The organism is Trueperella bernardiae (genome assembly GCF_001469025.1).
Lineage (GTDB): Bacteria > Actinomycetota > Actinomycetes > Actinomycetales > Actinomycetaceae > Trueperella > Trueperella bernardiae.
The window spans coordinates 284,879-342,549 of record NZ_LNIZ01000001.1 but is presented as its reverse complement, the minus strand read 5'-3'; the positions used below and the strand labels follow the sequence as shown (position 1 = coordinate 342,549).

The 57,671-nt window shown below is 67.3% G+C and carries 51 protein-coding genes and 1 riboswitch (2 of these 52 running past the window's edge); of the genes, 9 read left to right on the top strand and 42 right to left on the bottom strand.

Going from position 1 to position 57,671, the window contains the following annotated elements; all coding sequences use genetic code 11:
* The 5 genes from pepN to AQZ59_RS01535 form a co-directional block, all read left to right on the top strand.
* A protein-coding gene (gene pepN, locus AQZ59_RS01555) for an aminopeptidase N (RefSeq protein WP_062612489.1) crosses the window boundary here: on the top strand, positions 1-1,893 show its 3' portion. It extends 621 nt beyond the left edge of the window; only the last 1,893 of its 2,514 coding nucleotides appear in the window; its start codon lies off the left edge, out of view; the stop codon is at positions 1,891-1,893.
* A 79-nt stretch (positions 1,894-1,972) separates the two neighbouring features.
* Positions 1,973-2,419: an FHA domain-containing protein gene (locus tag AQZ59_RS01550; protein WP_062612701.1), complete on the top strand. Its 447-nt coding sequence runs from the start codon at positions 1,973-1,975 to the stop codon at positions 2,417-2,419.
* Positions 2,416-3,165 carry a transcriptional regulator FtsR gene (ftsR, locus tag AQZ59_RS01545; RefSeq protein ID WP_062612487.1) on the top strand — a complete coding sequence of 250 codons (750 nt, stop codon included), beginning with the start codon at positions 2,416-2,418 and terminating at the stop codon, positions 3,163-3,165. The genes AQZ59_RS01550 and ftsR overlap by 4 nt, the downstream gene beginning before the upstream one ends.
* Before the next feature lie 174 nt (positions 3,166-3,339).
* Positions 3,340-3,852 (top strand): MerR family transcriptional regulator, encoded by a 513-nt coding sequence (locus tag AQZ59_RS01540; RefSeq protein ID WP_062612486.1) that lies wholly within the window; start codon positions 3,340-3,342, stop codon positions 3,850-3,852.
* A gap of 311 nt (positions 3,853-4,163) precedes the next feature.
* On the top strand, positions 4,164-4,517 hold the full coding sequence (locus tag AQZ59_RS01535) for an RNA polymerase-binding protein RbpA (RefSeq protein ID WP_062612484.1): 354 nt from the start codon (positions 4,164-4,166) through the stop codon (positions 4,515-4,517).
* Positions 4,518-4,537: 20 nt separating this feature from the next.
* Here AQZ59_RS01535 and AQZ59_RS01530 read toward each other — a convergent pair whose 3' ends face one another.
* The 7 genes from AQZ59_RS01530 to AQZ59_RS01500 form a co-directional block, all read right to left on the bottom strand.
* Positions 4,538-5,281: a polyprenol monophosphomannose synthase gene (locus tag AQZ59_RS01530; protein WP_062612482.1), complete on the bottom strand. Its 744-nt coding sequence runs from the start codon at positions 5,279-5,281 to the stop codon at positions 4,538-4,540.
* On the bottom strand, positions 5,278-6,744 hold the full coding sequence (lnt, locus tag AQZ59_RS01525; protein WP_062612480.1) for an apolipoprotein N-acyltransferase: 1,467 nt from the start codon (positions 6,742-6,744) through the stop codon (positions 5,278-5,280). Before lnt ends, AQZ59_RS01530 begins: the two co-directional genes overlap by 4 nt.
* 218 nt (positions 6,745-6,962) lie before the next feature.
* Positions 6,963-9,563, bottom strand: a complete 2,601-nt coding sequence (locus tag AQZ59_RS01520) for a DEAD/DEAH box helicase (protein ID WP_062612478.1) — start codon at positions 9,561-9,563, stop codon at positions 6,963-6,965.
* Positions 9,560-10,459 carry a diacylglycerol/lipid kinase family protein gene (locus tag AQZ59_RS01515; RefSeq protein WP_062612476.1) on the bottom strand — a complete coding sequence of 300 codons (900 nt, stop codon included), beginning with the start codon at positions 10,457-10,459 and terminating at the stop codon, positions 9,560-9,562. The genes AQZ59_RS01520 and AQZ59_RS01515 overlap by 4 nt, the downstream gene beginning before the upstream one ends.
* Entirely contained in the window at positions 10,456-10,821 is a 366-nt protein-coding gene (locus tag AQZ59_RS01510; RefSeq protein ID WP_062612474.1) for a hypothetical protein, read from the bottom strand. The genes AQZ59_RS01515 and AQZ59_RS01510 overlap by 4 nt, the downstream gene beginning before the upstream one ends.
* Positions 10,800-11,867 carry a helix-turn-helix transcriptional regulator gene (locus tag AQZ59_RS01505; protein ID WP_082661073.1) on the bottom strand — a complete coding sequence of 356 codons (1,068 nt, stop codon included), beginning with the start codon at positions 11,865-11,867 and terminating at the stop codon, positions 10,800-10,802. Before AQZ59_RS01505 ends, AQZ59_RS01510 begins: the two co-directional genes overlap by 22 nt.
* Positions 11,752-12,660 carry a helix-turn-helix transcriptional regulator gene (locus AQZ59_RS01500; RefSeq protein ID WP_062612470.1) on the bottom strand — a complete coding sequence of 303 codons (909 nt, stop codon included), beginning with the start codon at positions 12,658-12,660 and terminating at the stop codon, positions 11,752-11,754. Before AQZ59_RS01500 ends, AQZ59_RS01505 begins: the two co-directional genes overlap by 116 nt.
* A 32-nt stretch (positions 12,661-12,692) precedes the next feature.
* Between AQZ59_RS01500 and AQZ59_RS01495 the strand changes: the two genes are divergently transcribed.
* The gene (locus tag AQZ59_RS01495; protein WP_062612469.1) at positions 12,693-13,790 is read left to right on the top strand and encodes a DUF3866 family protein; all 1,098 of its coding nucleotides are present in this window, start codon (positions 12,693-12,695) and stop codon (positions 13,788-13,790) included.
* Between the two features lie 17 nt (positions 13,791-13,807).
* Here the strand turns inward: AQZ59_RS01495 and hisG are convergent, their stop codons facing one another.
* From hisG to AQZ59_RS01350, 29 genes are all read right to left on the bottom strand, one after another.
* Positions 13,808-14,653: an ATP phosphoribosyltransferase gene (hisG, locus tag AQZ59_RS01490; RefSeq protein ID WP_062612467.1), complete on the bottom strand. Its 846-nt coding sequence runs from the start codon at positions 14,651-14,653 to the stop codon at positions 13,808-13,810.
* Between the two features lie 7 nt (positions 14,654-14,660).
* Entirely contained in the window at positions 14,661-14,924 is a 264-nt protein-coding gene (locus AQZ59_RS01485) for a phosphoribosyl-ATP diphosphatase (protein WP_062612465.1), read from the bottom strand.
* 33 nt (positions 14,925-14,957) lie between these two features.
* Positions 14,958-15,971: an ABC transporter substrate-binding protein gene (locus AQZ59_RS01480; RefSeq protein WP_062612463.1), complete on the bottom strand. Its 1,014-nt coding sequence runs from the start codon at positions 15,969-15,971 to the stop codon at positions 14,958-14,960.
* On the bottom strand, positions 15,968-16,738 hold the full coding sequence (locus AQZ59_RS01475) for an ABC transporter permease (protein ID WP_062612461.1): 771 nt from the start codon (positions 16,736-16,738) through the stop codon (positions 15,968-15,970). The genes AQZ59_RS01480 and AQZ59_RS01475 overlap by 4 nt, the downstream gene beginning before the upstream one ends.
* A 67-nt stretch (positions 16,739-16,805) precedes the next feature.
* Positions 16,806-16,930: riboswitch (FMN riboswitch) on the bottom strand.
* Positions 16,931-16,951: 21 nt separating this feature from the next.
* Positions 16,952-17,614 (bottom strand): ribulose-phosphate 3-epimerase, encoded by a 663-nt coding sequence (gene rpe, locus AQZ59_RS01470; RefSeq protein WP_062612460.1) that lies wholly within the window; start codon positions 17,612-17,614, stop codon positions 16,952-16,954.
* Positions 17,615-17,634: 20 nt separating this feature from the next.
* Positions 17,635-19,044 carry a transcription antitermination factor NusB gene (locus AQZ59_RS01465; protein ID WP_062612457.1) on the bottom strand — a complete coding sequence of 470 codons (1,410 nt, stop codon included), beginning with the start codon at positions 19,042-19,044 and terminating at the stop codon, positions 17,635-17,637.
* Entirely contained in the window at positions 19,041-19,952 is a 912-nt protein-coding gene (gene fmt, locus AQZ59_RS01460; RefSeq protein WP_062612455.1) for a methionyl-tRNA formyltransferase, read from the bottom strand. The genes AQZ59_RS01465 and fmt overlap by 4 nt, the downstream gene beginning before the upstream one ends.
* A 143-nt stretch (positions 19,953-20,095) precedes the next feature.
* Positions 20,096-22,186, bottom strand: coding sequence for a primosomal protein N' family DNA-binding protein (locus tag AQZ59_RS01455; RefSeq protein WP_062612453.1), 2,091 nt, complete (start codon positions 22,184-22,186; stop codon positions 20,096-20,098).
* A 30-nt stretch (positions 22,187-22,216) separates the two neighbouring features.
* The gene (gene metK / locus AQZ59_RS01450) at positions 22,217-23,401 is read right to left on the bottom strand and encodes a methionine adenosyltransferase (protein WP_062612451.1); all 1,185 of its coding nucleotides are present in this window, start codon (positions 23,399-23,401) and stop codon (positions 22,217-22,219) included.
* Positions 23,398-24,663 carry a bifunctional phosphopantothenoylcysteine decarboxylase/phosphopantothenate--cysteine ligase CoaBC gene (gene coaBC, locus AQZ59_RS01445; RefSeq protein WP_236698632.1) on the bottom strand — a complete coding sequence of 422 codons (1,266 nt, stop codon included), beginning with the start codon at positions 24,661-24,663 and terminating at the stop codon, positions 23,398-23,400. The genes metK and coaBC overlap by 4 nt, the downstream gene beginning before the upstream one ends.
* Positions 24,653-24,919, bottom strand: coding sequence for a DNA-directed RNA polymerase subunit omega (gene rpoZ / locus AQZ59_RS01440; protein WP_062612449.1), 267 nt, complete (start codon positions 24,917-24,919; stop codon positions 24,653-24,655). Before rpoZ ends, coaBC begins: the two co-directional genes overlap by 11 nt.
* A 51-nt stretch (positions 24,920-24,970) precedes the next feature.
* The gene (gmk, locus tag AQZ59_RS01435; protein ID WP_062612447.1) at positions 24,971-25,522 is read right to left on the bottom strand and encodes a guanylate kinase; all 552 of its coding nucleotides are present in this window, start codon (positions 25,520-25,522) and stop codon (positions 24,971-24,973) included.
* 62 nt (positions 25,523-25,584) lie between these two features.
* Positions 25,585-25,896: an integration host factor, actinobacterial type gene (gene mihF, locus AQZ59_RS01430; RefSeq protein ID WP_062612445.1), complete on the bottom strand. Its 312-nt coding sequence runs from the start codon at positions 25,894-25,896 to the stop codon at positions 25,585-25,587.
* A 173-nt stretch (positions 25,897-26,069) separates the two neighbouring features.
* On the bottom strand, positions 26,070-29,336 hold the full coding sequence (gene carB, locus AQZ59_RS01425) for a carbamoyl-phosphate synthase large subunit (RefSeq protein ID WP_062612443.1): 3,267 nt from the start codon (positions 29,334-29,336) through the stop codon (positions 26,070-26,072).
* On the bottom strand, positions 29,336-29,725 hold the full coding sequence (locus AQZ59_RS01420) for a carbamoyl-phosphate synthase domain-containing protein (RefSeq protein WP_062612442.1): 390 nt from the start codon (positions 29,723-29,725) through the stop codon (positions 29,336-29,338). Before AQZ59_RS01420 ends, carB begins: the two co-directional genes overlap by 1 nt.
* A gap of 55 nt (positions 29,726-29,780) precedes the next feature.
* Positions 29,781-30,221, bottom strand: a complete 441-nt coding sequence (locus AQZ59_RS01415) for a transcription antitermination protein NusB (protein ID WP_062612440.1) — start codon at positions 30,219-30,221, stop codon at positions 29,781-29,783.
* Between the two features lie 56 nt (positions 30,222-30,277).
* Positions 30,278-30,835 carry an elongation factor P gene (gene efp, locus AQZ59_RS01410; protein WP_062612438.1) on the bottom strand — a complete coding sequence of 186 codons (558 nt, stop codon included), beginning with the start codon at positions 30,833-30,835 and terminating at the stop codon, positions 30,278-30,280.
* A gap of 89 nt (positions 30,836-30,924) precedes the next feature.
* Entirely contained in the window at positions 30,925-32,817 is a 1,893-nt protein-coding gene (locus tag AQZ59_RS01405) for a heavy metal translocating P-type ATPase (RefSeq protein WP_070808030.1), read from the bottom strand.
* An 81-nt stretch (positions 32,818-32,898) separates the two neighbouring features.
* Positions 32,899-33,429: a nucleoside/nucleotide kinase family protein gene (locus tag AQZ59_RS01400; protein WP_062612436.1), complete on the bottom strand. Its 531-nt coding sequence runs from the start codon at positions 33,427-33,429 to the stop codon at positions 32,899-32,901.
* Positions 33,426-34,976 carry a 3-dehydroquinate synthase gene (aroB, locus tag AQZ59_RS01395; protein WP_062612434.1) on the bottom strand — a complete coding sequence of 517 codons (1,551 nt, stop codon included), beginning with the start codon at positions 34,974-34,976 and terminating at the stop codon, positions 33,426-33,428. The genes AQZ59_RS01400 and aroB overlap by 4 nt, the downstream gene beginning before the upstream one ends.
* Complete coding sequence (aroC, locus tag AQZ59_RS01390; protein WP_062612432.1) at positions 34,976-36,187, bottom strand: chorismate synthase; 1,212 nt, start codon at positions 36,185-36,187, stop codon at positions 34,976-34,978. Before aroC ends, aroB begins: the two co-directional genes overlap by 1 nt.
* Before the next feature lie 43 nt (positions 36,188-36,230).
* Positions 36,231-36,785, bottom strand: coding sequence for a prepilin peptidase (locus AQZ59_RS01385; RefSeq protein WP_062612430.1), 555 nt, complete (start codon positions 36,783-36,785; stop codon positions 36,231-36,233).
* A gap of 77 nt (positions 36,786-36,862) precedes the next feature.
* Entirely contained in the window at positions 36,863-37,531 is a 669-nt protein-coding gene (locus AQZ59_RS01380) for a hypothetical protein (RefSeq protein ID WP_062612428.1), read from the bottom strand.
* Positions 37,528-38,679, bottom strand: coding sequence for an endolytic transglycosylase MltG (gene mltG / locus AQZ59_RS01375; protein ID WP_152994705.1), 1,152 nt, complete (start codon positions 38,677-38,679; stop codon positions 37,528-37,530). The genes AQZ59_RS01380 and mltG overlap by 4 nt, the downstream gene beginning before the upstream one ends.
* A 1-nt stretch (position 38,680) precedes the next feature.
* Complete coding sequence (gene ruvX / locus AQZ59_RS01370; RefSeq protein WP_062612426.1) at positions 38,681-39,139, bottom strand: Holliday junction resolvase RuvX; 459 nt, start codon at positions 39,137-39,139, stop codon at positions 38,681-38,683.
* Between the two features lie 3 nt (positions 39,140-39,142).
* On the bottom strand, positions 39,143-41,809 hold the full coding sequence (alaS, locus tag AQZ59_RS01365; protein WP_062612424.1) for an alanine--tRNA ligase: 2,667 nt from the start codon (positions 41,807-41,809) through the stop codon (positions 39,143-39,145).
* A 57-nt stretch (positions 41,810-41,866) separates the two neighbouring features.
* Complete coding sequence (locus AQZ59_RS01360; protein ID WP_062612422.1) at positions 41,867-42,226, bottom strand: DUF948 domain-containing protein; 360 nt, start codon at positions 42,224-42,226, stop codon at positions 41,867-41,869.
* Positions 42,227-42,289: 63 nt separating this feature from the next.
* Complete coding sequence (gene rpsD / locus AQZ59_RS01355) at positions 42,290-42,910, bottom strand: 30S ribosomal protein S4 (RefSeq protein ID WP_062612421.1); 621 nt, start codon at positions 42,908-42,910, stop codon at positions 42,290-42,292.
* A 122-nt stretch (positions 42,911-43,032) separates the two neighbouring features.
* Positions 43,033-44,367: a replication-associated recombination protein A gene (locus tag AQZ59_RS01350; RefSeq protein WP_062612419.1), complete on the bottom strand. Its 1,335-nt coding sequence runs from the start codon at positions 44,365-44,367 to the stop codon at positions 43,033-43,035.
* Positions 44,368-44,485: 118 nt separating this feature from the next.
* Here AQZ59_RS01350 and AQZ59_RS01345 point away from each other — a divergent pair, with 118 nt between their 5' ends.
* Positions 44,486-46,975, top strand: a complete 2,490-nt coding sequence (locus AQZ59_RS01345; protein ID WP_062612417.1) for an MMPL family transporter — start codon at positions 44,486-44,488, stop codon at positions 46,973-46,975.
* Here the strand turns inward: AQZ59_RS01345 and AQZ59_RS01340 are convergent.
* The 3 genes from AQZ59_RS01340 to aspS are packed head-to-tail and all read right to left on the bottom strand — an operon-like array spanning position 46,959 to position 50,644.
* Positions 46,959-48,089 (bottom strand): hypothetical protein, encoded by a 1,131-nt coding sequence (locus AQZ59_RS01340; protein WP_152994704.1) that lies wholly within the window; start codon positions 48,087-48,089, stop codon positions 46,959-46,961. The genes AQZ59_RS01345 and AQZ59_RS01340 overlap by 17 nt on opposite strands.
* Entirely contained in the window at positions 48,086-48,829 is a 744-nt protein-coding gene (locus tag AQZ59_RS01335) for a GNAT family N-acetyltransferase (RefSeq protein ID WP_062612413.1), read from the bottom strand. Before AQZ59_RS01335 ends, AQZ59_RS01340 begins: the two co-directional genes overlap by 4 nt.
* Complete coding sequence (gene aspS / locus AQZ59_RS01330) at positions 48,830-50,644, bottom strand: aspartate--tRNA ligase (protein ID WP_062612412.1); 1,815 nt, start codon at positions 50,642-50,644, stop codon at positions 48,830-48,832. It lies immediately after the preceding gene.
* 157 nt (positions 50,645-50,801) lie between these two features.
* Between aspS and AQZ59_RS01325 the strand changes: the two genes are divergently transcribed.
* Together AQZ59_RS01325 and AQZ59_RS01320 are read left to right on the top strand one after the other, a co-directional pair.
* Positions 50,802-52,202 carry an MFS transporter gene (locus AQZ59_RS01325; protein WP_068538323.1) on the top strand — a complete coding sequence of 467 codons (1,401 nt, stop codon included), beginning with the start codon at positions 50,802-50,804 and terminating at the stop codon, positions 52,200-52,202.
* A 70-nt stretch (positions 52,203-52,272) separates the two neighbouring features.
* Positions 52,273-54,003: a DEAD/DEAH box helicase gene (locus AQZ59_RS01320; RefSeq protein ID WP_082661070.1), complete on the top strand. Its 1,731-nt coding sequence runs from the start codon at positions 52,273-52,275 to the stop codon at positions 54,001-54,003.
* Here AQZ59_RS01320 and AQZ59_RS01315 read toward each other — a convergent pair.
* The 3 genes in view from AQZ59_RS01315 to hisS are tightly spaced (each overlapping or abutting the next) and all read right to left on the bottom strand, a layout consistent with a single transcriptional unit that may run on beyond the window.
* Entirely contained in the window at positions 54,000-55,559 is a 1,560-nt protein-coding gene (locus tag AQZ59_RS01315) for a dynamin family protein (RefSeq protein WP_062612408.1), read from the bottom strand. The genes AQZ59_RS01320 and AQZ59_RS01315 overlap by 4 nt on opposite strands.
* Positions 55,556-57,292, bottom strand: a complete 1,737-nt coding sequence (locus AQZ59_RS01310) for a dynamin family protein (RefSeq protein WP_062612406.1) — start codon at positions 57,290-57,292, stop codon at positions 55,556-55,558. Before AQZ59_RS01310 ends, AQZ59_RS01315 begins: the two co-directional genes overlap by 4 nt.
* A protein-coding gene (gene hisS / locus AQZ59_RS01305) for a histidine--tRNA ligase (protein ID WP_062612405.1) crosses the window boundary here: on the bottom strand, positions 57,285-57,671 show its 3' portion. Its footprint extends 933 nt past the window's final position; the window shows 387 of its 1,320 coding nt (coding positions 934-1,320); the start codon falls outside the window, past its right edge; it ends in the stop codon at positions 57,285-57,287. Before hisS ends, AQZ59_RS01310 begins: the two co-directional genes overlap by 8 nt.

Sequence of the window (57,671 nt, the reverse complement as noted above, 5' to 3'; positions counted from 1 at the left end):
GTCGCAGAGGTAGATGGGCAGAAGATCACGCTCGGCTTTTACTGCCGCGACTCACTCAAGGAACACTTCGACCTGGAGGACATCTCAACCGTGACCAAGCAGGGCCTGGCCTTGCTGCCGAAGGTCTTCAACTTCCCCTACCCGTGGGGCAAGTACGATTCGGTCTTCGTGCCCGAATACAACCTGGGCGCGATGGAAAACCCGGGATGCGTCACCTTCTCCGAGGACGCCTACATCTACCGCGGCCAGTCCACCCGATCTCAGCGCGCCGGCCGCGCCAACACGATCTTGCACGAGATGAGCCACATGTGGTTTGGAGACCTGGTCACGCCCGTGTGGTGGGACGACCTGTGGCTGAAGGAGTCCTTCGCCGAGTTCATGGGTGCCTGGAGTATGGTGGCGGCCACCCAGTACACGGAGGCGTGGGAGAATTTCGCCGGGGCGCGCGTGTCCTGGGCACTGCGCAACGACCAGTACCCGACCACGCACCCGATCGTGGCTGATATCGTGGACCTCGAGGCCGCCGACCAGGCCTTTGACGGCATCACCTACGCCAAGGGCGCGGCCGTGCTGCGCCAGCTCGTGGCGTGGGTGGGGGAGAAGGAGTTCTTCGCCGGCGCCGCCCAGCTGTTCAAGGACAAGGCTTTTGCTAACGCCACCCTCGCCGACCTGCTCGAGGCGCTCGAGGCGGCGTCGGGCAAGGACGTGCGCGCGTGGGCGAGGCAGTGGCTGGAGACCGCCAGGGTGTCCTCGGTGACGATCGAGCGTGGGCCCGGCGGCGTCACGCTTCGCCAGGTTGGCACCGATCCTAACGGCGCGCCGATCACCCGCCCGCATCACCTGCGCGTGTCCGGCTGGAGGCTCGACGGCGACCGGCTGGCCCGCACGGGCGCCACTGACGTCGAGCTCACTGACCAGGTGACCGTGGCCTGGGATGAGATCGGTCCGGACGCGGACCTCATCCTGCCCAACGACTCTGCCCTTTCCTACATCAAGATTTCCTTCGACGAGCGCTCACTCGCCTCCGCGCTCGCCCACGAGCTCGACGAGCCGCTCGCCCAGTCGGTGGTCAGCTCCGCGCTGTGGGAGATGGTCCGCGATGGCCTACTCCCCGCCGCCGATTACGCCCGCTTCACCGCCCGCTCGGCCGAGGGCACCAGCTCGAGCCTGCTCGCCGCGCGCACGCTCAACTCTATTGCCGCCCTGCGCTCCTACACGACGGCGGAGGCGCGCGAGGCCGAGCTCGAGCGCTTCTTCGACGACGCCGTGGCCAATATTTCCGGCGACGACGACACCCGACTCATCTGGTCCCGCGCCGCGGCGCGAGCCGGGCAGTCACTGCCGAGCCGGGACGACGCCCTCGTGAGCCTGCTCGAGCAGACCACGGATCAGGACCTGCGCTGGATGTACCTCACCGCTCGGGCAGCCACCGGGAACGCAAGCCGGGACGAGCTGGATGCCGAGCTTGAGAACACTGGCACGGCGGCTGACGTCGTGGAACATATGTGTGCGTGTGCGTCGATGCCGGGGGCCGCTGCGGAGACGCTGGCCAAGGTGTTGGCCGGCGGGCTGTCGAACGACCACGTCCAGGCCCTCATTGACGGCCTGGGCCAGCCGTTACGCGCCGAGGAGAAGGCGGTCGCAATCGGGGATTACTTCGCTCAGCTGACTGAGATCTGGTCCTCGCGCTCGCAGGAGATCGCCGAGCGCATCATCTATGGCCTTTACCCGATGGGTGACCTGGGCGAGGCGGCGAGCCCGGAGGAGCACCCGGACGTCGTGGCGGCAGGCGCGTGGCTGGAGGCCAACCCGGAGGCGCCCGGGGCGCTGCGCAAGGTCATCCTCGACTGCCGCGACGAGCACCTGCGGATGCTACGCGCGCAGGCGGCGTGAGCTAGTGCCCAGTTGCCGACCAGCCATGACACGCCTGCACCGGTGAGATAAAGTTGAGTGAATAATGGAAGGGGAAGTGATGGCAGATTTCGAGGTAAACCCGCAGGGGATTGACCCCACGTCGACGTCGCGTTTTACGGCGATCAACGACGCCGTGGAGGCTGCACCCGTGGTGCGGGGGCTCGACCCGGAGGATTCTGCCACGATCAACGCGCTGCCGCCCACCTCCGCTCTGCTCATCGCGCAAACCGGCGCAAACGCCGGGGCCCGCTTCCTGCTCAATGCGGACTCGACCACGGTGGGGCGTCACCCGAAGTCGGACATCTTCCTTGATGACGTCACGGTGTCGCGTAAGCACGCCTTCTTCCTGCGTAACGGGCGCGATTTCTACGTGCGCGACATCGGCTCGCTCAACGGTACGTACGTCAACCTCCAGCAGGTGGAGGAGGCCAAGCTGAACGACGGCGACGAGGTGCGCATCGGCAAGTTCCAGCTGACCTTCTACGCGTCCCGGCAGGCAGAATGAACCCCCTGCCACGGCGCGCGGGGGAGGAGTCTCTTCCCAGCTCCTGGCCACACGATCTGTCGCACGAACCCACGCTGAAGATCGGTGAAGTCACCTCGCACCTGCGCCAGGAGTTCCCGTTTCTCGCGGCCTCGAAGATCCGCTACTTCGAGTCGCAGGGGCTGATTGACCCGTACCGCACGGAGTCCAATCAGCGCATTTTTTCGCTTGCCGACGTGGAGCGCCTGCGCTTCATCCTGGTCGAGCAGCGCGACCGCTACGTGCCGTTGCCGCAGATCAAGGAGATGCTCGCCCAACTCGACTCCGGGAGGGCCACCCAGGAGCACCCGGGCAAGCTGCGTGCGCTGAGTTCTGAGCCGGACGTGCGCCCCACACCGGGCATCCGCATCCGCAAGGAGGAGCTCGCAGCCCTGACCGGCACGGCGCTGTCCGAAATCGAACAGCTGGTGGATGCCGGCATGATCATTCCCGACGCCCGCGGCCGGCTCACAGCGCACGCCGTGGACATCGTGCGGTATTCGAAGATGCTGGGGGAGGCTGGGATGGACCTGCGCAGCCTTCGCCAGGTGAAGAATTCCGCCCACGCCCATGCCGCCAACGTGGCCAGCCATCTTGCAACCGAGCGGGCGCGCAACACGCCGCTGGCCAAGGAGCGGGTGGTTAACGAGTCGGCGGAACTGGCCACGATGCTGACGAATCTGTACCGGGCGCTGTTGACGGAGAACATCGACGTCCAGCTGAGGTAGGGGAGCAAACCTTCAAGTTGAACTTGAGACACGGCACAAAGACACGCCGTGCGTGTTTCAACCAGCTTCGTTGAGATCGCCCCACTTCCGGTTTACGCTAGGAGTAACAATTCGAAGGAGGCTGACGTGAGTGACGCAACCGCACATGGCGCACACCCGCAGCTCGCACAGGGAATGCTCTTTGGGGGCCAGTTGCCGGATCTTGACACGGAGACCGGCTACCGCGGGCCGGCCGTGTGCCGCGCGCTGGGCATCACCTACCGTCAGCTCGACTACTGGGATCGCATTGGCCTGGTCTCGCCCTCGATCCGGTCGGCGAAGGGTTCTGGCTCCCAGCGCCTGTATGCCTTTCGTGACGTCCTGGTGCTCAAGGTGGTTAAGCGCCTGCTCGATACGGGCGTGTCCCTCCAGCAGATCCGCGTGGCGATTGCCCAGCTCACCGAGTACGGGGTGGAGGATCTTTCGGCTGTGACGCTCATGAGCGACGGTGCGTCCGTGTACCTGTGTACGTCGAACGACGAGGTCATCGACCTCATCCAGGGCGGCCAGGGCGTGTTCGGCATCGCCGTGGGCAAGGTGTGGCGCGAAGTCGAGGGCGAGCTGTCCGAGCTTCCCACCGAGCGCGCGCAGGACGAGCCGATTGACGAGCTCGCCGCACGTCGTGCCGCCAAGCGTAACGCGATCTAAGAAGCGAGAACCTCAACCAGGGGCGTCGGTGCGCCAGCGGGAGTTTCCGCGAAAGCCGTTCCGATCAAGGCTGGCCAGAGCTTCAGCGCGGGAGAGTGGCCCCGAGTAGGATCGCGAACATCAGAAAAGCAGAACCGCACGCTTTATGAGCTTCTCTCCGCTATTTTGACATAATGTACATTATCGGATTGGCGCTAGGATTTGCGACAGATCTCGAACCGCCGCTTTCCGCGCTATCTCGCCCCTTCCGCCAGCCCGGAATGGGCGGCCGCACGTCGGCATTAGAATAGACGTAAACGAAGGAGAGACACATGGCAGAACGTTCACTGCGCGGCATGAAGATCGGCGCACACTCGCTCGAGTCCGACGCCGGAGTCGCCTTCGTGGCGCGCCGCGAAGAAAGCTACCGTTGCGAGGACGGGCATACTTTCACCGTCACCTTCGCCGAGGACGCCGAGGCGCCCGCCGTGTGGGAATGCAAGTGTGGCAAGCGCGCCGAGCTCATCGGCGGAGCTGACGGCGAGGATGACGAGAAGCCGGCCAAGCCGCAGCGCACCCACTGGGACATGCTCCTCGAGCGCCGCTCGGTTGAGGAACTGCAGGTGTTGCTCGACGAGCGCCTGGAGCTTCTTCGTCAGGGCAAGCTGTACAAGCGCCTGCACTAATCCGCTAGCGCTCGGTCTGCTTAGACCCTGCGCCGAAGTGCCTTCAGCTGCGCGCCGCGTCGCTCCATGCCGAGCTTCGTGGCGCGCAGGAAAGCTTCCTGGATGATGTTGCCGCTCATCTTCGACGTGCCGGCCTCGCGCTCGACGAACGAGATCGGCACCTCCGCGATGCGCGCGCCGACGTCGGCCATCTTCAATGTCATGTCCACCTGGAAGAAGTACCCCCTGGACTCCACGGCCGCAAAGTCGAGCCGCTTGAGGGCGTCGGCGCGATAGACACGGAACCCGGCGGTGGCATCCTTTGCCGGCAGGTTGAGCCACATCTTGATGTAGAGATTTCCGGCCCGGGAGAGCACTTCCCGATGCTTGGGCCAGTTCACCACTTCCCCACCGTCGGTCCACCTCGAGCCGATCACCAGCTCGGGCTTGTCCGGTTTGTCGGCTCGCGCAAGGAGGTCGGGTAGCTGTTCGGGCCTGTGTGAGCCGTCGGCGTCCATCTCGCACACGTGGCTGTACCCGTGCTCGATCGCCCACTCAAAACCGGCCAGGTAGGCCCTGCCCAGGCCCTCCTTGGCCGTGCGATGCATGACGTGGATCTGCGGGTCGGCCTTCGCCCGCTCGTCGGCGTAGGCGCCCGTGCCGTCCGGCGAGCTGTCGTCGATGACGAGGATGTCCGCCTCCGGAACCGCCGCGCGCGTGCGATCCAGGAGGCCCGGAAGCGACTCGCGCTCGTTGTAGGTGGGGATACAGATGACTACCTTCATGACCGTCCTTGCCTCGACATTCCTATCGCTAGGATAGCGCCCAACGCGCCGAGCACGAAGACGAGGATCGCGCGCTGCTCGGCCGTGCGAGTAGCGAACGTCGTTTGCTCGTGCAGCGCCACCTTGACCACCCGCGCGTCCCGCGTGAAAAGGTCCGTCTCATAGACCACACCGCGCGGGTCCGCCACGCCCGTGATGCCCGACGTCGATACCTGGATCGCCGTGCGCCCGGTCTCCACCGCGCGGAAGGTGGTCATCGCGAACTGCTGGGCGGACAGGTCGCTCGTGCCGAAGGAGGCGTTGTTCGTAGGAATGACGAGCAAATGACTCCCCCGCACGGCCTCCGCCACGATCTGCGTGTAGGCCACCTCGAAGCAGATCGGCACCGCCACCTTCACGCCAAGCGAGGGCACATTCACGCGCGCCTCCCCCGTGCCCGCAAGCATGTCGGTGGCGACCTGGTCCACGACGTCCGTAAAACTACGGATAAGCTCGCGGTGCGGGATGTATTCGCCGAACGGGACGGGGTGCTGCTTCGAGTAGCGGCCCACGATCCCGTCCGGGGAAATGACCAAAACGTCGTTGTAGCGCCCGCCCTCCACATACTCCTGCGTACCCATGACGAGCGGGATGCCGAGGTCGGCCACCATGTCAAAGACGAGGCTACCCGCCGCGTCGTCGGCACGGATGTCGCGGTCGGAAGAAGATTCGGGCCACAAGATCAGGTCGGGCGTCGTTTCGGCGGATTCGACCAGCTCGCGCGTGGCGCGCACGTGATTCTCGGTCACCACTAGCGCCCGGTTATCCGTGCCAGCGGGCGGCACGTTGCCCTGGACCACGGCCACGTTGAGGCTCCCCGACGAGCGCGCCCCCACCGGGAAGACCACCGGTGCGATGACGAGCGCGAGCACCACCACCGCCGAGGTCGCGGCCTGGAGGTAGCTCATTCGCAGCAACATCGCAGCAATCACACCGACGACGACGGCGACCGCCCCCACCAGCGCCGTGGAGCCATAGGGGGCGTAGTTGACCAGCGGCGAGTTCGTGAACGTGAAGGCGAGGGTTCCCCATGGCAGGCCGCCGTAGGGCCACATTCCCCGGATCTGTTCGACCGCGAGGAAAACGGCGGCCGCCGCCAGGGCGCGCAACCAGGGTCGTGCGAGCCTCTCCTCTTTCGCCAGCAGCGCCCACATTGCCCCCACGACGCCGAGGTACAGGCCCTCGACCGCGGCGAGCGCAACCTGCGCCGCAACAAGCCCAGTGGAGACGGCCGCCCACCGGACAAGCGGCAGGAAGAAGGCGATGCCCCACAACCAGCCAAGGCCAAACCCGACGGCCACTCCTCTGCCCCGGACGGCCAGCCACAGCAGCGAGATCGAGAAGAATCCCAGGATCCACAGCCCGGAGGAGGTGGCAAACCACAGTGCCACGCCGCCAAGAACTGCGAAAAGGATTCCGATCACGTTCAGATCTTACGACATAATAAAGTGCAGGCCGCTGTTCCTCGGACCGATCGGGGATCGTTTTCTATCGAACAGGGCCTGCACTGACACCTTCCTGCTCCTTACAGGGTAGGGCGGCTCGAGCCGGCCGGCAACTCGGTTTGCCGAATCGCCCGCTCACCCGCCATGAGCTCGCTCACTACGCTCGACGATGGCGGTGGCCCCGGCTCGAAGCTCCGCTAGAGCCACTGCCAGCGGCGTATGAGCCTGACCGCCTGGCCCGCCAGGTCGCGCAGATCCTCCGCGGGCGCGACCTGCTCGATCTGACCGAGCAAGTCAATGAGGCGCCGGTTGGCGGAGATGAAGTCCCCCACCACCAGGTTGCCCATGGCGAGCACAGACTCCAGGTCGGCCCTGCTGGCCCACGCGGCGAAGGCGTCGATGCCGCCCGAGAACGGCTCCGGGGTGCGGACGATGCCGAAGCTCTCCTCCACGCGGTGCAGGAACTCAACGTTACGCTCGATCGCTTGCCAGGATGCGCGCAGCGCCCCGCCTGTGGGTCGATCGGTCCCGAGCCGTCGGTCGCACAGGAAGGCCGAACACGCGCCTGCGAACTCCTCCGGCGTGAGCTCGGCGAAAGCGGCCTCGGCAAGGCTCTGGACAATGAGGAGGTCGGCCTCGTTGTGGATCCCGCGCAGCATGGCAGCGCCGGTCGCGAGCTTGACCATCCCGGTGCGGAGCCCCTCGGCCCCGGGCTGGAGGTAGCCGAGCCGGGCGAGCACGCCGGCGGTGGCGTCGAACTCCTTGGCCACCGAATCGTCGTAGGCCTCCGAGTCCGCCTCGAGCTGCTCGAGGTTGTCCAGCAGCGAGGTGAACTCGCTGCCCGTACGAATGTGCTCGGTCAGGTCCGGGCAGTGGTGGACGGGGTGGGCGTCAAGCTCGTCGGAGGAAGTGACGGCGAAGCGGTCCCACGAGCCGGTGAGATCCCGGTCGGTGCCCAGCTCAATCCGCTCCCCAACGGCCTCCCACATCGCGTCCGCAATATCGGCCCTGACCTCGACCTTCCTCGGGGACAGTCCGAAGGGCATGGGAATCGTGCCCAGGTCGCGCAGCTCGGAGGACAGCTCCTCCTCACGCAGCCACGCCATGTCGCCGTTGAGGTCCACGAGCCGCAACTTCGGCCCCACCGACAGCACTACACCGTAGTCCAGCTCCCCGCCGCGCGCGAAGGCGTACAGCCGGCCGGTGGCGGCCACGTCCCACGAATCCGCGATGTGCTTGCGGTACTCGCGTTTGGCGCGCTTGCGCTCGGCCTTGCTAGCGCGCTTGGCCGTGCGCCGCAGGCGCAGGTAGTCGGGCAGGCTCCCGTCCCGGCATTCCCCCGCGAGCTCGGCCTCGACCTCCTCGAGCCGGGCGCGAACGCGCGCAATCCGGCCGCGCACCTCGCCCAGCTCAGCGTTGCGCTGGTATTGCGCGAACGAGGTGCCCATAATCGCCCGCGCGTCCTCGTACGGATGAAAAGCGAGGAGATTGACCACCGAGTTATAGGAGGGAAAGAACGCCGACTGGAGCGGCTCCACGCGCCCCGAGCCGAGGTCGGCGAGCTCCTGGATGTCGAGCTCGTCGGTGTGCATGACGACGGCGTGGCCCACCTTGTCCTTCCCGCGCCGGCCGGCTCGCCCGATGAGCTGGGTGTATTCGGTAGCGGTGAGGGGCACGAAGTCGGCACCGTTCCAACGCTGGAGTTCCTCGAGGACCACCGTGCGCACCGGCATGTCGATGCCGAGAGCGAGCGTGCCCGTGGCGTAGACGAGCTTGAGCAGGCCATCCTCCATGAGGTCCTCCGCCAGCTCCTTGAGGGCCGGGAACATGCCGGCGTGGTGAGCGCAAAAGCCCCGCGTCATCGCCTTGGCCCAAAACCCAAAGCGGACCGCGCGCTGGTCTTCCTCGCTGAGGTCCGCGCGCAGCTCGCGCAACCGCGCCCGCACCTCGCGTTGCTGCATAGCCGAATTGAGGGTGGTCCCCGAATCGAGGAGGTCCCCCACCGCGCGGTCGCAACCCTTGCGAGAGAAGATGAACTCGATCGCGGGCAGTAGGTCAGCGTCCTGGAGCTGGTTCAGCACCCGCTTACGGCGGGCGAAGTTGGTGGGGCGGCGTCGTCGGCCGGAAGAAAGCGAGGCGTCGGCCTGAACGAGGCGCTGGTTGATCTCCCCACCCGCGAACAGAGGCTCGAGCCGGCGCGAAATCGCCACGTGCTGCACGAGCGGCACCGGGCGCTCCCGGGAGACCACCACCTCCGTGACCCCGCGCACCGAGCGTAGCCAGCTAGCGAACTCCTCCACGTTCGAAATCGTGGCAGAAAGGGAGACGAGGCGGGCGTGGGCGGGCAACTGGAGGATGATCTCCTCCCAGACCGGGCCGCGGAACTCGTCGCTGAGATAATGCACCTCGTCCAGCACCACGTAGCCGATGTCGGCCACGATCTGATCGCGCTGGAAGAGCATGTTACGTAGCACCTCGGTGGTGACCACCAGGATCGGGGCGTCGCGGTTGATTGTCTGATCGCCGGTGAGCAGGCCGACGTAGTCTTCGCCGATCTCGCCCGCCAGGTCGCGGTACTTCTGGTTGGACAGGGCCTTGATCGGCGCGGTGTAGATGCAGCGCTTCGAGCGGGCCAGCGCGAGTTCCACCGCGTACTCGGCCACCACGGTCTTGCCCGCGCCCGTCGGAGCGCTGACCAGTACGTCCCGGGACTCGAGCGCCTCGATCGCATCCAACTGGAAGTCGTCAAGGACGATGCCACGCGTCCGGTAGCGGTCCACGAAGTTCTCTAAGATCATATGACCAGCCTCAACGCCTTGGGCAGGAGGCGGATCGTGGCGGGCGCCCGGCAGATCTCCTCGCCGTCGGCCATGAGCATGGGCAGCGTGCCGCCCGGGCCCTGCTCCACCCGGACCTCCGTGGTACGGTACAGGTGGACGCGCGGATCGGCCAGGTGCCGGTAGACCACGAGCCGACCGAGTAGCCCGGCGATCTCAGGCGCACGCAAACCACGGGTGACGACGACGTCGAGCAGGCCGTCGTCAGGCAGTGCACCCGGAGAGATGCAAAAGCCGCCCCCGAAGTAGCGCGTGTTCGCGATCGACAGCAGCGTCATCTGCCCCTCGGACGTGTGCCCGTCCATGGTCAGCCGCACGCCGAAGGGCCGGTAGCTACCGATCGCGCCGGGCAGGGCACGCAAATAGCGTGTGTTCCCTTTCGGCCAGGACATGTGGTTCGTGCGCACGTTGACGTCGGCGTCGATGCCCACCGAGACGATGGCGAGCGCCCGCTCGCTGCCGCCCTCCCAGGAAATCTCCATGACGTCGACGTCCCGGTGCCGGCCCGTTAGCAGGCAGGAGGCGATCTGGTGGACCGAGTCGTGGACCGAGTGGATGGGCAGACCGAACTCGCGGGCGATGTCATTGCCCGATCCGGCGGCCACGATCCCCAGCGCCACGCCCGAATCCCCCACCGCGTTCACGGCGTTGTGGATGAAGCCGTCCCCACCGACGATGATGAGCGCATCCACCTCGTCGATCGCCTCACGCATCGCGGCGAAACTCTCCTCGCGCGTGCCGGCCGGCAGCCACACCATCTCCACCGGGTACTTCTCCAGCACCTCACGCAAAACCGCCCGGTAGCCCTCCGAGCGGCCCTTGCCCGAGCTCGGATTCAGAGCAAGTGCCACCTTCATGCGTGCCCCTTGACCCGCTGGCGGGCGCGCTCCCGGGCCTCGGGCCCGATCGAGTCGAAGGAGGTTTCGTCCAGCTCGTCCCAGCGCTCGCGCGCGGCTGCCAGGTTACAACGCCGCAGTTCTGTCCGCTCCGCCCGGATCCGACGGCGCTGTTCGCGCGCCTCGCGCACACGCTCCGGGTCCGCATACAGGTCTCCGAGCGGCGGGCGCTCACGCTCGGGAGCCGTCATGGCGTCGGCCACCCGCGACAGTTCGCCGAACTGGGTGCCGAGCCGCTTGGCCGAACGCCACACATCCCGCAATGTATATCCCAGGTAGACCGCCAGGGCGGTCAGGCCAATCAGCAGGATCCAGAACCACATAAGCCATCCTCCAGGTAGCGCCGCGCCTGCGCGGCGATCTCGCGGGCAACCCGCTCCGGTTCGACGCCGATCACCGCGTCCCCCATCCGCACGAGCAGGGCGCGAAGCCAGGCGAGCGAGCGAACCGTCAGCACGATCTCCAGGCCGCCATCGACCTCGTGGAACGAATCCACGGGCAGGGTTTCGGTGACCCAGCGGCCCGCGGACGTGCACCGGATCGTCACCTGCTCGCCAGTAAACGCCGCCTCATCGTCGAAGGCCGCCACGAGCGCTTCACGCTCGGAGATCTTGAACGACTCCTCGAGCACGTCCACCGCCGCGATGCGGTCCAGGCGGTACGTGCGTAGCTCGCCGTTCTTGCCGGCTACGAGCCGTGGGCGCGAGCCGGTGGAGATCAAGGCGGGGACAACCCTCACGCTTTCCTCCACCACGCGCAGGTCCGGGCCCGCCTTGAGGTAGGCGAGCTGGACCATCTTCGTCTCCCGCATCGCCGCCGTCAGCACGTCGGTGACCTTCCGCGCGTTGACCGCCGGGGCTGGCCACAGCGCCGAGGCATACCCCCGCTCCCCCAGCGCCACTGCGATGCGCTCCCGCAGGCGCAGGAGGTTGAGCCGGGTATCGGCGTCGACGGCGGCCACCAGGTCGTCGATGAGGGCCACGATGACGAGCACCTCGGCCAGTGAGAGCGAGGGCGCCATGCCGGTCGTGTCGTCAATGAGGCGGACCTCGCCGTCGGCGCCTTCCTCGGAAAAGTCGATGTCGACCGGGTTCTCATAGTAGCCCCGGTCCTCGATCTCGAACACGAACAGCTCGTGCAGCTCACGCGACATCCGGTCGGTCGAGGTGTGGAAGTGCGTGGCCAGCTGCTGGAGAGTCTTGGGGCCGCGGCTGAGGTAGGTGAGGATCGCGAGCTTGCGCGAAAGCGACAGGTCAGTCATCACCACCTCCGAGCCGTGCCAGGTGGGCCACGCGGCCTTCGAAGTCAGCCGTGAGATCAGGCGGGCCGACCAGCCGCGCGTCGAGCCCGTAGAAGAAGAGCTCCTCATACAGCTGGGCGCGATCAACGCCCTCGAGCGTGAGCTCGTAACCGCCGTCTAGCTCGCGTACCTGAACCGCCTGGGACGCAAGCGGCAGCTCGCGCATGGTGTGGACGACGGCGTCGACAGGCGTAAACGTGGTGAGGAAAGCGTCGACGGCGTCGTGGGTAATCGGCTCATCCAGCACCTCAACCTTGCCGGCGATCCTGTCGAGCTTAAACAGGCGCATCCCGCTGCCGCTACCCGACTCGCTGGAGACCTGGTAGCCGCGCAGGTAAAAGGCATCGAGGTGGATCTCGAGGCGCATTGGCTCCACCACGCGGCGGGTGGGTACCTGGCTCGAAGTGGGACGGTACTCGAAGGCGATGCGGCACTGGCGCTGAATCGCCGGCGCGATCGTCAACGCGCAGTCGCCATGCGGAAGGCGAGCAGCGAGCCAGAAGTCCTCCGTGTCCGTATCTCCCCAGGACAGCAGCTTGGTCACGGCCGACTTCGCCGAGGCCAGCATCACTGAGGCATCCCGCGAACCGAGCAACGAGCGCAGCAGGCTCATCTCCACGTCCGTGCCGTCCACAAGGATGTTCTGATCCACCAAAATGTAGCGGTTATCGGCGTCGACGTCGATCCGGTACCCGGATGCGCGCAGGTCTTGCAAGTCGCGCTCCAGGTAGCGCTGGGCGTGGGCCGCATCGAGATCGCGGTAGGCGGGGCTGGAGAGGAGTTGGCGCGCCGTCGGCTGTCTCCGGCGAAGGGCGACCAGCAGCGAGAATCGCCGTTCGGTCGCAGTCCGCTCATTCTTCATACCCACTAGGTTACTCGACTAAAGTGGCAGGCATGAACTGGCAGCACGCAACGATTGTGGCAGAGCGCAAGAGGTGGGGTGAGGCCGCCGAGTTTGACGCACGGCTACCCGGCGGCAGGCTTGTGCGGGCCTTGGCCTACCTCCCGCAGGTCGGCGATCCGCAGGTGGGAGACGAGGTGCTCGTGGCCACCGCCGCCCACGACCGCGGGCTTGGCACCGGCGGCTTCGTCATGATTATCGCCGTCCCCGGCCGCCTACCCGTGGCACCCTCGGGGCCCGGCCACGTGGTCAAGGCGCGCTACACGCCGATGCAGTACATGGTGCTGGGCGTGGACGAGCAAGAATCGCCCTACCACGCGTTACTTCGCGAGGCCGACTCAATCGACGGCATGCCCGTCATCGCCGCAGACCTCCACTCCGCCCTTCCTGCCATCATTGCCGGCATCCACGCGGGCCGGCCCGACGCGCGAATTGCCTACGTCATGACCGACGGCGGCGCCCTGCCCGCCTGGTTCTCCCAGACCGCCCATGCCCTGCGCGAGGCCGGCCACATCCTTGGCACGATCTCGGCCGGCCAGGCCTACGGCGGCGAGCTCGAAGCCGTCAACATCCACACCGCCCTCCTCGCCGCCCGCCTCGTCTGGCAGGCCGACGTCGCCGTTGTGACCCAGGGCCCGGGCAACCTCGGCACCGACACCCGCTGGGGTTTCTCCGGCACCTCGATCGGCGAGGCGCTCAACGCCGCCCACGTGCTCGGCGGCCGCCCGGTCGCCGCCCTGCGCGCCTCCCAGGCCGACCCGCGCGAGCGTCACATCGGCATCTCCCACCACTCGCTGACCGTGCTCACCAACGTGGTGCACGTGCCCTGCGCCGTCGTCGTCCCCACGGTCACTCTTCCCGACGACGTCGCCGCCCGACTTGCGTCCCAGGTAGCGGCTCTCAAGCGCGATCACCTCGAGCTCGTGCCCTACCCCGCCGAGCACCTCGATGCCGCGCTTCGCACCCCGCCCGCTCCCCTGCGGACCATGGGCCGCACGTACGAAGAAGACCGACTGTCCTTCCTCGCAGCAGCAGCCGCGGGCGAATACGCTACACGACTACTCCCCGGCAGCGCAGCTACCGGGGAGTGAGAACGAGGCACCTGGCGCTAAATGCGCGAGGTCAAAATCGGGGTGACGAGGATACCGCGCGCCCCGACGTCGTGAAGATCGTCCATGACCGCGTTCATCTTCTTGCGCTCCACCATCGCGCGCACGGCCACCCAGTCCTCGTCGTGAAGCGGCGAGACCGTCGGCGACTGGTAGCCGGGCGTGAGCATGACGGCGCGCTCGAGGCGGTCGCGCTGAATGTCGTAGTCCATGAGGACGTAGTTGCGCGCCATGATGACGCCCTCGAGCCGCCCGTCGAGAATCTCCAAGTCGTGACCGACCTCCTGGTCGGCGTTTCGGATAAGGATCGCCTCCGAGCGCAACAGCGGATCGCCGAACACGCTCATACCGGCCGCGCGCAGGGTGGAGCCGGTCTCGACCACGTCCGCGATCGCGTCCGCAATACCGAGCCGTACCGAGCTCTCCACCGCGCCGTCCAAGTGGACCACGGAGGCCTCGATGCCGCGATCGGCCAGGTAACTGCTCACCAGCGAATCGTAGGACGTGGCGATTCGCTTGCCGGCCAGATCCGCGATCGTTACGTGCTCCCCGCCGGGAGCGGCGAAGCGGAACGTGGCGCGCGCGAAACCCAGCCCGCGGTGCTCGATCGCGTTCGCCTGCGAATCGACCAGCAGGTCGCGGCCCGTGATGCCGACGTCGACGGTGCCGGCTCCTACGTACACCGCCACGTCGCGTGGGCGGATGTAGAAGAACTCGACGTCGTTGTCCTCATCCACGAGCACGAGCTCTCGCGACTCGCGGCGCTGACGGTAGCCGGCCTCGGCAAGCATGCGCGAGGCCGGCTCGGACAGGGAACCCTTGTTGGGCACGGCAATGCGAAGCATGACTCTCCTAGAGGTAACGGTAGACGTCGGCCAAGGTCAGGCCACGGGCAATGAGCATGAGCTGGAGATGGTAGAGCAGCTGGGAGGCCTCCTCGGCCAGCTCTTCATCCGACTGGTACTCGGCCGCGATCCAGACCTCGCCGGCCTCCTCGATGATCTTCTTGCCGATGAAATGAATCCCGGCGTCCAGTTCCTTCACCGACCCCGAGCCCTCAGGGCGCTCGATGGCCTTCGTTGACAGTTCCTCAAAGAGCTCTTCAAACGTTTTCACGCCTCCATTGTAGCCGCGCCCAGGCCAGTCAGCTCAGTTCGTCCGTGCCTTAAGAACGTCGAGCGTGTAGGCCTCGGTAGCAGGCACGGGCTGCTCGAGCAGGCCGTTGTCCTCGAGGAATGCCGACATCGCCTCCCACGCCTGCTCGTCCTGCGCGCCGAATGACTCCCCGCCGGTGTAGAGCTTGAGGGTCGCCTCCAGCACCTTGCCGGCCAGCTCACGCTGGTCCGGCTCCGCCAGCGTTGGCACGTAGCCCGTGACGATGTCGAGCGTGCCCTCGATGTCGGCCGCCGCGTCCGCAGTGGCTCGCTCCATCGCGGCCAGCACCTTCGCCATCGTCTCCGGCTCTACGTTGATCGACCCGAGTCCCACCCCAACCAGCGGCAGGTCACCCTCCACCAGCGGCATCTCGACCACGTCGATGCCGGCGTGACGCATGGAGACGGCGTCGTTATTCGTAAAACCGATGATGGCATCCACCTGGCCCGAGCTCAGTGCCGCCGCCTGCGTGTAGCCGATATAGTCCACCTGCATGTCGTCTAGACCGTACGCCTTCTGCATGGCAAGTAGCCCGAAGTAGTTTTCCCCGTAGGGGCCGGGCAGGCCCACCGACTTGCCCGCGAGGTCCGCGGGCGATGTGATCCCCGAATCGGTCTTTGCGATGAGGACCACCGGGTAGCGCTGGTACATGGTCGCCCAGTTCACGACGTCGACCCCGGTGCTTCGCGCCTGCATCATCTCGTCGCCTCCGGCGAAAACCACGTCCTCCTCGCCCGACTGCAACGCGCCAAGCAGGGACTCCTGCGCGCCGTGATGGCGGATGGTGACATCCAGGCCCTCGTCGGCGAAATAGCCCTTCTCGAGCGCCACGTAGACGGGGGCGAACTGGACGTCGGGGATGTAGGTCAGCCCGATCGTCAGCGCGGCCGGATCGGCCTGCTCCTGCGTGGCCTGGCTGTCCGCCGTGGCGGCTGTGGGGCCGTTGACCGGCTGGCCCGAGCACGCCGTCAGCGCCAGGAGTGCAAACAGCGCAAGTACCTTCTTCATTTTCTACCTTGTCTTCCTTCCACGGCCCAGTTGGCCCTGGACTCTGCGATGAGTAAAAGAACGTAGATCACGATCGCGCACGCGGCCAAGATGACAATCGCGGCGAACATCCCCGAGATATCGTTGAGCGCCTGCGCCCCGACAAGGACGATGCCCAGCCCGTCGCGCCCGCCGATGACCATCTCCCCAACAACCGCACCCGTGATCGACAGGGTGAAGCCGTTGCGCAGACCAGCCAGGATATTCGGCGCCGCCAGGGGAAGCTGGATCATCCCCACCAAGCGAAACGATCCGGCCCCATCGAGGCGCGCGGCCCCGATGATGTCCGGATCGATACTTCGCACCCCCACCGTGGTGTTAATGACGATGGGGAAGACGACCATGATCGTACACAGCACAACAATGGGAGCCGTTCCGTAACCCACCCAGATCACGAGCATGGGAGCGATGGCCACCGCAGGAATCGCCTGAGAGGCCGCCAAATAGGGTTGAACCGAGGCCGCCAACGTCCGCCAGTGGGCGATAGCAAAGCCAAGCGGGATGCCGATCAGCGCCGCGAAAAAGCACCCAAGCAGTGCCTCATACAGAGTCTGGACCGTGGCATCCACCAGGTAGCCCTGCTCGAGCCCACTGACGAGTCGCGCCCCGACCTTACGCGGGCTCGGCAGGATCCACTGCCCGACCACGCCCGTTTCGGTCACGGCGATCCAGACAAGCAACGCGACGACGCCGACCGTGATCGGCGCCGCCCATGTCATCCGCTTCATTCGTCCCTTCCCATGCACGCGCCGGGAAGGACGCACGCGCGTACGCGTGCAGGCGGCATGCGCCGCCTCATTGCTCCTCCCATCCGGACTATTACCGTCGGTTGGGGAATTCCACCCCATCAACCGGCCCAAACTGGCCGGGTCGCGGACTTTCACCGCCGGTTCAGATTTTCACTGACCCCGGAGCATGTGCATGTGCCCAGTATAGGCGCTTTAATGCGAATGTGTGTGACGCATCGCCAACTCGCGCAGGGCCTCGACCTCGGCGTAGGCGTCCTCCGACTTGTAGACTGCCGAACCTGCCACGAAGGTGTCCGCACCGGCCTCGGCCGCGATCTCGATCGTCTTGCGCGAGATACCGCCGTCCACCTGAATCCACACGTCTAGGCCCGACTTGTTGACCGCCTCGCGGGTGCGGGCCACCTTCGGCATCATCGACTCGATGAAAGACTGGCCACCAAATCCGGGTTCGACAGTCATGATGAGGATCATGTCGAACTCATCGAGGATGTCAAGGTAGGGCTCGATCGGCGTGGCGGGCTTAAGGCCTAGGCCCGCGCGCGCGCCCATCGCCCGCAACTCACGTGCCAGGCGCAGCGGGGCGGCCGCCGCCTCCGCGTGGAAGGTCACCGACTTCGCCCCGGCCTCCGCAAACGCGGGCGCCCAGCGGTCCGGATCTTCGATCATGAGGTGGGTGTCCACCGGAATCGGCGTCACCCCCACGATCGACTCCACGATTGGCACGCCCATCGTCAAGTTCGGCACGAAGTGGTTGTCCATGATGTCCACGTGCGCCCAGTCGGCGTTGCTGATCTTGGCCAGCTCGCCGCGCAGGTCAGAAAAATCGCAATTGAGGATGGAAGGGGAGATTCTCATAGGCCAATTCTAGCCGGCGCCTAGTGTGCCCGCTTGCGCAAGAGTGCAAGAAACATGGCGTCTGAGGCGTGCAGGTCAGGCCACAGCTGAAGGTAGGGGCCCTCCCCCACGATCGGGAACTTCGCCTGAGCAGAGGCGAGCTCGCGGGTGTCGAGCACCTCGACGTCGTCGCGGCCGGCCAGGAAGGTTTCGACCACCCCGGTGGTCTCGGGCAGGTACGGCGAGCACGTGGAGTAGCCGACGACGCCGCCCGGTCGCACGGCCTCCCAACCAGACTCGAGGAGGGACAGCTGCAGGCGCACGAGGTCAAGCGCGTCGCCCGCCTCCTTCGCCCAGCGGGCCTCCGGACGACGCCTGAGAGCGCCGATGCCCGTGCAGGGGGCGTCGATGAGGACCCGATCAAACTGGCCAGGCTGCTCGGTGCCGATGTCGGTGCCATCCCCCAGCCGGAGCTGAACCCGGTTGGCCCAGGGGGCTACGTTCTCGGCGACGAGGTCGAGCCGGTGCTCGTGGAGCTCGTTGGCGAAGACGGTAACGGACGGGTTTAGCGCCACGAGCGTGGCCGTCTTCCCGCCCGGTCCGGCGCACATGTCGAGCCACGCGGCGTCCTCGCCGTCGACCGGGGCCGCGGCGAACGTGCGGGTCACGAGCTGCGAGCCCTCATCCTGCACGCCGGCGATCCCGTCACGCACGGCAAAGACCCGCCCGGGGTCGCCGCCTTCGAGGATGAGCGCCGAGTCCACGAGGTGGCCTGGCTGGGAGCTCATGTGGCCACGCCCGATGTCCGAGCGCAGGGCGTTGATGGAGATGTCGCGGGCCACGAGGGCCACTCCCGCCGGCTCGTTGTCAGCCTTGAGCACCGAGATGAGGTCGCGCTTTGGGCGGCCGTGAGCCGCAAGCGCATCGGACAGCGCGCGCACGATCCATCGCGGGTGAGAGAACCAGTCGGCGAGGAAGCCCACCGAGGAGACCTTGCCGTGGTCGGCCTTGAGCTGGTCCTGCCACTCTTTGAGCGTGCGTTCGCCCGCCCGGCGCAGCACGGCGTTGACGAAGCCCGATGCGCCCGTGCCCACGTGGTGGCGGGCCAGCATGACCGTTTCGTTAATCGCGGCGTGGGGCGGGGTGCGCAGGGCGAAGAGCTGGTGGACACCCATGCGCGCCAACACCTTGACGGCGGGTTCGGGCTCGCGGTCCATGCAGTGGGCGAGAATCGCGTCCCACCGCCCCTGCAGACGTAGCGTGCCGTAGCACAGGTTGGTGGCAAAGGCCGCGTCCTGCTTGTTCAGCCGCGCGGCCCGAATCGCTTTGGGCAGGGCGATGTTGGCATACGCCCCGTTCGTCTCCACGTCGATCAGGACCTCGAACACGGCAGTGCGGGCCGCGTCGCTCTGCCGGCGGCCGGGCCGCCATCCCGCAGGACGTTCACTCATCGTGCCACCTCAAAACTCGACTCCCCGTGCAAACCGCGAATCCAGTCTGCGGCCTCCATCCACGCCTTGCCCGCGGGCCCCACGCGGGACAGCCGCACGGCCGTCGTACCCGTGCCGACCAGCCCGTCGGTACCGATCTGGCCGGGGCGCAGGCCCTCGACGTCGGTCACCGCCGCCGGGCCGAGCTTGACGCGCGTGCCGGCCATCTCCGACCACGCGCCGGGCGCCGGCCACCATCCGCGGGTGCGGGCGGAGACCGCCTCCGCGGGCGCCGACCAGTCAATCCGGGCATCCTTCGACGTGAGCCGCGGCGCGAGCGTCGCCTCGCCCTCCTGCGGGCTGGCACTCGCGACGCCGGAGTCGAGGGCGGTGAAGACCTCGGACAGCTGCCGCGCACCCGATTCGGCGAGCACGGCCAGCAGCGATTCGGCGGTGTCCGAATCGGCAATCGCGTGCTCGCGCACGTCGTACACCGGCCCGGTATCCAGCCCGGCCTCGATCTGGAACACGGCCGTCCCCGTCACGCGGTCCCCGTGCGCGATCGCGTACTGCACGGGCGCCGCGCCCCGCCAGCGCGGCAGCAGCGAGAAGTGAAGGTTGAGCCAGCCGTGCTCGGGCACGTCCAGTAGCTCCTGAGGCACAAGCAGGCCGTAGGCGACGACGGCCACGGCCTGTGGGTCCAGCTCCGCGATCTGCGCCTGCACCTGGGCGTCCTTGAGCGTGGCCGGGGTGAGGACGGACAGACCCAGCTCCTCGGCGCGGTCATGCACGGCCGACTTCGTCAGCACGCGCTTGCGGCCCACCGGCGCCGGGGCGCGGGTGAGCACGGCGAGGACCTCATGGTCCTCGTTCAGCCGTTCAAGGGAGGGAACCGAGGTATCGGGGGTTCCAGCAAAGATAATACGCACCCGTCCATCTTACGGGCTTTGGCCGTGCCCTCACAGTTCAGCGCTGCCCTGCCAGTTCGGCCCTGCCCTCACGGTCCAGCCCCCGGCCCACCTGTTCGGCGTCGCCTCCACAGTTCGCCCCGGCTCGCCTGTCCAGCACCGGCCTACAGTTCGGGGTCCACTCGCACCCGCACGCCCGCCACCCGCCGCGCCGAGGCCTCCCGCACGGCCGCATACACGGCCGCTGTCTTCTCCGCGCGTTCCGATTCGGGAAAGCGCAGGTAGGCCACCAGGCCATCGCCCGCCACCTGCGGGCCAAGCACCGCGATCCCGGGCACGACGTCGTGCGCGCCGCCGCCAAGCAGCGCATCCACCGGTAGGTCCGCACCACCAGACCTGGGCGCGCCGGAACTAGGCGAGCCCTCCGCCTGCGCCGACACGGCACGCAGCAGCCCGAGGAAGTCACGCAGACCCGCGTGATCCCCTCGCACCTCCACCCAGCACGACGTGGGCGGCAGAGCGATCGGCCCGCGCTCACTGAGCACGCCCTCGGCCCAGCCCGCCATGTCCCACGTGTGAAGGGCTCCCACCAGGGGCGTGGGCACGTCCCCCACCACGAGCATCTTCCCGCCCTCACTGCGTGCCCGGGTGTGGGCGGCGGCGTGGGCGATTATGCGCAGAAAATGGACTTCCGCGTCCAGGCGGTTGGAGCGTAACAGGTAGCCCGAGTCAAGCACGACGGCGGCCGCATACCCGCCCTCCACGTCCGGCACCACGCCGGGAGTGGAGACGACGATGCGCGCCGACCCGTCAAGCCCGGCCGACTGGCCAACCCCCGCCACGTGGACCGGGGTGCCCCGGAACGCCCGCCCGACTTCTTGGGCCGTGCGCTGCGATCCGATCCGCGCGGCGCGCACCTGCCCGCCCCCGCACGAGGCGCACCGGAACTGGCGCACCACCTGCGAGCAGCGCGAACACTGCAGGGGCGCGCCCGGATGACTGATCGCCAGCCATCCCCCGCACACCGGGCAGGTGGCAAGCTCCCGGCACCTGTTGCACGCCGTGACCGGCACGTAACCTGCCTCCGGCACGAGGAAGAGCACCGGCCCACGCGTCAGCCCCTCGCGCGTGACCGCGAAGACCGACGAAGGCATCCGGGCCAGGTCAATTCCCTCGGTGCGGAAATCCTGCGCCGCCATGATCTGCGGCACCCCGCCCCGGTGTTCGCTCAGAGCCGGGGTTATCCACCTCACCTGCCCTCGCTGCACCATCGCGGCCAGCTCCGGGGACGGGCCGAAGTTGAAGGACACGAAGGACGCACCGCTGAGCTTGGCGCGAAGGGCCAGCACCTCGCGGGCATGGACGTAGGGACTGCGCCTTTCGCGTAGCGCCGAGTGGTGATCGTCCACGACCACCACCATGCCCAGCTTCTCCAGCGGCGCCCACGCCGCCGCACGCGTGCCCACCACGATCCTGGCCCGGCCCGTGAGCACCGCCAGGAACGTGCGGTATCGCGTGGCGTGCTCGTCCTGAGACAGCATGAGCGCGGGCGTCTCCCCCACCAACCGCTCCACATCCGCCGCAAGCTGGCGCGCAATCGTGGGGGTGGGCACCACGATGAGCACCGACTCTCCCGCCTCCCGCACGGCGCTCAAGAGGAACGGCAGAAGGTGGTGGACCCGATCCCGGGCCCGCATCTGCACCGCCGCACTGGGGTGAGATCCGGCTCGCACCTCGGTGGCGAACTCCGGCCCGCCGATGTAGGCCGACCACGGCGCGTCATCGAGCACCTTCGGTGCCCCGAACGACGGCGGGTCGTCGAAAAACTCCCGTTCGGCACGGGCGTGGCGCTGCGGGATGGCCAGGCGCAGGCAGTCCGCCACCGGTGCCGCCTGCCGGGCGGCGACCGCCCGAGCGAGCTCGAGCACCTCCGGGGTGAGAACCCGCATCGGGGAAACCACACGGGCAAGCGGGCGTAGCGAGGCCACCTGTGTCACCTCGCTACGCCCGACAACGAACCCGTCCACCTTGCGCTGGCCCACATTGACCACCACGCGAGCGCCTTCTTCCACGGCCGCCATCTTCTCCGGGATCTCGTAATCGAAGAGGTGGTCCATGTGCGGCTGGGGCATGTCGAGTAGCACGCGCGCTACGGGGCGATCCACCCCGCCGACGCGGCGTGCCACAGGGCTCAGGGAGAGCAACTCTTCCTGATGCCCAAAATCTGGGAGGCCAAACAGCTCGTCGTTCGTCATGAATTCATTGAATCATGAGCCTCCGACAATTTAGATCGCTGCTCGCAGCTCCTCGACACGATCGGTGCGCTCCCACGTGAAATCGGGGTTGTTTCGCCCGAAGTGGCCGTAGGCCGAGGTGGCGGCATAGATCGGGCGCAGCAGATCGAGGTCGCGAATGATCGCGGCCGGGCGCAGGTCGAACACGGCCGACACCGCCTTCTCGATCGCCTTCTCCTCCACGTGGTTTGTGCCAAACGTATCGATGCGCACCGAGACCGGGCGGGCCCGGCCGATCGCGTAGGCGATCTGCACCTCGCAGCGGTCGGCAAGCTCGGCCGCCACCACGTTCTTCGCCACCCAGCGCGCCGCGTAGGCCGCCGAACGATCCACCTTCGACGGGTCCTTACCCGAGAAAGCGCCACCGCCGTGGCGGGCCATGCCGCCATAGGTGTCAACGATGATCTTGCGGCCCGTCACGCCCGCGTCTCCCTGCGGGCCGCCGATAACGAAGCGGCCCGACGGGTTAACCAGCACCTCCACCTCGGAGGTGTCCACGCCCGCCTCGGCCTCGAGCACCGGTAGCACCACGTGCTCCTGGATCGCGCGCGAGAGCCACTCCTGGCTCACGTCCGCATCATGCTGGGTGGAGACGACCACCGTGCGGACGCGAACCGGGCGATCGCCGTCGTAATCGACCGTCACCTGGGTCTTGCCGTCCGGGCGCAGGCCCGGCACGATGCCGCGCTTGCGCACCTCCGTCAGGCGCTGGGCCAGGCGGTGGGACAGGTGGATCGGCAGCGGCATGAAGGACTCGGTCTCATTCGTTGCGTAGCCGAACATGAGGCCCTGGTCGCCGGCGCCCTGCTGATCGAGCGGGTCCGCGCCCGCGTCCGTGCGCGCCTCGAGCGAGGCATCCACGCCGCCGGCGATGTCCGCCGACTGCTGGTCAATGGAGACGAGCACGCCGCACGAATCGGCGTCAAACCCAATCTCGGAGGAGGTGTAGCCGATGTCGCGGATCGCGTTGCGCACGAGCGCCGGGATGTCGACGTAACCGTTGGTCGTCACCTCGCCAACGACCGCGACCAGTCCCGTGGTCACCACGGTCTCCACGGCCGCGCGCGCCGAGGGATCATTGGCAAGCAGGGCGTCGAGGATGGTGTCAGAGATGCGGTCGCAAACCTTATCCGGGTGGCCTTCGGTCACAGATTCAGATGAAAAGAGCTTCGTCACAGATTCTTCCTTGAGGGGATGGTGGACATGATCGCTGCGGCCACCTCTCGCTTGGTGCCGGCAGCTTCGCCAACGGTTGCTCCGCTGGCGTCAACGATAGTCACGGCCGTGTCGACGTCGCCAAAACCGGCGCGCTCTCCCACACGGTTGATGACAAGGAGGTCGGCGCCCTTCTTGCGCGCTTTTTGGCGGCCGAACTCCAGGTAATCGTTGGTGTCGTCACCCGTCTCCGCGGCAAAGCCTACGATGATCTGGTTCGGGCGGCGGTTGCGGACAAGGCCCGCAAGAATATCGGGATTAGCAATGAGGCTCAGCTCGAGTGAGTCCCCGTGCTTAATCTTGGTCGCGCTACGTTCGGCGACACGATAATCAGCCACGGCTGCGGCCATGATGAGGACGTCGGCATCCGCGCGGGCTTTCATCGCCTCGGACAGCTCGAGCGCACTGCTCACGGGCACGATGACGACGCGCGAATCGACCTGCGCCAGCATCGCGGACTCGATGTTGGCGGCCACCAGCGACACGGAGGCCCCGCGCCATGCGGCCTGGTTCGCCAGCTCGATTCCCATCCGGCCCGTGGAGTGGTTGCCGATGAAGCGCACCGGATCGATCGGCTCGCGGGTCCCGCCAGCGGAAATGACAAGCGAGGTGCCCTCCAGCTCGCCTGCGCCACGACAGTCGTTCAGGCCGAGGCGTGTGAGGACGGCGCCCGCAATCTCCTCGGGCTCGACCATGCGCCCCACGCCCGAATCAGCGCCGGTGAGGCGGCCGGACGCCGGGCCGATGAACTCCACCCCGCGCTCGGCGAGCGTCTTAACGTTCGCCTGGGTGGCCGCGTTGTTCCACATCTCGGTGTGCATCGCCGGGGCGATCATCACCGGGCAGGTGGCTACGAGCACGGAGGCATTGAGCAGATTATCGGCGATGCCGGCCGCGATCTTCGCCATCGTGTTCGCGGTGCCGGGCGCGATGAGCACCAGGTCCGCCTGCTGGCCGGTGGCCACGTGCACCACGCGCTCCGCACCCTCGGGTGTATAGACATGAACCGGATTGCCAGACAGGGCCTCCCAGGTGGTGACCCCCACGAAATCGAGGGACGCGGGCGTGGGCACAACGACGACGTCGACACCGGCCTCCCGCAGGCGCCGCACCACAACAGCGACCTTGTACGCGGCAATGCCGCCGCACACCCCGATCAGCACGCGCGGGGCGGATACAAAAGAGCCTCCCAGCAGGGAGGCTCCCGAGGCGTTAGTTCTCAACGGTCAGCGAGAGCTTATCCTGATCGATTTCCTGCAGCGCCACCGACAGCGGCTTGTCTTCAGGAAGAGCGGGAACGAGCGGGCCGATGTTGGTGATGTTCTGATCGCCCGACTTCATCTCCTGACGGTAGGAGTTGATCTGGCGAGCACGCGCGGCGCTGTAGACCACCAGCGTGTACTTCGAATCAACCTTCTCCAGCAGGTCGTCAATCGCCGGCGACGTGATGCCCTCGGGATGGGGGGTGGTTCCGAACATGTTTGCCTCTCCACGAATTGGCGCCTTGAAACAAGGCATCGGCCTTATATTCTAGCGGCCTTCCGCCATAATCTTAAGTATGTCCTCGGTGGCCTGTGCCACTGTTATGTTGACGACTACCTCATCGAACTCGCCCTCCGCGGCCAGCTCGACCTTCGCCGTCTCGAGCCGACGACGCTGTTCCTCCGCGCTCTCCGTGCCACGGCCACGCAGCCGCGCCTCGAGCTCCTCCCACGACGGCGGGGCCAGGAAAATCTGGGCGGCCTCCGGCATTGATTCACGGATCTGCCGGGCGCCCGCCAGATCGACCTCAAGGAGGACCGTGCGCCCCTGCGCGAGTGCCTCATCGACCGGCCCTCGTGGTGTGCCGTACTTGTTCAGCCCGTGGACCACCGCCCACTCGAGCATCTGCCCTTCGGCCACGAGGCGGTCAAACTCCTCGTGAGTAACGAAGAAATAGTTGACGCCGTCAACCTCGCCAGGGCGCGGAGCGCGCGTGGTGGCCGAAATCGAAAACCACAGATCCGGCATCTCCTTGCGCAGCTCGGCGATCACGGTGCCTTTTCCAACAGCGGTGGGACCAGTAAGAACGAATGCCTGCATATACCTATGGTGCCAGAAAGCGCCCCGGCGGCCCAAGTAGCCCGGGGCGCTTCATGCGGCGCTTAGCCGAAGAGTTCAACCAGGTGGTGAGCCTGGTGCTTGCCAAGGCCACCCAGGCGGCGTGACGGCGAAATCTTCGCGTCCTCCATCACGGCCTCACACTTAGCCGGGCCCACCCCAGGAAGCGACTGCAGCAAGGACGTCACCTTGAGCTTGGCAAGCACGGCGTCCTCCTTGGCGAGCTCAAGTACCTCGGACAGCTTCCGCTCACCGCTCTTGAGCTGCGCCTTGATTTCCGCGCGCCTCTTGCGCGCAACAGCCGCCTTCTCAAGAGCCGCCTGACGCTCTTCCGCCGTGAGATGTGGTAACGCCATGATGCCTCCCTGTGTGCTGGTTTACCGCCAATATAGCGTTCATGGCGCTAAATTGGGCGGATTTTCCAGTATTTTTCATAGCTGTTTCATAACAATTGCGTTCCCGCAGGTCAGCGCGTCACGCATCCGCCCATATGTTGGAAATCGGACATGTCGGCCACGTGTGGGGTCCGCTATTTGGACGCATGGTGCTCCTGCAAGGACATGATCCCGAGATTCTGGCTGCACATGTTCTTGATCGCCTGCACGGCCGCGGAGAATTCTGAGATCGTGGTCATGATCGGCAGGTTCGCCGCCGTGGTCGCCGCACGGATGGAATAGCCGTCCGCACGCGCCCCCTGCGTGTTGGGGGTGTTAACCACCATGTCGATGGCGCCGGAGGTAATGAGGTCGACGACGTTGACCTCGCCCGCCTCCGACAGCTTGGCCACCGGCTTGGTGGGGATCCCATAGCGGTCGAGAACGTGGGACGTGCCCTTGGTGGCGTAGATCGTAAAGCCCATGTCCACCAACTGGAGGACGGGGAAGATCATCGTGGCCTTGTCCCTGTTCGACACCGACACGAACACCCCGCCCTCGGTGGGAAGCCCGCCGTAGGCCGCGCTCTGGGACTTGGCGAAGGCCGCCGGGAAGGTCGAGGCGATGCCCATGACCTCGCCCGTCGAGCGCATCTCGGGCCCGAGCACCGTGTCGACCACCGTGCCCTCCTTCGTCATGAAGCGCTTGAACGGCAGCACGGCCTCCTTGACCGAGATCGGGCTGACCAGGTCGAGAACGCGGGCGTCGACGTCGGGAAGCGCACCCTCGGTCTTGAGGTCGGCGATTTTCTCGCCCATCATGACACGGGTTGCCGCGGGCGCAAGCGCTACGCCGGTGGCCTTCGAGACGAAGGGAACCGTGCGCGAGGCGCGCGGGTTGGCCTCGATGACGTAGAGCACCCCGGACTGGATGGCAAACTGAATGTTGACCAGGCCCACCACGCCGACCCCGCGGGCAATCGCCTCCGTGGCCGCGAAGATCCGGTCAATCATCGCCTGGGACAGGGTGAGGGTGGGTAGCACGCAGGCCGAGTCTCCGGAGTGGATGCCGGCCTCCTCGATGTGCTGCATGATCCCGCCGAGGAAAAGCTCGTCGCCGTCATAGAGGGCGTCGACGTCGATCTCGGTGGCGTCGTCGAGGAAGCGGTCGATAAGGAGCGGGGAGGACGCGCGCGAAGCGTCGGTCTTCTCCGACTCGTGCCTGGCCAGGTATTCGTCCAGTTCCTCGCGTGAGTACACGATCTGCATGCCGCGCCCGCCCAGCACGTAGGAGGGGCGCACGAGCACCGGGAAGCCCACCGCCTCGGCGACCTCCACCGCCTGCTGGTCCGACATCGCCGTGCCGTACTCGGGTGCCTGCAGGCCACCCGATTCGAGCACCGTGCCGAACAGCTTGCGGTCCTCGGCCATGTCGATCGCGTCGGGCGTGGTGCCGACGATCGGTAGGCCCGCGGCTTTGAGGTCCTGCGCCAGCGACAGCGGGGTCTGCCCACCGAGCTGCACGATGACGCCGGCGATGGGGCCTGCCTTGAGCTCTGCGTGGTAGGCCTCGAGCACATCCTCCAGGGTGAGCGGCTCGAAGTAGAGGCGATCGGAGATGTCGTAGTCGGTGGAGACGGTCTCCGGGTTGCAGTTGACGATGATCGTCTCGTAATCCTTGAGCGCAAACGTAGCCTGCACGCACGAGTAGTCGAACTCCAGGCCCTGGCCGATCCGGTTCGGCCCCGAGCCCAGGATCATAACGGCCGGCCTCTCGCGCGGCATGACCTCGCACTCCTGCTCGTAAGTGGAGTACATGTACGGGGTCGACGCCTCGGCCGTGCCCGCGCACGTGTCCACCATCTTGTACACCGGGTGAAGGTTGTAGGCCCAGCGCACTTCGCGAACGGTCGCCTCTGAGATCCCGCGGATCGCCCCGATCTGCTGGTCAGAAAAACCGTGCCGCTTGGCCTTCGTCAGGACATCGGCGGTGAGGGCCTCGGCCTGCGTGATCTCGCGGGCGACGTCGTTGATGAGCACGATCTGGTCGAGGAAGAGCGGGTCGATCGCCGTGGCCTCGTTGATCTTCTCCACGCTCGCCCCGCCGCGCAGCGCCTGTTGGATCTGGATGATGCGGTCCTGGGTGGGGCGCTTAATCGCCTCAAGGAGCGCGGGCACGTCTACCTCGCCCTCCCAGTGGAAGACGGCGCCTTTCTTGTCGATCGAGCGCATCGCCTTTTGCAGCGCCTCAGTGAAGTTTCGCCCGAGCGCCATCGCCTCGCCCACCGACTTCATCGTGGTGGTCAGTGTGTCGTCCGCCGCCGGGAATTTTTCGAATGCGAAGCGCGGCACCTTGACCACCACGTAGTCCACCGCCGGGTCGCCAGCCGAGAGCGGTTCGCCGGTCATGTCGTTCGTGATCTCATCAAGCGTATAGCCCACCGCAAGCTTCGTGGTGATCTTCGCGATCGGCACGCCAGTTGCCTTGGAGGCCAGCGCCGAGGAGCGCGAGACGCGCGGATTCATCTCAATGACCACCATGCGCCCGGTCTCCGGCTCGATCGCCACCTGGATGTTACAGCCTCCGGCCGCCAGGCCCACCTCGCGGATGATCGACATGCCGAGTTCGCGCACCGCCTGGTACTCGGCGTCGGTCAACGTGAGCGCCGGGGCCATGGTGATCGAGTCGCCGGTGTGAACACCCACCGGGTCGAAGTTCTCGATCGAGCACACGAGAATCGCCACGTCGTTGGCATCGCGGATAACCTCGAGCTCGATCTCCTTCCAGCCCAGGATCGACTCCTCAAGCAGCACCTCGGCGGTGGCTGAATAGCGCAGGCCGCTGCCCACGATCCGGTCGAGCTCGGTCTGGTTGTGGGCCAAGCCAGACCCGAGCCCGCCCATGGTGAAGGACGGCCGGACGACGAGCGGGTAGCCCAGCTTCTCGGCCGCCTCGTGGCACTCCTCGAGGGTGTGGGCGATATAGGACCGGGCGCTCTCCCCGCCGCAGGCTTCCACCACGTCCTTGAAGGCCTGGCGGTCCTCGCCCTTGCGGATCGCGTCCGCGTCTGCGCCCAGGAACTCCACGCCGTACTTGGCAAACGTGCCGTCGTCAGCCAGCGCCATCGCGGTGTTGAGCGCTGTCTGCCCGCCGAGGGTGGCGAGCACGGCATCGGGACGTTCCTTGGCGATGATCTGGGCCACCACATCGGGCGTGATCGGCTCGACGTAGGTGGCATCCGCCATGTCCGGGTCGGTCATGATGGTGGCCGGGTTGGAGTTGACTAGCACCACCCGGTAGCCCTCGTCCTTAAGCACGCGGCAGGCCTGCGTGCCCGAGTAGTCAAACTCGCAGGCCTGGCCGATGACGATCGGGCCCGAGCCGATGACGAGGATCGATTCGATGTCGGTGCGACGTGGCATTAGTTCTCCTCTGAAACGATGGTGAGCGTGGTGGTGCCGCCGCGGACGCGGCGCATGATGGCCCGGGTGTCGACCTCACGGATGCCGACGACGCCGTCCGCGCGCAGCCGCTCCTCCAGCTCGGCCACCGCGAAGGCGGACGACGAGCGCGGGACGGGATCTCGCGCGATGAGTCCGGCCGCCGTGAGCGGCCCCTCCCCCGTCAGGCCCGTGTTGCCCACGTGCGGGGTGGTGACCAGCACGATCGCTCCCGCACTGTCACGCAGTGCCTGCTCGTAGCCCGTGGCCGAGGAACAGACGACCACGCGCCCGCTCACCGTCCCACGCGCGCCGTAGGCCAGTCCGCGCGCCTCCGTCCCATCTTCGAAGATGATCCTCGCCGTGCTCATGCATCCTCCATTCATAAAAAAGGACGCCGGCCACATGACCGGCGTCCTAACGCCTTTACGGTTCGGGATGATGTCCCGTGACCGGCAACTGTTCGATGTCGTCATTCAAGCCGGCGGTTTCACCGGCGCGGATCTCGCCAATCCTATTGATCACGCCCATGAGGAACGGGACCGCCCGATCCGTGGAGATGTCCCGGGCCAGAGACTTGACCTCGGAGGCCACCACGGGCAGGTCCACCCCTAAGAACATGAGCTCGGTGGCCCCCACGCGGAGCAGACAGCGATCCACGATCGACATGCGCTCGATCGACCACTTCGGTGATGCCGCCTCGATCATCGAATCGACGTCGGCGGCGTTATCGGCGTACGTGGAGACGATCGTGACCCCGTAGTCCCCGATGGGGACCATGTGGGTGGACACGACCCGGCGCTCCTCGAGGAGCGCGCGCAGGTCCGTGCCGCGAAGATCGGACTCAAACAGCACGTCGAGTGCCATCTGCCGCTGAAGGGACCTACCCTTCCGCTTGGGATTGGGGCGAGAGTTGTTGTCCATTAGGCGCGGTTCAGGTACTCGCCGGTGCGGGTATCAACCTTGACCTTGGTGCCCTGCTCGATGAAGAGCGGCACCTGGATCTCGTAGCCCGTCTCGAGGGTGGCCGGCTTGGTGCCCGCGTTCGAGCGGTCGCCCTGCAGGCCCGGCTCGGTGAACGTGATCTCGAGGACCACCGAGGAGGGCAGCTCGATGAAGAGGACCTGGCCGTCGTGCATCGCGATGATGACGTTCTGGTTCTCGAGCATGTAGTTCTTGGCGTCCCCCACCACGGCCGCCGACACGGGCAGCTGCTCGTAGGTCTCGAGATCCATGAAGATGAAGTCTTCGCCGTCATTGTACAGGTATTGCATGTCGCGGCGGTCAACCGTGGCCGTTTCGACCTTGACCCCGGCGTTCATCGTCTTGTCGACATTCTTACCCGACAGGACGTTGCGTAGCTTGGTGCGCACGAAGGCGGGGCCCTTGCCCGGCTTGACGTGCTGGAACTCCACCACCTGCCACAGCTGGTTGTCGATCTTCAGGACCATGCCATTCTTGAGGTCGTTCGTCGTTGCCACGTTTATCCAATCTTTGTTTGGCCGTATCTCGACACAAGTTTAGCGTGCATGCCCCGCATTTCCGCACCCGTATCGTGTGGCATTGCGCGCTATGCTACCGGGGCGGGCCGTCTGGCGCCGTGAGCGGCCTCCCGTTTTTTCTCGACGACGACGCCCGCCGACTCGCACCCGTCCAGCTTGCGTTCCGCCCGCGACGGGCGCGCGGCCAGCAGTGCCCACAGGATGCAGGCCAGGTCCACGAGCTCCTGCATCCAGGCGCCCACGAAGGCGGGCATGACACCGGTGGCGCCGATAAGCATGAGGACCACGGAGAAGGCCACACCAATCGCGATGGCCTGCCAGGCCACCCGCATCGTGCGCTTACCAACCAGGAGGAGGCGGGCGAGCCGCGAGAGGTCGTCGAGCATGATGACGACGTCGGCGCTCTCCACCGCGGCCGCCGATCCGCGCGCGCCCATCGCCACGCCCACGTCCGCCGCCGCGAGCACGGGGGCGTCGTTGACGCCGTCGCCCACCATGAGCACGGGCTTGGGGCCCATTTCGGTCACCGCGCGGACCTTGTCTTCGGGCAGGAGGCCGGCCCGTACGTCGTCGATGGCGAGCTCGCCCGCTACGCGCCGGGCTGTGTCCTCCGCGTCCCCGGTCAGCATGACCGTGCGCTGCACGCCCATGGCGCCGATCGCCTCGAGCGCGCCCGGAGTCTCGGGTCGGATCGGGTCGGACAGCTCGACGTGACCGGCCAGGCCGCCGTCGACGGAGACGAAGATCGCCGTAAATCCGGGGCGGACCTCGACCGGCGCGGACGCGTCGGTGTCCATGACGAAACCGTACTTGCCCACCTTGACCTGGCGCCCCTCGACCTGGGCAATGACGCCCTGGGCGGGGACGTCGCGCGCCTGCTCGGGCTCGGCCACGTCATCCGCGGCCGCCACGATCGCCTGCGCGAGCGGGTGGGAGGAGTAGAACTCGGCGCTCGCGGCGAGGCGGAGCATGCGTTCGGGATCCTCGCTCACCACGTTCGTGATCTCCGGCTCACCCTTGGTCAGTGTGCCGGTCTTGTCGAAGGCGACAGAGGAGACCTTGGCAATCTGCTCGATCGTGCCGGCGTTCTTGATGATCATGCCGCCGCGGGCCGCGCGTGACATGCCGGCCATGAAGGCCACCGGCGCCGCAATGATGAGCGGGCACGGGGTGGCCACCACGAGCACCTGGGCAAAACGCATCGGGTCGCCCGTGGCCGCCCACGCAGCCCCCGCGATGATGAAGGCGATGATGGTGAAGGGAAGGGCCACTCGGTCGGCCAGCCGCACGAACGGCGCCTTGGACTCGCGCGCCTCGGTAACGAGCGAGACGATGCGCTGGTACTGGGAATCGGCCGCGACAGCTCGGGCCCGGACCTCGATCGCGTCTGCGTCGTTCATCGAGCCCGCGAGCAGCGTGTCACCCGCGCGGCGTCTGACCGGCATGGACTCGCCCGTCAGCTGACTCTCATCCAGCAGCGCCGACTCCGACAGGAGCACGGCGTCCACCGGCACCGCCTCGTGCGGGCGGACCACCAGCTCGTCGCCCACCGCCACCTCATCGACGTCGATCTGTTCGATCCCGCCGTCCGCCTTGCGGTAGGCCACGGTCGGCGCGCCTTCGAGCAGGGCCGTCAGCTCCGCGCTCGCCCGGCCCTCGGCATAGTCCTCGAGCGCCTCGCCGCCGGTGAGCATGAGGCACACGACGAGCGCGGCCCAGTACTCGCCCACCGCCACGGTGGAGACGATCGCCGTGACCGCGAGGATGTCGATGCCAAAGCTGTGCTCCCTCAGGGTGTCGATCATGCCCTTGAACTGCAGAGCGGCGATGAGGAGCGCCACCGCGGAGGCGATCACCTTGGCGGCAGGCTCGTTGCCCATCGCGGTGAGCACAACGCCGACAGCCGCGACCACGGCGATAACTGCCACGAGCGGATACTGGGAGACAAACTTCTTGGCCATACCCCTATCGTATTCTGGAACGACTCCAGTAACAACGAAGGTAAGGCGGCCCTAGTGTAGGTAAACCTAAACGAAGCCCTGCTAAACGAGCCCCACGAGCTCCTTCGCCAGCTCGGCCACATCTCGCCGTGTTGTATCATATATGCGGTCCGCGACGGCATCGTAGACCTCGTCCCGAGCGCCCAGCATAAGCCGGAACTCCTTGCGCGGCATGACCAGAGTGGCCGAGCGCTGGCCGATGAGCCCGTTGCGAGTGACGAGCGTGGACAGGTCGGCCGTCAGCTTGACCACCGTGCCCACACGCAGGCGCTCGCGGACAGGCACGTGCTCGGGGTCATCCAGCGAGTCCCCCAGCGCGTCCGAGGGGATAGCCAGCGCCCAGCGGCCGGCCGGGTCGGAGTCGACGTCGTCAAGGAAGTCGGACAGCGCCTCGGCAACGAGCACCTTGCGCTGCTCCGGGGCGAGCAGTACGTAGAAGTCCTCGAGCGAGTAGCCGTGCGCGGCCGCGACCGCGGCGTCGACGTCGGCGGCCGTGAAGCCGAGCTTGGCGAGCTCGCCCACGACGGCGGACTTGCCCGTGCCCGGGGCACCGATGAGGAAGATCGCACTCACAGGCCCACCTCCGCAAAGGCGACGTCCAGCTGCTCGGGCGTGGGGGTGAGGATCTCGGGCACGCCAAGTTCGCGCAGGACGACGAAGCGGAGCTGGCCGCCGCGCACCTTCTTGTCCGAGGACATTATCGCGAGCAACTCCTCGCGGCTCGCGCCCGCGTACGTGGTGGGCAACTTGAGTGCGGCGAGGATCTTGCGGTGATGCTCGGCCAGGCCCGCGGGCCCCACCCCGGCGGCCTCGGCAAGGGCTGCGGCAAACACGCAACCGATTGCCACCGCCTCGCCGTGACGCACCCGGTAATCGGAGGAGGCCTCGATCGCGTGGGCCAGCGTGTGGCCGTAATTAAGGAACTCGCGCTGGCCGGACTCGCGCAGGTCGTCCGAGACGATGTCGGCCTTGACCTGGACACTGCGGGCGATGAGCTCGAAAAGCTTCGCCTCGGCGTCGCCGGCCTCAATAATGCTGAGGATCTCGGTGTCGGCGATCATGCCACACTTGGCCACCTCACCCATGCCAGCGCGCAGTTCACCGGCGTCGAGCGTGGCGAGCGTATCAACATCGCAAAAGACGCCGAGCGGCGGGTGGAACGCGCCCACCAGGTTCTTGCCGTGGGCGGAGTTGATACCCGTCTTGCCGCCCACGGCGGCGTCCACCATGCCCAGCAGCGTGGTGGGCACCTGGATGACGGCCACGCCCCGCAGCCACGTGGCGGCGAGGAAGCCTCCCAGGTCGGTGGTCGCTCCCCCGCCCACCGCGATGACCACGCCGTCGCGCCCAAGGTGGGCATCCCCGGCGGCGTGCCAGCCGCGCTCGAGGACCTCGGCCGTCTTCGCCTCCTCGCCCCGCGGAATGATGAAAGCCGAGGACGGGATGTCGGAGATCGTCAGCTCGGTGATGATCGGCTCGGCATACCGCGACACGTCCTCGCCGTAAACGACCAGCGCCCGCGACTTCGTGGTCGCAAGCTTGACCACGTCCGAGGCGAGCGCGTGCCCGATCACCACCTCGTAGTCCTGACCCGCAACGGCAATGCGCCTGTGGGGAGCCTCCAAGTAATTCACCACCTCATCAACGACGCGGGCCACCGGGCGCGCGTCAGACAAAACAACGTAATTGGCGACGCTATGGTAGAGAGTCGAGCGATGGCGGCGCAGGTTCTTGATCTGGCCCGCCGGATCCTTGCGCAGCAGCGGGCGCACGGTCCGCGAACGGCTCACCCGCCGGGTCAGCTCCTCGTCGGTGGCCTCGATGAGGACGACGTGCTGGTCGGCCAGCAAGCGGCGCGTACGCTCGTGGAGCACGGCCCCGCCGCCGAGCGCGAGGATGCCCTCGAACTCGTGGCTGGCCCACTCAATCGCGTCGGCCTCGATCTCGCGGAACGCGGCCTCCCCCTCGGACTCAAAGATCGAGGGCACGGAGCGACCGGTGCGCTCGGCGATGAGCTCGTCCGAATCGCGAAATTCGAGGCCGAGCGCGGCGGCGACCCGCCTGCCTACAGTCGACTTGCCCGCCCCGGGCATCCCGATGAAGATCGCGCGAGGTCCCATTACCTTCGAACCTCGTCGATCGAGGTCCACCACGAATCCAGGTTGCGCCGGATCTCGGCCAGCGAGTCCCCGCCGAACTTCTCCACGAGCGCCTCGGCGAGCACGAGCGCCACCATCGCCTCCGCAATCACGGCCCCGGGCACCACGGCCGTGGTGTCGGAGCGCTGGTGGAGGGCCCTGGCCACCTCGCCCGTGGCGGTGTCGATCGTGCGCAGCGCGCGCGGCACTGTCGAGATCGGCTTGTAGGCCACGCGGGCCACGATCGGCTCGCCGTTCGACATGCCGCCCTCAATGCCGCCGGCCCGGTTTGTCAGCCGCGCCAGGTGCCCGGCCTCGCGGACAATCTCGTCATGCGCGGCCGACCCGCGCCGGCGGGCCGTCTCAAAGCCGTCGCCGATCTCCACTCCCTTCACCGCCTGGATCGACATGAGCGCGCCGGCCAGCCGCGCGTCCAGGCGATCCTGCCCGCGCACGTGCGTGCCCAGCCCTTGAGGCACGCCCCAGCCCACCACTTCGACGACGCCGCCCAGCGTGTCCGCGTCCTTCTTCGCCGCGTCCACCTCGGCACGGAAGGCGGCGGCCAGTTCGGGATCCAGCTGGCGCACGTCGCACTCGTCGAGCGTGGCGGTATCCTCCGGCGTGGGGAGCGTGAGGTCCGAACCGCGCACGGAGCCGACCTCCACCACATGAGAGACGATCTCAACGCCCGCCGCCTGGCGCAGCAGCTGCTTTGCCAGCTCGCCGAGCGCCACCCGGGCCGCCGTCTCGCGGGCCGAGGCCCGCTCGAGAACGGGGCGTGCCGAGTCGAAGCCGTACTTGTTCATCCCCACGAGGTCAGCGTGCCCCGGGCGCGGCCGGGTGAGCGGCTTGTTCCGGGAGACCTCCCGTTCGTCGCCCGTACCGGCGTCGATAAGGAGGGCCTCAGGCGGGACCGGGTCGGCGCTCATCACCGTGGACCACTTGAGCCACTCCGAGTTGCCGATCTCAAGCGCGATGGGCGAGCCAAGCGCCTCGCCGTGGCGGATCCCGGACAGGATCGTCAGCTCATCCTGCTCGAATTTCTGCCTGCTGCCACGCCCGTAGCCGAGCCGTCGCCGCCACAGCGCGTGCTTGATGTCCTCACTGGTCACGCGCACGCCCGCCGGCATACCCTCGAAGAGGGCCACCAGTGCCGGGCCATGGGACTCACCTGCCGTACTCCACCGAATCATGCCCCCTATTGTGCCATCTTGCGCCGCCCGGTGCCCGGGGCGCTCACGCGATGGCAAACGTAAGGAAGGACCCAGCCACGAGCCAAGGTCCGAGCGCGTGGCGGGAGCGCAGCGTCACGCGAGCAAACAGCGAGCGGGCGAGCACGTAGAGCACGTGCAGAACGAAGCTGGCGCAGATCATGTACAAGGCGCCGAGCGGGTTCCAGATCGAATTGAACAGGCTGAGCGCCACGATGAGCCGCGCGTCCCCCATGCCCATGAGCCGCCCGCGCGAAAAGACCGACACCGCGAACATCGGCACCGCCACCGCCGCGCCGACCGCCAGGCCCCGCCACGGCGCTCCCGCCGCCACGAAGGCTAGGACGGCGATCGCGCCCGCCAGGTGCGTCCAGTTCTTCAGCAACACGTGGTGCCGGGCGTCGATCACAGCGTTGATGGCCAGCGGCGGGTAGAACAGCGCGGCGCAGACGGCCGGCAGCCACCACTGCCCCTGCCAGGCCCAGGCAAGCCCTGCCGTCCAGGCGGAGGCGAGCGCGCTCGCCACCACCACGAGCGCGGCCTGGCGGTTCGTCATGGAATCGTAAAGGAGCGGATGCATGCCCTCAGGCTAGCGATTCGCGCACATCAGCCGCGAAGTTCTCCACAGGCCCGGCGCCGCTGGTATCCCGCCCTTGATTACAGGGCGAGGATCTCGGCCTGCTCAACGTTCTTGCCCGTCAGCACCCGGATTTGGTCCTGTCGCTGGCGCGCTGTGACCTCCGCTGCACCGATCACCCGGCAGTCTGCTTCCGCCCACACACCGGCCAGGTCCACCACCACGCCCGGAGCCACCTCGGGCCGCTCAGCCACTGTCTGGACCAGCAGGTCGATCTCGTCCGCAAGCGCTGCGGGCCGCACGAGCTCGACGTCGACGTTCATCTTGTGCGCGGCGCTCACTGCCACTCCAGGGGCATCCGCCGCGATGAGGACCTGGTAGCGGTGCTGGACGAGGGCCGCCACCGAGCATGCCGCCGCCGCGCCCGAGCCCACGATGACTGCCCGGCGCGTGCCGCCGCCGGAATGCACTCCGAGATGGGCATCGAGCGTCCGCCCGAGCGCGCCCGGCAGCGCGGCGAAGCCCACCGCCATCCGGGAGGCGCCCATCGGCTGGAAGGCGAGCGTGTCGATCGCGCCCACGCGGGACGCGAGTCCGTCCACGACGTCGCACTCCTCCCTCAAGTCAGGGGCGGCCTCGATCTCGAAGGCGAAGCCGGCGCCGGGAAAGTCGAGGTTGACGGCGCCGAGCTCGGCCACCTCACCGGCAAGCCGAAACGGTGCCGGGTCGAGCCCGATTACCCCGATCAATTGTCGCTCTCGGACTGGGCGGCATCCGGGTGATCGGCCACCCACTGGCGGAGCTCTTCGACATTGGCGTTGTGCTCATCGAGGCTGGAGGCGAACTTCGTCTCGCCCGTATCCAGGTTGACGGTCACGAAGTAGAGCCAATCCCCCGCCGGCGGGTTCGCCGAGGCCTCGATGACCTCGATGGACGGGTTGGAGATCGCGGTGGGCGGAAGGCCCGCGTGGAGGTAGGTGTTGTACGGGTTGTCGTGCGCAAGGTCCTCGCGGCTGGGCACGCCGCCGGACTTGCCCACGCCATACAGCACGGTCGAATCCATCTGGAGCCTGCCATTCACCTGGCCCGAATCGTTCAAGCGGTTCTCGATGACGCGGGCCACCTGGGCGTAGTAGTCCGGCCAATTGACCTCGCGCTCCACGATCGAGGCCACGATGATCGTACGCGCCCACTTCTCCTGCGGGATCCCCGAGGAGCGCAACTCACTCACGCGCTTGGACACCATCGCGGACAGCGCTTCCTTCGCCGTCGTATCAGGGGCGAACGAGAAGGTGACTGGCGAGAGCCAGCCCTCCACGTTGCCGTTCGCCTCCGCGGGCAGGCCCAGCCCCTCGGGATCGGCCAGCGCGGCCTCGATCTCCGCCGCGTCGTAGCCCATGACGTTGACCAGGCGGTCCGTCACCTGCTGGAGGGTAAAGCCCTCCGGGATCGTCACGTTCAGCTCGGCCCGCGAACCCGGGTCGAGCAGGCTGACAAGCGCCGCCACCGCCGACATCTTCGACTTCATCCGGTACGAGCCAGCCTGGATCGACGACGCACGGCGATCGGCCTGGAACGCGTCTACAAACGCGCGCTCGGAGGCGACGACGTCGGCCTCCACGAGGATCGCGGCAATATCCCGGCCGGTCGAGCCCTCGGGAATGGTCACGATGACCTCACCACTCCCCTCGCCCTCGTAGTCTTGGACGCTCGGCCGATCAAGCGATAGCAGCGACTGCACGTGCGGCAGAGCCACAACGGCCGACATGACAAGCAGAACAACCGCGACGAACGTGACCACGGCCGTGCGCAGGCCCCGCTTGCGCCGCTGCGTGGCGCGCAAACCCGCCTTATTCTTACCCTGCGAATCAGGGAGTTTCTCAAAAAGCTGTGACACGTTATTCCTCCGCAGTCTGCACCAGCTCCGGTACACGACCGCTCATGCGTTCCTGTTCCAGCGCGTTTTCCAAAATGATAACCGCTGCCGCCTGATCCACAACACGCCGATGGGTGATCTCCTTACGCCCGGCCTCGTGCAACTGGCGGTGCGCCTGCACCGTGCTCAGCCGCTCGTCCAGCATCCGCACCGCCACCGGCGCGATCCGCCGCGAGAGCCGGCGCGCCCACGAGCGCGCCTTCTTCGCCGATGCACCCTCCGTACCGTCCATGTTGAGCGGCAGGCCCACGATCACTTCGAGCGCGTCGGCCTCGCGGACCATCTTCGCCACCGCGTCGACGTCGCCCTTGCCGCTACGCAGCGTGGTCACGGGCGTGGCGAGGATGCCCGCCGAGTCGCTTCGGGCGACGCCGATGCGCGCGGCACCGACGTCGACCCCGAATCGAACACCTACCCTCACGGCCTAGCCGATCTGACCGAAGATGGCGCTGAGCGCTTCCTTGATCTTGGCCGGATCCTGGCCGCCGCCCTGCGCCATGTCGTCCTTTCCGCCGCCTCCTCCTCCGAGGATCTTCGCGGCAACCGACACGAGCTTGCCGGCCTTGATGCCGTGCTCGCGCGCGGCCTGGTTCGTGGCGATGACCACCGACGGGCGGCCCTTCGACACCGAGGTCAGCGCGACGACGGCGGGCGCCTCGCCCAGGCGCTCGCGGATCTGGGCGGCGAGCTGGCGCACCTGGTTTGGATCGGCGTCCGTGCCGAAATCGTGGATGACGGCGTTGACACCATTCGCCTGCCGGCGCTGTTCGATGAGCGCGGCGAGGCCGGCGGTCAGCTTCTCGGTGCGCAGAGTCTCCAGGTCCTTCTCCGCCTTGCGTAGCTTGGCCATGAGCGACTCGATGTGCTCGGGCAACTCCTCGGGGCGCACGCGCGTCATCGAGCTGAGCTGGCTCACGAGCGCGCGTTCCTTGGCGCCCTCGGCGTAGGCCCCGCGACCTACCAGCGCCTCCACGCGGCGCACGCCCGAACCGATCGAGGACTCGCCCAGGATGGAGACCAGGCCGATCTCGCCCGTGTCGCCCACGTGGGTGCCGGCGCACAGCTCGCGCGACCAGTCTCCCCCGATCGAGACGACCCGGACCTCCTTGCCGTACTTCTCCCCGAAGAGCGCCATCGCGCCGAGCGTCTTGGCCTCATCCAGGCTCATGATCTGGTCCGTGACCGCGAGGTTGTCCTGCAGCTTGCTGTTGACCTCGGCCTCAATCGCCGACAGGTCGGAAGCCGAAACCTGCGAGCCGTGACGGAAGTCGAAACGCATCCGCGAGGGCGCGTTCTCCGAACCAGCCTGGGTGGCCTCCGGGCCGAGCACCTCGCGCAGCACCTCGTGCACCATGTGCGTGGAGGTGTGAGCGCGGGCGATCTGCTCGCGGCGGTCGACGTCGATCTGACAGTAGACGGCGTCGTCAAGCGCCACCGAGCCCTCGGTCAGGCTGGCGCGGTGGACGAACAAGCCCTTGATCGGCATCTGCACGTCGCCCACTTCGAGCAGTCCGCCGCCCGCCACCGAGATCGTGCCGTGGTCAGCCAGCTGGCCGCCCTGCTCGGCCCAGAACGGGGTCTGGTCGAGCACGACATCGACCTGGGCCGGCGCCTCGGCAAACGGCACAGGCTGGCCGTCCTTGAGAATGGCCACTACCTTCGCCTCGGCGGCGTAGTCCGTGTAGCCGAGGAAGCGGGTTGCACCCCCGGACTCCTCCTCGATCTTGTGGTAAACCGAGGCGTCCACGTGGCCGGTCTTCTTCGCCAGCGCGTCAGCGCGGGCGCGGTCCTTCTGCTCCTGCATGAGGGCGCGGAAGCCCTCCTCGTTGACCTCGACCCCGGCCTCGTGGGCCATCTCGAGCGTGAGGTCGATCGGGAAGCCGTAGGTGTCGTGGAGAGTAAAGGCCGTCTGGCCCGGAAGCTCAGCGCTGTCGGCCTTCGCCTGGCGCACCGCCTCATTGAAAATCTGGGTGCCCGATTCGAGCGTGCGGCGGAAGGCCTCCTCCTCGCCGTAGGCGATCTGGGAGATGCGCGCGAAGTCACGCTCCAGCTCCGGGTAGGACTCCTTCATCACGTTCATCGACGCCGGCAGGAGGGTGGGTAGCGCCATCCCCTCGAACCCGAGCAGACGCACCGAGCGCACCGCGCGGCGGATGAGGCGGCGAAGCACGTAGCCGCGCCCGTCGTTACCGGGGCGGACGCCGTCGCCGATCAGCATGAGCGCGGAACGGACGTGGTCGGCCACGATGCGCATCCGCACGTCATCTTCCTCATCCGCGCCGTACTTCTTGCCCGTCAGCTCCTCGGTGGCGGCGATGACGGGGTAGACCTCGTCGATCTCGTACATGTTCTTCTTGCCCTGGAGCAGGTAGGCGATGCGCTCCAGGCCCGCGCCCGTGTCGATCGCGGTCTGGTCGAGCTTGCCGAGCAGCGGGTAGTCGTTGCCCGTGCCCTCACCGCGCATGAACTCGTCGAACACGAGGTTCCAGATCTCCAGGTAGCGGTCGCCGCCCGGGTCAACGTTGCCGCCCACGGCCTCCGGGCCGAAGTCCGGGCCGCGGTCGTAATGGACCTCGGCGCATCCACCCGCCGGGCCAGGCTGGCCCGTGGACCAGAAGATCTCCTCACGCGGGAGGCGCACCACGTGCTTAGGATCGAGGCCCACCACCTGCGTCAGGTGGTTGTAGGACACCTCGTCCTCCTCCCAGATCGTCACCCACAGGCGGTCCTTCTCCAGGCCATAGCCGCCGTCGTCGACAGGCGTGGTCAGCAAACCGAAGGCGAGGTCGATCGCGCCTTCCTTAAAGTAATCGCCGAAGGAAAAGTTGCCGCACATCTGGAAGAACGTGCCGTGGCGGGTGGTGCGGCCCACGTTGTCGATGTCATTCGTGCGGATGCACTTCTGGACCGAGGCCACGCGCGGGAAGGGTGCCTCCTCCGTGCCAACGATGTACGGGATAAACGGCACCATGCCGGCGATCGTGAAGAGGATGGACGGATCCGGGGACACGAGTGGAACCGACTCGGCGATCTCGTGGTCGTGCTTGGCGAAGTAGTCGAGCCAGCGGCGACGAATCTCAGAAGTACGCATTGAACTCCCATCTCAAAGCGCGTGAGCACATTGGTAGCGTTACAACAACAGAAAAATCTAAAGCTTCTTGGGACCGAAGGCGTCGCGCACCTTCTCCGCCCCCTTGCGCGCGGCGAGGAAAGGCGCGCCAACGGTGGAAGTGACCAAGGTGGTCATCGCCGAGATGTCCTCGGAGGTGCGGGCGGCCGCCTCGGTGATCGCGTCAAGCTTCTTCACCTGCAGGTTGGTTTCGGCCACGGTCTGGGCCGCCTCATCAATCGCCGGGAGGGTGTGCTCAGTGAGCTCCCGCAGCGATTCGGTCATCCGATCGAGCACATCGCACAGCTTGCGCAACGGCTTAATCGAGAAATACACGAGTACGAGGAAACCGAGGGCCGCCAGCACGCCGGCGATCTGTCCAAGAGTAATGTCTGCCATGGGGCTAGCTTATCTGGAAATGACAATGCGCCACGGCTGACCGCGGCGCGTTGTCCAGATAGCTTATCGCGAGTAGTGCTCGACGACCATCTGCACGTCACACGTGACCGGAACCTCGGCACGCTTCGGGCGGCGCACCAGCTCGGCACGGAGCTTGGTCAGGTCAACCGAGAGGTACTCGGGGACGGCGGGCAGGACGTCGGCGTGCTGGCCCTGGGCCGCCACCATGAACTGCGGGGAGGCCTGCGAGCGCGGCTTGATCTGGATGACCTGGCCGGGCTTGACGCGGAACGACGGGCGGTCCACGAGCTTGCCGTCCACGAGGACGTGGCGGTGGACGACCACCTGGCGGGCCTGGGCGATCGTGCGGGCGAAGCCGGCGCGAAGCACGAGGGCGTCGAGGCGCATCTCGAGGAGCTCGACCAGGTTCTCACCGGCCATGCCCTCCATGCGGCGGGCCTCATCCCAGATCTTACGAAGCTGGGCCTCGCGGATGCCGTACTGTGCGCGCAGGCGCTGCTTCTCCTTCAGACGAATCGAGTAGTCGGATTCCTTGACGCGGCCGCGGCCGTGCTCGCCCGGACGGTACGGGCGGCGCTGCATGAGGCGCTCCGCCTTCGGGGTGAGGGCAATACCAAGGGCGCGCGACTGACGCACCGACTTACGGGAACGGTTTCCAGCCATAAATATCTCTCCTGTCTACTCATGGCGTGCAATGCACGGGACCAACAACAAACGGCTAAGGCCCCAGGATGGACTCCGCGTGGGAGTGTCACTTCAACGGAAGCAACCGTGACATGGTAGCACTACTTACCCCGCAAAATCGCCTGGATCCGCTCCAGCCGGGACGTGATATTGGCCTCGTAACCACGATTCAGGGGCTCGTAGTAAGCGGTGCCCACCAGCTCGTCGGGCAGGTACTGCTGGGCGGCCACGCCGTCCGGCACGTCGTGCGGGTAAACGTAGGGGATGTTGCGGCCCGTGGACTGCGCCGCAACCTTCGAGGCCTTGACCGACTGGTCGCGCAGGTGGACGGGCACCGCGCCGATCTTGCCCGCCCGCACGTCAGCGATCGCCTTGTTGATCGCCAGGTAGGCGCGGTTGGACTTCGGTGCGGTGGCGAGGTGGACCACCGCCTCGGCCAGGATGATGCGTGCTTCCGGCATGCCCACGAGCGCCACGGACTGCGCCGCGGCCGTGGCAGTCTGCAACGCCGACGGGTCTGCCATCCCCACGTCCTCAGCCGCGGAGATCATGAGGCGTCGGGCCACGAAGCGCGGGTCCTCCCCCGCCTCGAGCATGCGCGCCAGGTAGTGGATGGCCGCGTCCACGTCCGATCCGCGGATCGACTTGATGAAGGCCGAGATCACATCATAGTGCTGGTCGCCGCCGCGATCGTAACGCACGGCGTAGACGTCAACCGCCGCTTCGACGTCGGCAAGCGTGAGGTGGTCCCCCACCACGGCGGCCTCGAGGATGGTGAGCGAGCGCCGCCCGTCGTTGCCGGCGAGCCGGACGATCTCGGCCACCGCCTCATCCTCAGCCCGTACCTTGCCGCCGTACCCGCGCTCGTCGGTCAGCGCGCGGCGCACGAGGGTCTCGATGTCGGCGTCGGTAAGCGGGTGGAGGGTAAGCAGGAGTGAACGCGAGAGCAGCGGGGAGATGACGGAAAACGAGGGGTTTTCGGTGGTGGCGCCGATAAGGATCACCCAGCCGTTTTCCACCGCCGGCAGCAGCGCGTCCTGCTGGGTCTTGGAAAAGCGGTGGACCTCGTCCACAAACAGGACCGTGTCGGTGCCGTCGGTGACCAGGTGGTCGCGCGCCTCGGCGATGACGGCGCGCACTTCCTTCACGCCGGCCGAGACGGCCGAGATCTCCACGAAACGACGATTGCCCTGGCGCGCCACGAGGTAGGCCAAGGTGGTCTTGCCGATTCCGGGAGGGCCCCACAAGAACACCGAGCTGGGCGCGCCCCCGCGGTCCGGTTCGATCAGCCGACGCAACGGCTGGCCCGGCCCGAGCAGGTGGCTTTGGCCCACCACCTCATCGATCGTGCGCGGACGCATGCGCACGGCAAGCGGCGCGGAGGTATCGGCCGGAGTACCGTCCACGCTCATCGATTGGGAGTCAAACAGATCCATTCCTTCAGCATATCTCCCGCCTCCGACAAACTTGCGCACGCCCGAGCGCGGACGGCGAACTCGAGTGACTGGCGCGGGCGAAGATTGGCATAATAGAGGCACATGGGAAGGTGAGATTATGTTTGATCGGATCGGCCACGCCATCGCGCGCAGACCACACTTCTTCGTCCTCGGTTGGGTCCTTCTCCTGGTCCTCGGCGCCACCTCGGCGCTGTGGGGATTCGGCCAGGGCAACCTGTTCGCGCGGATGCAGTCGTCGGAGTCAATGGTGCCGAATACCGAATCCGACATCGTCATTCAGAAAACGAACGCGGACACGGCCCCCGATTCCTCCGTTATCGTGGTCCAGGGCGTCGACGCCGCCGACGTCTCCACGCAGATCGCCGACTTCCGCGAGCAGCTGACCTCCATTTCCGGTGTCACCGACGTCGTCGACCCCCTCTCGGTTGAGGAACAGTTCACCGAGGGCATCCAGAGGGCCACCGACGACGCCGTCGCCCAGGCCCTCGAGCAGAACCAGGCCACGATCGACCGCGCGGTTCAGCAGGCCCTTGCCCAGGCCGAGCCGCAGATCCAGCAGGCCGTGGACGGGGCGGTGGCCCAGTTCTCCCAGCAGTACCCAGGCGCGCCCACCGACGAGGTGGCCGCCCAGACCCGCGCGCAGGCGAGCGCCCAGGTGGAGCAACAGGCCAGGGAGACCGCCACCGCCCAGATAGAGCAAGGTGCGCGGCAGGCCGTGGCCGAGGAGATGGCGAAGCAGGACAACCCGGCCGACGCCCTGCGCAAGGACGGCGGCTTCGTGGTGAGCGTGGAGGCCGCGGAGGATTCCTCCCCCACCGACGACGTGCTCGCCGCCACCGCCACCTTCGAAAAAGAGATCCAGAAGGTCAACCCGGACGCGCACGCCGACGTCAGCTCCTCGGCCGTTTTCGAGAGCGCGATCATGGAGGTGGTCAAGTCTGACCTCATCACCGGCGAGGCGGTGGGCCTGCCGATCGCGCTCTTCCTCCTCGTGGTCGTCTTCGGCGGCCTGATCGCCGCCGGCATGCCACTCATCGGCGCACTGACCTCGATCGCCACGGGCATGGGGTTGCTGTGGGTGCTGACCCACGTCACGAACGTCGATTCTTTCGTCCTCAACATCATCTCCGTGATCGGCATGGCCCTCTCGATCGACTACGGCCTGCTCATCGTCTCCCGCTACCGCGAGGAGGTCACCGAGCAGCTCGAGCGGCGCGGGCTTGACCCGCACGCGCTTCCCGACGATGTCTCGGGAGTGGTCACGGACGCCGTCGCCGCCACGGTGGCCACGGCCGGCCGCACCGTCTCCTTCTCCGCCCTCACCATCGCCTTCGCGATCTCCGGCCTGGCCGTCATGGAGGCGCCTATGCTGAAGATGATCGCGATCGGAGGCATCATCGTCACCATCCTCGCGGTCTCCACGGCCGTGCTCATGGTGCCAGCCATGATTACGTTGCTCGGCCGCCGGCTCGTGCGCCCCTCGTGGCTCTCGGGCGTGCCCGTCTTCCGCACGATCGTGAAGAAGGTGGGCGACACGGCCTCCGACGAGGGCACCTTCTCGCGCCTGGCGAAGTGGGTCCACCGCCGCCCGTGGCCGATCCTCATCACGGTCACCGCAATCCTCGTGCTCATGGTGATGCCGGTTCGCGACCTCACGATGCGCTCGAACTTCATGGAATATATCCCCGAGCACACGAGCGCCGCCCGCGCCTACGACGGCATGCAGGACTACGAGATCCTCGCCGCCCCCTCCATCACCGTCATCGCCGACACGAGCCCGGACGACGCCGCCAACCTTATCGATCGCATCGAGCAGATCGACGGGGTGGACTGGGTGGCCCCCGCCGAAGCGATGAACGATGGCGAAACCCTCATCAAGTTCCATATGGACGCTCCCGACCAGGTGGGCCCCGAGGTCACCAACGCGGTCAAGGAGCTGCGCGCCTACGACGCCGGCTACGACACGTACGTCGGAGGCGCGGCCGCCCTCCAGCTCGACTTCACGAACTCGATCAAGGACGGCGCGCCCATCGCGGTGACGATCGTGGCGATCGCGGTGCTCATCTTGCTCTTCCTCATGACCGGCTCGGTCATCGCACCGATCAAGGCCCTTGTCATCAACACGCTCTCACTGTTTGCCGGCATGGGCGCCACGGTCTTCGTCTTCGAGCACGGCCTGCTGGGCCTGCCGCAGTCGGTGGGCCTGGAGACCTTCGTGGTCGCCGCCTCCATCGCCTTCGGCCTGGGCCTGGCCATGGATTACGAGGTCTTCCTCATCGCCCGTATCAAGGAATACTGGGACGCGGGTCACGACAACGACACGGCGGTTGAGATGGGCCTGCAGCGCTCCGGGCGCATCATCACCTCGGCTGCCGCGATCATCGTGGCCGTGTTTGTCGGCTTTATCTTCGGCGACATGCTGGCGATCAAGCAGGTGGGCGTGGCGCTGGCAATGATTGTCATCATCGACGCCTCCCTCGTGCGCATGCTCCTCGTGCCGGCCACCATGACGCTACTCGGCAAGTGGAACTGGTGGGCGCCCGCGCCGCTGAAGAAGGTCTACGAGAAGTTCAAGATCGTCCACTGAGGTCGATCTTGGACAGCTCCGTGGGCGTGGCGCAGTAGACGGCGCCGTTTTGCCAGCAGCTGGCCTCGATCACGCGCTCGCCGGTAACGATGTCGAATGTCGCCACCACCGATCCCGAGCCGGTGCCCGCCACGGACACGTAGGGGTAGTCGAGCACGGAGAGCTGGAGGGTTTCGGGCCGGATCGCATCGAAGCGGAGCATCTGCCCGCCCACGATCAGCGCCTCGACGTCGGCGTAGCCGGGGGCCACGGAGTCGGTAAGGGCCTGCTCGAAACCGACCACTCGGGCGTCGTCGAACACAAAGGCGCGGGAGGTATCGAGTGCGTTGGCCTCCTCCACGATCTGCTCGAGCGTGGCGAGCGTCCAGCGCGGGCTGAGGTTCATCGTCAGCGCGGGCGTGGCCTCGAGGCGCGCGGTCTCGTTGCCGTCCAAGTCGAAAAGCGTGAGCACGGTCGGCTCGACGTCGCTGACGGTGATCTGCCCGGCCTCGACGACGACGAAGCCGTCGGCCAGCGGTCGTGCGATCGAGGCGATTCCAGCGGGGTTGAGCCACGGGGAGTCGGTGTCGAGCACGCCCACGTCGAGGAGGCGCTGGAGGGGCTCGGGATAGGAATCGGCGCGCTCGACAGGCGTGCCGTCCGGCAAATAAGAAGTACGCCCCTCGTAGCGAGCGAGCACTTCCCCGCCGAGCTGGTCGATCGGGGCGTCGGCGTCGGCCTCGATGAGCACGACGCCGTCCGCGTCGCCGCGCGCGTAGTAGGCCTTGTCCCCCGCCTGGGCGATGAAGGCTAGGTCGGGCCGGGCGACCGCCTGCCCGTCGCGGCCTACGAAGATCTGGGTGCCGGCCACGCACATCGCGCCCGCGCCGGCAGCAACGCACGATTCGGCCTCGTCGGCGAGCGTCACGCTCCACAGCTGCGTGCCGGAGGTGTCGTAGCCCTCAATGGCCTGCCCGCGGGGGATGACGACGACGTCGCCCAGGTCGGCGAACTGCACGTTGTACAGCCCGCCCACGGGGATCGACCACAGGGCGTCCGCGCCGCCGACCGAGCAGCCGGCAAGCGCGAGGACCACCGCGAGCCCGAGGGGGCTGCGCATCAGCCGAGCGCTCACGTGCCCCTCAGTTCTTCAAACGGCTCGGCGCGCCCGGAGATAATCGCACCGTCGTGGGTGATGCCGAGCCGGGTATAGAGCCGCATCGCGCCCTCGTTCCAGGCCCACACGCCAAACCGAATGAACGCGCCGCGTTCGAGGGCAGCATTGACGGCTCCCACCATCGTCGCTCCCCCATACCCGTTACCCCGGTAGTCGGGGACGGTGCCAAGCCCGTGGAAACCTATCCCTTCCCCGACCTTCTCTGCGCCCATGACGGTGGCGATATTGCCATCGGGGGCGCGCAGGAAGAACCAGTCGAGGTGGTCAAGCTCGCCCACGGCGTCGGAAATCGGGTTGGAAGCAAGCAGGGCGGCGCGAATCTCCTCGCGCACGCCGTCCATCTGGGCGCTGCCCGCAGCACAAAACTCCACGCGATCGCAGTGCTCCACCGGCGCGAGGGGGCGGTCGGCCCAGAAGAAGTCCCAGGCGTGCCCCCAGTTCGGGCCGAAGTGCTCGCGCAGGGGCTCGTCGAGCGCGCCGTAGACCTCGCGGTTGATCATTGTGCGCGCAGGAATAACCCCGCGGCCTGCGAGGTCGGTCAGGGCCGGGATGGCCGACCCGGGCTCACCGTACGCGATGAGCGTGGGGCCGGCCTCCCCGCCAAGTAGCACCAGGCCGAGGCCGGGAGATTCCTCGCGTTCGAGGACCTCCCCACCCCAGGCGTTCAGGCGCCAAAAAGCCGCTGACGCTCCGAGCATCTACTCGGCGTCGGCCTTCTCGGCCTCGCCCTTGTCGGCGTCCTTCTTGGCCTTGGGCTTGGCGTCCACACCGGCCTCCTTGCGCTGCTGCACGGTGATCGGCGCCGGGGCATCCGTGAGCGGGTCCCAGCCGTTGCCGATCTTGGGGAAGGCAATGACGTCGCGAATCGACTTCGCGCCCACGAGCAGAGAGACGATGCGGTCCCAGCCGAAGGCGATGCCGCCGTGCGGCGGGGCACCGTACTTGAAGGCTTCGAGCAGGAAGCCGAACTGCTTGTTCGCGGTCTCCTCGTCGATGCCCATGACGTTGAACACGCGCTCCTGGACGTCGGCGCGGTGGATACGGATCGAGCCGCCGCCGATTTCGTTGCCATTGCACACGATGTCGTAGGCGTAGGCCAGGGCATTGCCCGGGTCCTGGTCGAAGGAGTCGAGCCACTCGGGCTTGGGCGAGGTGAAGGCGTGGTGGACCGCCGTCCACTTGCCGCCACCAACAGCGACGTCGCCCTCCGCCTCGGCGTCGGCGGTGGGCTTGAACAGCGGCGCGTCGACCACCCACACGAACGCCCAGGCGTTGTCGTCGATGAGGCCGCAGCGCTTGCCGATCTCGAGGCGGGCGGCCCCGAGCAGGTCGCGCGAGGCGGCCGGCTTGCCGGCGGCGAAGAAGATGCAATCGCCTGGCTTGGCGCCGGTGGCCTCGGCCAGGCCCTCGCGCTCGGCGTCGGAAATGTTCTTCGACACCGGGCCGCCCAGGGTCCCGTCCTCGGAGATGGTGACGTAGGCCAGGCCCTTGGCGCCGCGCGCCTTCGCCCACTCCTGCCACTTGTCGAACGTGCGGCGCGGCTGGGAGGCGCCACCGGGCATGACGACTGCGCCCACGTATTCGTTTTGGAATACGCGGAACGGGGTGTCCTTGAAGTACTCGGTGAGGTCCACGAGCTCCTGGCCAAAGCGCAAGTCCGGCTTGTCAGAACCGAAGCGTTCCATGGCCTCCTTGTACGGCATGCGCGGGATCGGCGTCGTGAGATCGTAGCCAATCAGCGCCCAGATCTCCTTGAGCACGTCCTCAGCCACCGCGATGACGTCGTCCTGGTTGACGAACGACATCTCGACGTCGAGCTGGGTGAACTCGGGCTGGCGGTCAGCGCGGAAGTCTTCGTCACGGTAGCAGCGGGCGATCTGGTAGTAGCGCTCCATGCCGGCCACCATGAGCAACTGCTTGAACAGCTGGGGCGACTGCGGCAGGGCGTACCACGAGCCCGGCGCGAGGCGGGCCGGCACGATGAAGTCGCGCGCGCCCTCGGGCGTGGAGCGCGTCAGGGTCGGGGTCTCGATCTCCACGAAGTCGTGGCCGTCCAGCACGCGGCGGGCAGCCTGGGAGACCTTCGCGCGCAGGCGGATGGCCTTCTGCTCATACGAGCGGCGCAGGTCGAGGTAGCGGAACTTCAGGCGGGTCTCCTCGTTAACAGAGCCCGCGTCCTCGGCGTGATCCGAGATCTGGAACGGGAGCGGCGCGGAGGGGTTGAGGATCTCGACCTCGATGGCCTCCACCTCGACGTCACCCGTGGCGAGGTTCGCGTTCGCGTTGCCCTCGGGGCGCTCCATGACGGTGCCGGTCACCTTGACCACGAACTCGGAGCGCAGCTCGTGTGCGACCTCCTCGCGGACCGTGACCTGGGCGATTCCAGAGGCGTCACGCAGATCAAGGAAGGCGATCCCTCCGTGGTCACGACGCCGATCGATCCAGCCCGCCAGAGTGACGGTGCTGCCGATATCTTCTTTTCGCAGGGATCCTGCCATCCGGGTACGAATCACGTATACCTCTTTCAATTGTGGTCTCACCCGCGAGACGGGCGGGTGATGTCCTCCCGCGAGACGGGCGGGGAACACGTGGAAAACTCTACGCCGAAGCGGGCTAAGATCACACCTGGCGAGGCGTGCCGTTTCCAACATTGGATCTTACGATCGTGGTGTGAGACAAGCACGAAAGAAGCAGCGAATTAGTCGGAGCCTTGAGCAGTGGCTGGTGATCCTCGCAGTGAGTCTCATCAGCCTGGTCGCCTTCGAGGCCCTCGCCGTGGCAACTGCCATGCCCTACGTGGTCGACATCCTTGACGGGCGCAACCTCTACGCTCTCGCCTCGGGCGTCACGCTCGCCACCCAGCTCATCACCACCGCCTTCGCCGGGCCGTGGTGTGACGCGAAGGGACCGAAAGTTTCCCTGTACACGGGCCTGGCCCTCTTCACCGGCGGGCTGATCGTGGCCACGCTCGCGCCGTCGGTGGAAATCATCGTGCTCGGGCGTGCGATTCAGGGATTGGGCGGAGGCCTCATCGTGGTTCCGCTCTACGTCTTCGTCGGCAACTATGTGGAGCCTGCGCGCCAGCCGCGCATCTTTTCCTCCTTCGCCGCCGCGTGGGTCTTGCCCTCCCTGGTGGGCCCGCTGGTGGCCGGCTTCTTTGTCGAACACCTCAACTGGCGCCTCGTCTTCGGCATCGTGCCCGTGCTCCTCATCCTCAGCGCGCCGGTCATCCTCAAGCAGTTCGGCCGGTTCCCGGACCTGCACGAACACCAGCCGGTCTCCGGCTACAAGCGCACCGTGGCTTTCTCCTCCACGGCCGGCGTGGTGATCCTCGGCATCCAGCTACTCTCCGGACTCAGCGCCGAGGAATTCGACGCAAAGGCGATCGCGATGGTCATCGGTCTGTCGGCCCTCGTGCTGTTCCTCGCCCGCCCGCTCCTGCCGCGGGCCACGTTCCGTGCTCGGCGCGGCCTGCCCGCCACCGTCCTGCTGCGCCTGGCGATCAACGGCACCTACATCGCGGTGGAGGTCTTCCTCCCGCTCATGCTTAAGGAGGTCCATGGCTGGTCCGCAACCCAGGCCGGCATGATCATGACCTTCGGCTCGGTGACCTGGGCGATCGGCTCGTGGGTGAGCGGGCGCGTGACGGACGAACGCTACCGGGCGGCGGCGCCCGTCGTCGGCACGCTCGTCCAGGCCTTCGGCACGGCGGCCACCATCACGGCCGCATCCGCATCGGTGCCCGGAGCTACGGCCCTCATCGGCTGGCTCGTGGCCGGCTTCGGCATTGGGCTGGTCTACCCCGCTCTCACGGTCCACGCCCTTGCACTGACCCCGCCCGAGCGGCACGGGCGCACATCGGCCTCCCTGTCGATCGCCGACACGCTCGGCTCAGCACTGTTCGTGGCCTGGTGCGGCATCATCTACGCCCTCACCCTCCCCCAGGGCCACGCGGCCTTCGTGTGGGTGATCGGCACGATGACCGCGATCTTGGCGGTGGGCGTGTGGGTGGGCTCTCGGGTGCTAGATGTCACCCCTGCGTCGCTGTCGGCCACCACCTCCGAACACTAGACTGATGGCGGCGCACTCGCGCCGCGCCGCCGCGTTTTATCCGGCCTGGCTTTCGCACTCTTAGGTACTTATGACGTCATTTTCTGGGCTCAACCTGCCCGCACACATCCTGTCCGCCATCTCCGACATGGGCTACGTCCAGCCCACCCCGATCCAGGCCGAGGCCATTCCACCCCTCCTCAAGGGGCGCGACGTCGTCGGCGTGGCCCAGACGGGCACCGGCAAGACGGCGGCCTTCGCCCTGCCGATGCTCACCCATGTCGATCCTGACCTACCCAAGGTCCAGGCCCTCGTGCTCGCCCCCACGCGCGAGCTCGCCATGCAAGGCGCCGACGCGATAGACAAGTTTGCCTCCACTACCACGGGCCTGGACGTCGTGGCCGTCTATGGCGGCTCGTCCTACGTGCCACAGATCGGCGCGCTGAAGGACGGAGCGCAGGTGGTGGTCGGCACGCCGGGGCGCGTTATGGACCTCATTGACAAGGGCGCGCTCAAGCTCGATTCCGTTCGCTACTTCGTTCTCGACGAGGCCGATGAGATGCTGCGCATGGGCTTTGCCGAGGACGTGGAGAAGATCGCCTCCGGGCTGCCCGAGGAGCGCATCACGGCGCTGTTCTCGGCCACGATGCCCACGCCGATCCGCCGCGTGGCCGAGACACACATGACTGACCCAGTGGAGGTCACGGTGGCTCCCCCGGCATCCACGATCGAGACGATCCACCAGACCTATGCGGTGGTGCCCTCGCGCCACAAGATCGGCGCTCTTGCCCGCGTGCTTGCCACGACGCCGGCCGACGCCGCCCTCGTCTTCGTCCGCACCCGCGCCACTGCCGAGGAACTCGCCATCGAGCTATCCACCCGCGGCGTGCAAGCCGCAACCCTCTCCGGTGACGTGCAGCAGCGCGACCGGGAGAAGCTTGTCGATCGCCTGCGCACCGGCACGCTCGACGTGCTGGTAGCCACCGACGTCGCCGCCCGCGGGCTCGACGTGGAGCGCATCGGGTTGGTGGTCAACTTCGACGTGCCGCGCGAGGTCGACACCTACGTCCACCGCATCGGCCGCACTGGGCGCGCCGGGCGCGAGGGCACGTCGCTGACCTTCGTCACGCCCAAGGAGCGTAGCCGCCTGCGTCGCATCGAGCACATCACCGGCGCTCACATGGAGCAGGTAGAGCTGCCCACCCCGGCCGAGGTGTCCGGTCTGCGCGCCCGCCGGCTCATGGCCGAGGCCAAGGATCGCTACGAAGTGGGCCGCCTGTCGGTCTACCGCGACGTCATTGCCGAGTTCCGTGCCGAGCAGGTAGACGCCGAGCACCCGCTTTCTCCGGAGGACCTCATCGCCGCGCTGCTGGCAATCGGAGTGCGCGACCCGGGCCCGCAGTCCGACGACGAGCCCGAGCGCCTCACCGCCCGCTTCGAAGGCGAGGACCGGAAGGGGCGCAAGGATCGCAAAGAGCGCCCGGCACGCCAGGGTCGCGAGGGCCGGAAGAACAAGCCGAAGACCTTCGAGGGCGAAGGCACGATGTACCGCGTGGAGGTTGGGCGCCGCGACGGCGTCTCCCCCGGCGCGATCGTGGGTGCGCTCACGAACGAGGGCGGCCTCAACGGATCCCAGCTGGGCCGAATCGACATCTACCCCACGTTCTCGCTCGTCCAGATCGACCGCGAGATCGACCGCGACACCCAGCGCCGTATCGCCAAGGCGCGCGTGTCCGGGCGTGACCTCAACATCTCCAAGGACTCCGGCCCGGGTATGCGCGGCCGGGACCGCGCTCAGCGCCGGCCGCGCCACTTCCGCTAGGCGCTCGACTTCGTCAGCCCGCCCAGGAGTTCCTGGAGATGGGCGTAGGCCGAGCGCTCCTCGTCCAGCACGGCAAGCTCGGCGCGGGCCTTGTCTGCGAAGGCGACGTCGATGCGCGCACCTACGCGCTGGCGCATGCGGCGAGCTCCGTGCCCGGCGAGCACCCGCCCGATTGCGGCCAGGAGCCAGCCGGCAAGAAGCCCGCCGGCGAGCATGAGCGTGGGTAGCGGGAAGATCCCCCACCCGGGCGGCTCGCTGAGGCGCAGCTGGAGCGAATCAGCGAACGCGAGCCCGAGCAGCCACACGCCGCCGGCGATCGCGGCCGCCAGCGCCAGCCACTGCAACAGATTCATGAGCAGCCACCACGCGGGCCGACGGCGGGCTTCGACGTCCACCCCGGAGAGCGCGGTGTCGAGTCCGCCGATGAGCCGCTCGGCGCGCTCGCCCAACTCCTCGCGGGTCTGGTGTGCCCACGCGGCGGGCATGTGTGCTGTCGAGGCTTCCACATATTCGCGGATTTTGCCGCGGGCCACCGCCGCCTGCGACGGCGAAACGTACGCTACCACGTCCAAGACCCCGCCCGTGTCGAGGCGCAGGCGCTTGAGCGGATCGATCCCGCGCCGGGCCAGCCAGCGCGTGACGGGCCAGCCGGTGGCCTGCCTCGCCCGCCGCTCGTAGGAGTCAGCTGATGCCTTCGCCACCACGCGCGAGCCCGCCGCCACGGCGAGCGCCGAGGCAACAGGTTCGAAGGGGACGTCGGCGGCCGTTGTCGCGGGCCGCCCGCCGTCGGCATGAATGCGCCCGAGCATGTTGCGCGACTCGGTGCGGATGTCCGCCGCGAGCTTTTTCTCCGCCGCCGCGCGCTCGGCCACGATGTCGTCAATCCTTGCCCGTAGCGCGTCCACGCCCCGGCCCGTCGTCGCGGACACCGGGAGCACCGGGACCTCGAGCCCGTCGGCGCGCAGGAGGCGGCGAGTGTCGGCCAGGACGTCGGCGAGCGTGGCCTCGTCCAGCCTATCGACCTGGTTGAGCACCACAATCGTTGTGGCCGCGTGCTCGGCGAGCTCGGCCAGGTAGTCTTCGTGGACCACGGCGTCGGCGTACTTTTGCGGGTCGAGCACCCACACGACGACGTCGACCAGCTCGGTCAGCCGGTGGGCCGCTTCGCGGTGATCGAAGTTTGTGGAATCGACGTCGGGAAGATCGATGAGCACGGCCGCGCCCGCGTCGGTAAGCGGGGCTTCGTGGCGCTCGGTGATGCCGAGCCAGTCGAGGATCTCGGCGGCCGGCGTATTCGTGACGGCCACGGGCTGGGCGGTGGTGGGCCGGATCGCGCTCGCGCGCGTCACCGGGCGCCCCACGATCGCGTTGACCAGCGAGGACTTGCCCGCCCCCGTGGGGCCGGCAACCGAGATGACGGTGGCGTCGGTGGTCAACGATCGGCGTTGAACTGCGCGGTCGAGCACCAGCGCGGCCTCGCCCACCGCGCCAGGGACCTTCGCCTGCGCGATCTCGACAGCCGCGTGGAGGTCTCCGATCGACTCAGTCAGGCTCATAGGTTCCTCCCGTCGGCAATCTTCGCCTCGGTTAAAGCCCGAAGCTGGCGCGCGTAGTCGTCGCGGATCTGGCGGCTGAGGCCCAGCTCGTCGATGACACCCTGCCATGCCGCTCGGTCCGCCCCGAGGAACTCCCGCACGCGCGCGTCCAGGTCCTCGCGCGCCTCCTTTGCCATCCGGCGCACGGCCTCGTCGCCGAAAACAGCTTCGAGCACGCGCTGTGCCACGACAGCGGTGCCGCCCGCCACAGCGATCTCCCCGCCGATCAGCCCCCCGGTGGAGGCGAAGACGACGATGATGAGGGCAACGCCCACGGCGTTGATTGAGAAGGCGAGCGCCCGGGCCGTCAGCCGCTTGGACTCGCCCTCATTACGGATGAGCGCGATGAGGGCGGCCTGCCATTCGCGCACGAGCCGCTCGGCGGCCTCCCGCCGCTCCGCCTCCCCGCGTAGGCGCTCCTTCGCGCGTTCCACCAGCGGCCCGGCGATCCCGGCGCGCCACGCGTCCCTGATGTGGGCGTTAGCAGCGTCGGCCTCGGCAAGGAGCAGTGCCAGCACGTTGTCCTCGAGCGCCTCCTCCACGGTGGAGGTATCCACGCTCGCCTTGAAGAAGCCCGTGATGCGGTCGCGCAGCGAGGACACGCCCTTCTCAAGCTTTCGGGCCCATTCGCCGGTGCCCACCACGTCCTGCCAGCGCGAGAGCACCTCGCCGCGCAGCAACGAGCCGTCCGAGGCCTGGCGGCGCAGCGCGTCCTCCGCGCGGTCAAAGGCCGCGTTGATGTCCCAGCGCAGGGAATCCGCGCCCGCGAGCTGCTCGTCGTAGCCGGCCAGGATGTCAGAGGCGGTGTGAAGGAGCTTGTCCACCGTGCCCGTCAGGGTCTGACGCGCCACCGAGGCCCGCACCTGCGCATCGGAGGCCAGGCCCTCGAGCCACCCACGGATCGGAGCGACGTCGGCGGCGGCAACCATCCCGTCCTGCAGCTTCTGTTCGGACAGGACGAAAAGCGGCGCGTGGTCGAGCCCGCGCTCGCCGAGCATCCGGTCCAGGTCCGGGCGCACCTGCGCCCCCGTCCCCGGTGGCACGCGGTTGAGCACGATACCGACGACGACGTTGCGCTCGGCCGCCTCATCGAGCATCGCCCACGGGATCGCATCCGCATATCGGGCGGCGGTGGTGACGAAAACCCACAGGTCGGCGGCGGCCAGGAACTGCGCCGCGAGGTGGCGGTTTTCCACCACCACCGAGTCAATATCCGGCGAATCAAGGAGCGCCATCCCGCGCGGGATCAGGTCAGTGGCACGGATCTCGAGCTCGTCGCCCTTCTCGCCCGCAGAATCGAGGTCCGCGGGGCCGTGCGAGATGACGCGGGCCAGGTGGGGGAAGATGCGCTGATCCGTAAACCAGTGTGCGTCTTCGGGGTGATGCAACAGGAGCGGCCGGCGCGTCGTGGGCCGGATCGCGGAGGCCAGTGCCACCTCTTCACCCAGCATCGAATTGATGAGGGTGGACTTTCCGGCGCCCGTGGAACCTCCGAAGACGGCCAGCAGCGGGGCCTCGAGCGTCTCGTAGCGCGGGATGACGTAGTCGTCGAGCTGGTTGATCGCATCCGCATACAGCGACAGGCTATCCTCGCTCCCCGCCATTGCCAACGGAAAAACGAGTGCGTCGAGGCTCTCGCGGAACGGACGCACTTCGGCCGCTACCCGCGAGGGCAGCTGGGGAAAGTCATTCATCGCTCCCCCGAAGCTCGGGGGTAAGGTCGCTGGCCGGCGGGACCCACTGCGCGGCGTCAGCAACCACCTGCTCGCCGGAGCGGATGTCCTTGACCTGCTCGCCGTCGTCGGTGGAGAACCACACGAAGGGGATGCCGCGTCGATCGGCGTAGCGAATCTGCTTGCCGAACTTCGCCGAGTTCGGCGAGACCTCGGCCGCGACCCCGCGCCCCCGAAGCTGCTGAGCCGTCTTTTCGGCGTGGCGGCGCTCGCCCTCGTCGTTGACCGCCACGAGCACGGCGGTGGGCACCTTGCGCGTGGGCGTAACCAGTTCCCGGCCGATGACGCGGGCGAGGATGCGCGAGACGCCGATCGACAGGCCCACCCCCGGGTAGGTCTT

Bases quoted from the DNA above. Each gene is read 5' to 3' on its own strand.
- AQZ59_RS01550 (WP_062612701.1), top strand. From the start codon at position 1,973: ATGGCAGATTTCGAGGTAAACCCGCAGGGGATTGACCCCACGTCGACG.
- ftsR (WP_062612487.1), top strand. From the start codon at position 2,416: ATGAACCCCCTGCCACGGCGCGCGGGGGAGGAGTCTCTTCCCAGCTCC.
- AQZ59_RS01540 (WP_062612486.1), top strand. From the start codon at position 3,340: ATGCTCTTTGGGGGCCAGTTGCCGGATCTTGACACGGAGACCGGCTAC.
- AQZ59_RS01535 (WP_062612484.1), top strand. From the start codon at position 4,164: ATGGCAGAACGTTCACTGCGCGGCATGAAGATCGGCGCACACTCGCTC.
- AQZ59_RS01530 (WP_062612482.1), bottom strand. From the start codon at position 5,281: ATGAAGGTAGTCATCTGTATCCCCACCTACAACGAGCGCGAGTCGCTT.
- AQZ59_RS01520 (WP_062612478.1), bottom strand. From the start codon at position 9,563: ATGATCTTAGAGAACTTCGTGGACCGCTACCGGACGCGTGGCATCGTC.
- AQZ59_RS01515 (WP_062612476.1), bottom strand. From the start codon at position 10,459: ATGAAGGTGGCACTTGCTCTGAATCCGAGCTCGGGCAAGGGCCGCTCG.
- AQZ59_RS01510 (WP_062612474.1), bottom strand. From the start codon at position 10,821: ATGTGGTTCTGGATCCTGCTGATTGGCCTGACCGCCCTGGCGGTCTAC.
- AQZ59_RS01505 (WP_082661073.1), bottom strand. From the start codon at position 11,867: ATGAGGAGCTCTTCTTCTACGGGCTCGACGCGCGGCTGGTCGGCCCGC.
- AQZ59_RS01500 (WP_062612470.1), bottom strand. From the start codon at position 12,660: ATGAAGAATGAGCGGACTGCGACCGAACGGCGATTCTCGCTGCTGGTC.
- AQZ59_RS01495 (WP_062612469.1), top strand. From the start codon at position 12,693: ATGAACTGGCAGCACGCAACGATTGTGGCAGAGCGCAAGAGGTGGGGT.
- hisG (WP_062612467.1), bottom strand. From the start codon at position 14,653: ATGCTTCGCATTGCCGTGCCCAACAAGGGTTCCCTGTCCGAGCCGGCC.
- AQZ59_RS01480 (WP_062612463.1), bottom strand. From the start codon at position 15,971: ATGAAGAAGGTACTTGCGCTGTTTGCACTCCTGGCGCTGACGGCGTGC.
- AQZ59_RS01475 (WP_062612461.1), bottom strand. From the start codon at position 16,738: ATGAAGCGGATGACATGGGCGGCGCCGATCACGGTCGGCGTCGTCGCG.
- rpe (WP_062612460.1), bottom strand. From the start codon at position 17,614: ATGAGAATCTCCCCTTCCATCCTCAATTGCGATTTTTCTGACCTGCGC.
- AQZ59_RS01465 (WP_062612457.1), bottom strand. From the start codon at position 19,044: ATGAGTGAACGTCCTGCGGGATGGCGGCCCGGCCGCCGGCAGAGCGAC.
- AQZ59_RS01455 (WP_062612453.1), bottom strand. From the start codon at position 22,186: ATGACGAACGACGAGCTGTTTGGCCTCCCAGATTTTGGGCATCAGGAA.
- rpoZ (WP_062612449.1), bottom strand. From the start codon at position 24,919: ATGTTCGGAACCACCCCCCATCCCGAGGGCATCACGTCGCCGGCGATT.
- gmk (WP_062612447.1), bottom strand. From the start codon at position 25,522: ATGCAGGCATTCGTTCTTACTGGTCCCACCGCTGTTGGAAAAGGCACC.
- mihF (WP_062612445.1), bottom strand. From the start codon at position 25,896: ATGGCGTTACCACATCTCACGGCGGAAGAGCGTCAGGCGGCTCTTGAG.
- carB (WP_062612443.1), bottom strand. From the start codon at position 29,336: ATGCCACGTCGCACCGACATCGAATCGATCCTCGTCATCGGCTCGGGC.
- AQZ59_RS01420 (WP_062612442.1), bottom strand. From the start codon at position 29,725: ATGAGCACGGCGAGGATCATCTTCGAAGATGGGACGGAGGCGCGCGGA.
- AQZ59_RS01415 (WP_062612440.1), bottom strand. From the start codon at position 30,221: ATGGCACTCGACGTGCTGTTTGAGTCCGATCTTCGCGGCACGGACCTG.
- AQZ59_RS01405 (WP_070808030.1), bottom strand. From the start codon at position 32,817: ATGGCCAAGAAGTTTGTCTCCCAGTATCCGCTCGTGGCAGTTATCGCC.
- aroB (WP_062612434.1), bottom strand. From the start codon at position 34,976: ATGGGACCTCGCGCGATCTTCATCGGGATGCCCGGGGCGGGCAAGTCG.
- aroC (WP_062612432.1), bottom strand. From the start codon at position 36,187: ATGATTCGGTGGAGTACGGCAGGTGAGTCCCATGGCCCGGCACTGGTG.
- AQZ59_RS01385 (WP_062612430.1), bottom strand. From the start codon at position 36,785: ATGCATCCGCTCCTTTACGATTCCATGACGAACCGCCAGGCCGCGCTC.
- alaS (WP_062612424.1), bottom strand. From the start codon at position 41,809: ATGCGTACTTCTGAGATTCGTCGCCGCTGGCTCGACTACTTCGCCAAG.
- AQZ59_RS01360 (WP_062612422.1), bottom strand. From the start codon at position 42,226: ATGGCAGACATTACTCTTGGACAGATCGCCGGCGTGCTGGCGGCCCTC.
- rpsD (WP_062612421.1), bottom strand. From the start codon at position 42,910: ATGGCTGGAAACCGTTCCCGTAAGTCGGTGCGTCAGTCGCGCGCCCTT.
- AQZ59_RS01350 (WP_062612419.1), bottom strand. From the start codon at position 44,367: ATGGATCTGTTTGACTCCCAATCGATGAGCGTGGACGGTACTCCGGCC.
- AQZ59_RS01345 (WP_062612417.1), top strand. From the start codon at position 44,486: ATGTTTGATCGGATCGGCCACGCCATCGCGCGCAGACCACACTTCTTC.
- AQZ59_RS01335 (WP_062612413.1), bottom strand. From the start codon at position 48,829: ATGCTCGGAGCGTCAGCGGCTTTTTGGCGCCTGAACGCCTGGGGTGGG.
- AQZ59_RS01320 (WP_082661070.1), top strand. From the start codon at position 52,273: ATGACGTCATTTTCTGGGCTCAACCTGCCCGCACACATCCTGTCCGCC.
- AQZ59_RS01315 (WP_062612408.1), bottom strand. From the start codon at position 55,559: ATGAGCCTGACTGAGTCGATCGGAGACCTCCACGCGGCTGTCGAGATC.
- AQZ59_RS01310 (WP_062612406.1), bottom strand. From the start codon at position 57,292: ATGAATGACTTTCCCCAGCTGCCCTCGCGGGTAGCGGCCGAAGTGCGT.